Origin of the sequence: Conexibacter stalactiti (assembly GCF_033542075.1) — a bacterium.
Classification (GTDB): Bacteria; Actinomycetota; Thermoleophilia; order Solirubrobacterales; family Solirubrobacteraceae; genus Conexibacter; species Conexibacter stalactiti.
This window is the reverse complement of sequence record NZ_JAWSTH010000003.1, coordinates 57223-113153: the sequence shown is the minus strand read 5'-3', so window position 1 is coordinate 113153 and position 55931 is coordinate 57223. Positions and strand designations below refer to the sequence as shown.

50 protein-coding genes and 1 pseudogene (2 of these 51 only partly in view) are annotated in these 55931 nt (G+C 72.7%); 14 read left to right on the top strand and 37 right to left on the bottom strand.

Annotated features, from left to right (window positions below):
* Both pstC and pstS read right to left on the bottom strand, forming a co-directional pair.
* Nucleotides 1-689 carry the 5' portion of a phosphate ABC transporter permease subunit PstC gene (gene pstC, locus R7226_RS02595; RefSeq protein ID WP_318595471.1) on the bottom strand. Its footprint begins 277 nt before the window's first position, so 689 of the gene's 966 nt are visible here — the first part of the coding sequence; the start codon lies at nucleotides 687-689; its stop codon lies off the left edge, out of view.
* A 66-nt stretch (nucleotides 690-755) separates the two neighbouring features.
* Entirely contained in the window at nucleotides 756-1868 is a 1113-nt protein-coding gene (gene pstS / locus R7226_RS02590) for a phosphate ABC transporter substrate-binding protein PstS (RefSeq protein WP_318595470.1), read from the bottom strand.
* Nucleotides 1869-1986: 118 nt separating this feature from the next.
* Between pstS and R7226_RS02585 the strand changes: the two genes are divergently transcribed.
* Both R7226_RS02585 and phoU read left to right on the top strand, forming a co-directional pair.
* Nucleotides 1987-2445 (top strand): winged helix-turn-helix domain-containing protein, encoded by a 459-nt coding sequence (locus tag R7226_RS02585; protein ID WP_318595469.1) that lies wholly within the window; start codon nucleotides 1987-1989, stop codon nucleotides 2443-2445.
* Nucleotides 2442-3179, top strand: a complete 738-nt coding sequence (gene phoU, locus R7226_RS02580) for a phosphate signaling complex protein PhoU (protein ID WP_318595468.1) — start codon at nucleotides 2442-2444, stop codon at nucleotides 3177-3179. Before R7226_RS02585 ends, phoU begins: the two co-directional genes overlap by 4 nt.
* Before the next feature lie 6 nt (nucleotides 3180-3185).
* On the opposite strand, the gene R7226_RS02575 is transcribed toward phoU, so the two are convergent.
* Both R7226_RS02575 and R7226_RS02570 read right to left on the bottom strand, forming a co-directional pair.
* Complete coding sequence (locus R7226_RS02575) at nucleotides 3186-6056, bottom strand: Calx-beta domain-containing protein (protein WP_318595467.1); 2871 nt, start codon at nucleotides 6054-6056, stop codon at nucleotides 3186-3188.
* Nucleotides 6057-6235: 179 nt separating this feature from the next.
* Complete coding sequence (locus R7226_RS02570; RefSeq protein ID WP_318595466.1) at nucleotides 6236-8584, bottom strand: ATP-dependent Clp protease ATP-binding subunit; 2349 nt, start codon at nucleotides 8582-8584, stop codon at nucleotides 6236-6238.
* A gap of 345 nt (nucleotides 8585-8929) precedes the next feature.
* Between R7226_RS02570 and R7226_RS02565 the strand changes: the two genes are divergently transcribed.
* On the top strand, nucleotides 8930-12304 hold the full coding sequence (locus tag R7226_RS02565) for a glycosyl hydrolase family 95 catalytic domain-containing protein (protein ID WP_318595465.1): 3375 nt from the start codon (nucleotides 8930-8932) through the stop codon (nucleotides 12302-12304).
* A gap of 27 nt (nucleotides 12305-12331) precedes the next feature.
* Here the strand turns inward: R7226_RS02565 and R7226_RS02560 are convergent, their stop codons facing one another.
* The 7 genes from R7226_RS02560 to R7226_RS02530 are packed head-to-tail and all read right to left on the bottom strand — an operon-like array spanning nucleotide 12332 to nucleotide 20382.
* Complete coding sequence (locus tag R7226_RS02560) at nucleotides 12332-12778, bottom strand: DUF2149 domain-containing protein (RefSeq protein WP_318595464.1); 447 nt, start codon at nucleotides 12776-12778, stop codon at nucleotides 12332-12334.
* Nucleotides 12775-13479, bottom strand: a complete 705-nt coding sequence (locus tag R7226_RS02555; RefSeq protein ID WP_318595463.1) for a MotA/TolQ/ExbB proton channel family protein — start codon at nucleotides 13477-13479, stop codon at nucleotides 12775-12777. The genes R7226_RS02560 and R7226_RS02555 overlap by 4 nt, the downstream gene beginning before the upstream one ends.
* The gene (locus R7226_RS02550) at nucleotides 13476-14819 is read right to left on the bottom strand and encodes a PKD domain-containing protein (protein WP_318595462.1); all 1344 of its coding nucleotides are present in this window, start codon (nucleotides 14817-14819) and stop codon (nucleotides 13476-13478) included. Before R7226_RS02550 ends, R7226_RS02555 begins: the two co-directional genes overlap by 4 nt.
* A gap of 57 nt (nucleotides 14820-14876) precedes the next feature.
* Entirely contained in the window at nucleotides 14877-16007 is a 1131-nt protein-coding gene (locus R7226_RS02545) for a bifunctional glycosyltransferase family 2/GtrA family protein (protein WP_318595461.1), read from the bottom strand.
* A gap of 52 nt (nucleotides 16008-16059) precedes the next feature.
* On the bottom strand, nucleotides 16060-17523 hold the full coding sequence (locus R7226_RS02540; RefSeq protein WP_318595460.1) for a sensor histidine kinase: 1464 nt from the start codon (nucleotides 17521-17523) through the stop codon (nucleotides 16060-16062).
* 10 nt (nucleotides 17524-17533) lie between these two features.
* Nucleotides 17534-18241, bottom strand: a complete 708-nt coding sequence (locus tag R7226_RS02535) for a response regulator transcription factor (protein WP_318595459.1) — start codon at nucleotides 18239-18241, stop codon at nucleotides 17534-17536.
* A gap of 59 nt (nucleotides 18242-18300) precedes the next feature.
* The gene (locus R7226_RS02530; protein WP_318595458.1) at nucleotides 18301-20382 is read right to left on the bottom strand and encodes a glycosyltransferase family 39 protein; all 2082 of its coding nucleotides are present in this window, start codon (nucleotides 20380-20382) and stop codon (nucleotides 18301-18303) included.
* A 178-nt stretch (nucleotides 20383-20560) separates the two neighbouring features.
* Here R7226_RS02530 and R7226_RS02525 point away from each other — a divergent pair, with 178 nt between their 5' ends.
* The 3 genes from R7226_RS02525 (at nucleotide 20561) to R7226_RS02515 (ending at nucleotide 23076) form a co-directional block, all read left to right on the top strand.
* A complete protein-coding gene (locus R7226_RS02525; RefSeq protein WP_318595457.1) occupies nucleotides 20561-20896 on the top strand; it encodes a hypothetical protein in 336 nt (111 codons plus the stop codon).
* A 147-nt stretch (nucleotides 20897-21043) separates the two neighbouring features.
* A complete protein-coding gene (locus tag R7226_RS02520; protein WP_404827758.1) occupies nucleotides 21044-22567 on the top strand; it encodes an MFS transporter in 1524 nt (507 codons plus the stop codon).
* An 11-nt stretch (nucleotides 22568-22578) separates the two neighbouring features.
* Nucleotides 22579-23076 (top strand): glutathione peroxidase, encoded by a 498-nt coding sequence (locus R7226_RS02515; protein WP_318595455.1) that lies wholly within the window; start codon nucleotides 22579-22581, stop codon nucleotides 23074-23076.
* A gap of 1 nt (nucleotide 23077) precedes the next feature.
* On the opposite strand, the gene R7226_RS02510 is transcribed toward R7226_RS02515, so the two are convergent.
* The 3 genes from R7226_RS02510 to R7226_RS02500 form a co-directional block, all read right to left on the bottom strand.
* Nucleotides 23078-23416: a cupredoxin domain-containing protein gene (locus R7226_RS02510; protein WP_318595454.1), complete on the bottom strand. Its 339-nt coding sequence runs from the start codon at nucleotides 23414-23416 to the stop codon at nucleotides 23078-23080.
* Between the two features lie 9 nt (nucleotides 23417-23425).
* A complete protein-coding gene (locus R7226_RS02505; RefSeq protein WP_318595453.1) occupies nucleotides 23426-25147 on the bottom strand; it encodes a cupredoxin domain-containing protein in 1722 nt (573 codons plus the stop codon).
* Nucleotides 25148-25287: 140 nt separating this feature from the next.
* Complete coding sequence (locus tag R7226_RS02500; RefSeq protein WP_318595452.1) at nucleotides 25288-26037, bottom strand: response regulator transcription factor; 750 nt, start codon at nucleotides 26035-26037, stop codon at nucleotides 25288-25290.
* 246 nt (nucleotides 26038-26283) lie between these two features.
* Here R7226_RS02500 and R7226_RS02495 point away from each other — a divergent pair, with 246 nt between their 5' ends.
* Entirely contained in the window at nucleotides 26284-26700 is a 417-nt protein-coding gene (locus tag R7226_RS02495) for an SHOCT domain-containing protein (RefSeq protein ID WP_318595451.1), read from the top strand.
* Between the two features lie 10 nt (nucleotides 26701-26710).
* On the opposite strand, the gene R7226_RS02490 is transcribed toward R7226_RS02495, so the two are convergent.
* From R7226_RS02490 to R7226_RS02425, 14 genes are read right to left on the bottom strand one after another with little or no spacing between them, the layout of a single operon-like run.
* The gene (locus R7226_RS02490) at nucleotides 26711-26971 is read right to left on the bottom strand and encodes a 4Fe-4S dicluster domain-containing protein (RefSeq protein ID WP_318595450.1); all 261 of its coding nucleotides are present in this window, start codon (nucleotides 26969-26971) and stop codon (nucleotides 26711-26713) included.
* A complete protein-coding gene (locus R7226_RS02485) occupies nucleotides 26968-28326 on the bottom strand; it encodes a ferredoxin--NADP reductase domain-containing protein (RefSeq protein ID WP_318595449.1) in 1359 nt (452 codons plus the stop codon). Before R7226_RS02485 ends, R7226_RS02490 begins: the two co-directional genes overlap by 4 nt.
* Nucleotides 28326-28556, bottom strand: a complete 231-nt coding sequence (locus R7226_RS02480; RefSeq protein WP_318595448.1) for a hypothetical protein — start codon at nucleotides 28554-28556, stop codon at nucleotides 28326-28328. The genes R7226_RS02485 and R7226_RS02480 overlap by 1 nt, the downstream gene beginning before the upstream one ends.
* Nucleotides 28556-29047: an aromatic-ring-hydroxylating dioxygenase subunit beta gene (locus tag R7226_RS02475; RefSeq protein ID WP_318595447.1), complete on the bottom strand. Its 492-nt coding sequence runs from the start codon at nucleotides 29045-29047 to the stop codon at nucleotides 28556-28558. The genes R7226_RS02480 and R7226_RS02475 overlap by 1 nt, the downstream gene beginning before the upstream one ends.
* A complete protein-coding gene (locus R7226_RS02470; RefSeq protein ID WP_318595446.1) occupies nucleotides 29044-30309 on the bottom strand; it encodes an aromatic ring-hydroxylating oxygenase subunit alpha in 1266 nt (421 codons plus the stop codon). Before R7226_RS02470 ends, R7226_RS02475 begins: the two co-directional genes overlap by 4 nt.
* A gap of 51 nt (nucleotides 30310-30360) precedes the next feature.
* A complete protein-coding gene (locus R7226_RS02465; protein WP_318595445.1) occupies nucleotides 30361-31071 on the bottom strand; it encodes an SDR family NAD(P)-dependent oxidoreductase in 711 nt (236 codons plus the stop codon).
* A complete protein-coding gene (locus R7226_RS02460) occupies nucleotides 31068-31877 on the bottom strand; it encodes an enoyl-CoA hydratase/isomerase family protein (RefSeq protein ID WP_318595444.1) in 810 nt (269 codons plus the stop codon). Before R7226_RS02460 ends, R7226_RS02465 begins: the two co-directional genes overlap by 4 nt.
* Nucleotides 31874-32644 carry an enoyl-CoA hydratase/isomerase family protein gene (locus tag R7226_RS02455; protein ID WP_318595443.1) on the bottom strand — a complete coding sequence of 257 codons (771 nt, stop codon included), beginning with the start codon at nucleotides 32642-32644 and terminating at the stop codon, nucleotides 31874-31876. The genes R7226_RS02460 and R7226_RS02455 overlap by 4 nt, the downstream gene beginning before the upstream one ends.
* On the bottom strand, nucleotides 32641-33888 hold the full coding sequence (locus R7226_RS02450; RefSeq protein WP_318595442.1) for a CoA transferase: 1248 nt from the start codon (nucleotides 33886-33888) through the stop codon (nucleotides 32641-32643). Before R7226_RS02450 ends, R7226_RS02455 begins: the two co-directional genes overlap by 4 nt.
* Nucleotides 33885-34868: a MaoC family dehydratase gene (locus R7226_RS02445; protein WP_404827757.1), complete on the bottom strand. Its 984-nt coding sequence runs from the start codon at nucleotides 34866-34868 to the stop codon at nucleotides 33885-33887. Before R7226_RS02445 ends, R7226_RS02450 begins: the two co-directional genes overlap by 4 nt.
* Nucleotides 34855-36150 carry a phytoene desaturase family protein gene (locus tag R7226_RS02440; protein WP_318595440.1) on the bottom strand — a complete coding sequence of 432 codons (1296 nt, stop codon included), beginning with the start codon at nucleotides 36148-36150 and terminating at the stop codon, nucleotides 34855-34857. Before R7226_RS02440 ends, R7226_RS02445 begins: the two co-directional genes overlap by 14 nt.
* A 20-nt stretch (nucleotides 36151-36170) precedes the next feature.
* Nucleotides 36171-36941, bottom strand: coding sequence for a crotonase/enoyl-CoA hydratase family protein (locus R7226_RS02435; protein ID WP_318595439.1), 771 nt, complete (start codon nucleotides 36939-36941; stop codon nucleotides 36171-36173).
* Nucleotides 36938-38134 (bottom strand): acetyl-CoA acetyltransferase, encoded by a 1197-nt coding sequence (locus R7226_RS02430; RefSeq protein ID WP_318595438.1) that lies wholly within the window; start codon nucleotides 38132-38134, stop codon nucleotides 36938-36940. The genes R7226_RS02435 and R7226_RS02430 overlap by 4 nt, the downstream gene beginning before the upstream one ends.
* Complete coding sequence (locus R7226_RS02425; RefSeq protein WP_318595437.1) at nucleotides 38134-39498, bottom strand: OB-fold domain-containing protein; 1365 nt, start codon at nucleotides 39496-39498, stop codon at nucleotides 38134-38136. Before R7226_RS02425 ends, R7226_RS02430 begins: the two co-directional genes overlap by 1 nt.
* A gap of 46 nt (nucleotides 39499-39544) precedes the next feature.
* On the opposite strand from R7226_RS02425, the gene R7226_RS02420 reads away from it, so the two are divergent.
* On the top strand, nucleotides 39545-40345 hold the full coding sequence (locus tag R7226_RS02420; protein WP_318595436.1) for an enoyl-CoA hydratase-related protein: 801 nt from the start codon (nucleotides 39545-39547) through the stop codon (nucleotides 40343-40345).
* On the opposite strand, the gene R7226_RS02415 is transcribed toward R7226_RS02420, so the two are convergent.
* Nucleotides 40332-41585, bottom strand: a complete 1254-nt coding sequence (locus R7226_RS02415) for a serine hydrolase domain-containing protein (protein WP_318595435.1) — start codon at nucleotides 41583-41585, stop codon at nucleotides 40332-40334. The genes R7226_RS02420 and R7226_RS02415 overlap by 14 nt on opposite strands.
* A 238-nt stretch (nucleotides 41586-41823) precedes the next feature.
* Between R7226_RS02415 and R7226_RS31680 the strand changes: the two are divergent.
* A pseudogene (locus tag R7226_RS31680) lies at nucleotides 41824-42758 on the top strand (aminoglycoside phosphotransferase family protein).
* A 198-nt stretch (nucleotides 42759-42956) separates the two neighbouring features.
* Here the strand turns inward: R7226_RS31680 and R7226_RS02400 are convergent.
* From R7226_RS02400 to R7226_RS02380, 5 genes are all read right to left on the bottom strand, one after another.
* The gene (locus R7226_RS02400; RefSeq protein WP_318595432.1) at nucleotides 42957-43247 is read right to left on the bottom strand and encodes a type II toxin-antitoxin system RelE/ParE family toxin; all 291 of its coding nucleotides are present in this window, start codon (nucleotides 43245-43247) and stop codon (nucleotides 42957-42959) included.
* A 3-nt stretch (nucleotides 43248-43250) separates the two neighbouring features.
* Nucleotides 43251-43502, bottom strand: coding sequence for a hypothetical protein (locus tag R7226_RS02395; protein WP_318595431.1), 252 nt, complete (start codon nucleotides 43500-43502; stop codon nucleotides 43251-43253).
* A gap of 361 nt (nucleotides 43503-43863) precedes the next feature.
* On the bottom strand, nucleotides 43864-46101 hold the full coding sequence (locus R7226_RS02390; protein WP_318595430.1) for a DUF11 domain-containing protein: 2238 nt from the start codon (nucleotides 46099-46101) through the stop codon (nucleotides 43864-43866).
* A 376-nt stretch (nucleotides 46102-46477) separates the two neighbouring features.
* A complete protein-coding gene (locus R7226_RS02385) occupies nucleotides 46478-46846 on the bottom strand; it encodes a SpoIIAA family protein (protein WP_318595429.1) in 369 nt (122 codons plus the stop codon).
* Between the two features lie 486 nt (nucleotides 46847-47332).
* On the bottom strand, nucleotides 47333-48868 hold the full coding sequence (locus R7226_RS02380) for a 3-hydroxyacyl-CoA dehydrogenase NAD-binding domain-containing protein (protein ID WP_318595428.1): 1536 nt from the start codon (nucleotides 48866-48868) through the stop codon (nucleotides 47333-47335).
* A gap of 68 nt (nucleotides 48869-48936) precedes the next feature.
* Here R7226_RS02380 and R7226_RS02375 point away from each other — a divergent pair, with 68 nt between their 5' ends.
* Nucleotides 48937-50097: an acyl-CoA dehydrogenase family protein gene (locus R7226_RS02375; protein WP_318595427.1), complete on the top strand. Its 1161-nt coding sequence runs from the start codon at nucleotides 48937-48939 to the stop codon at nucleotides 50095-50097.
* 12 nt (nucleotides 50098-50109) lie between these two features.
* Complete coding sequence (locus R7226_RS02370; RefSeq protein ID WP_318595426.1) at nucleotides 50110-50748, top strand: TetR/AcrR family transcriptional regulator; 639 nt, start codon at nucleotides 50110-50112, stop codon at nucleotides 50746-50748.
* A gap of 15 nt (nucleotides 50749-50763) precedes the next feature.
* Here the strand turns inward: R7226_RS02370 and R7226_RS02365 are convergent, their stop codons facing one another.
* The 3 genes from R7226_RS02365 to R7226_RS02355 are packed head-to-tail and all read right to left on the bottom strand — an operon-like array spanning nucleotide 50764 to nucleotide 53094.
* A complete protein-coding gene (locus R7226_RS02365; RefSeq protein WP_318595425.1) occupies nucleotides 50764-51555 on the bottom strand; it encodes an enoyl-CoA hydratase/isomerase family protein in 792 nt (263 codons plus the stop codon).
* Nucleotides 51552-51974: a hypothetical protein gene (locus R7226_RS02360; protein WP_318595424.1), complete on the bottom strand. Its 423-nt coding sequence runs from the start codon at nucleotides 51972-51974 to the stop codon at nucleotides 51552-51554. Before R7226_RS02360 ends, R7226_RS02365 begins: the two co-directional genes overlap by 4 nt.
* Nucleotides 51955-53094: a CaiB/BaiF CoA transferase family protein gene (locus R7226_RS02355; protein ID WP_318595423.1), complete on the bottom strand. Its 1140-nt coding sequence runs from the start codon at nucleotides 53092-53094 to the stop codon at nucleotides 51955-51957. The genes R7226_RS02360 and R7226_RS02355 overlap by 20 nt, the downstream gene beginning before the upstream one ends.
* A gap of 16 nt (nucleotides 53095-53110) precedes the next feature.
* Between R7226_RS02355 and R7226_RS02350 the strand changes: the two genes are divergently transcribed.
* The 3 genes from R7226_RS02350 to R7226_RS02340 form a co-directional block, all read left to right on the top strand.
* The gene (locus tag R7226_RS02350; protein ID WP_318595422.1) at nucleotides 53111-54127 is read left to right on the top strand and encodes an MBL fold metallo-hydrolase; all 1017 of its coding nucleotides are present in this window, start codon (nucleotides 53111-53113) and stop codon (nucleotides 54125-54127) included.
* A gap of 93 nt (nucleotides 54128-54220) precedes the next feature.
* Complete coding sequence (locus R7226_RS02345; protein ID WP_318595421.1) at nucleotides 54221-55921, top strand: class I adenylate-forming enzyme family protein; 1701 nt, start codon at nucleotides 54221-54223, stop codon at nucleotides 55919-55921.
* Between the two features lies 1 nt (nucleotide 55922).
* On the top strand, nucleotides 55923-55931 hold the start of the coding sequence (locus tag R7226_RS02340; protein WP_318595420.1) for a phosphotransferase family protein. 1086 nt of this gene lie beyond the right edge of the window; only the first 9 of its 1095 coding nucleotides appear in the window; the start codon lies at nucleotides 55923-55925; its stop codon lies beyond the right edge, outside the window.

Here is a 55931-nt window from a genome sequence, read left to right as displayed (position 1 = left end):
ACGGCCGAGCGGCCGAACGGCAGGACGGCCATCTTGACCATCTCCCAGCGCGTCGCGCCGAGCGCCAGCGCGGCCTCCTCGTGGGCGCGCGGCGTCTGCATGAAGACCTCGCGGGCGATCGCCGTGATGATCGGCAGGATCATCACCGCGAGCACTATGCCGGCGACGAGCATCGTGCGGCCGGTGACCGAGGCCGGTCCTTCGAAGAACGGGAGCCAGCCGACGTTGTCGGCCAGCCAGGTGTTGATGTCCTTCGACGCCGGCGCGAGCACCGAAACGCCCCAGAGGCCGTAGACGACCGACGGGACGGCGGCCAGCAGGTCGATCACGTAGCCGAGTCCCGAGGCGATGCGGCGCGGCGCGTAGTGGCTGACGAACAGCGCGATCGCGACCGCGAACGGGACGGCGATGATCGCCGCCAGCGTCGCCGCCAGCACGGTCCCGAACGCGAGCGGGGCGATGTAGTCGACGAGCCCCTCGCCGCCGGGGATCTCTCTCGCGGAGGCGGTGATCGCCGGCCACGCCTCGACCAGCAGGAAGATCGCGACGCCGGCGAGCGCCACGAGAATCAGGATGCCGGCGCCCTTGGAGCCGCCGGCGAAGATCCGGTCGCCCGGACGCTGGGGTATCCCACCGCGGCGTTCGATCGCCCGCCGCGTGACGTCGTTTGGTTCTGCGCTCGCGCTCATCGCATGGTTTCTGTGGGGAGGAAGCGAGCGGGCGGCCGAGGCCGCCCGCTCACCAGGGTCCTTGCGCTATCTGGCCCCGATCGCGTCAACGGCGGGCTGCAGCTCGGTGCGCAGTGCATCCGAGAGCGGCGCCGAACCGGCGGCGGAGGCGGCGGTCTCCTGCCCCTCCGGGCTGATCAGGTACGACATGTACGCTCTGACGATCGCGCCGGTGTTGGCGTCGTCGTAGTGCGTGCACGCCACGCCGTAGGAGACGAGCACGGCCGGGTAGGTGCCCGTCGCCGTCGTGTCGCGTCTCAGGTCGTACGCGAAGACGTAGTCGCCCTCGCCCTCGACGCGTCTGGACTCCTCGAGGATCGCCGCGGCGGCCTCGGGCGTCGGGCCGACGAACTCCTCGCCGACCTGCAGCAGCGCGACGCCGAGGTCGCCGGCCTGCGAGGCGTCGGCGTAGCCGATCGTGCCCTCGCCGGCGGAGACGGCCTCGACGACGCCGGAGGTGCCGTCGGCGGACTCGCCGCTTCTCGTCGGCCAGTCACCGCTGACCTCGGCTCTCCAGACGTCGGGGGCGACGGTCGAGAGGTACTCGGCGAGGTTCTCGGTCGTGCCGGACTCGTCAGAGCGGTGGACCGGCGTGACCGCCGTGTCGGGCAGCTCGACGTCCGGGTTCTCTCTGGCGATCGCCGGGTCGTTCCAGTTTCTGATCTCGCCGAGCAGCATCGCGGCGGCGGTGGCCGGCGACAGTCTCAGCTCCTCCACGCCCGGGAGGTTGTAGATGATCGCGATCGGCGAGATGTAGACCGGCACCTCGACGACGTTGGTGCACTGTCTCGCGGCGGCTCTCAGCTCCTCCGCGTCGAGCGCCGAGTCGGTGCCCGCGAAGGCGGTGCCGCCGGCGATGAACTGCTCGCGGCCGCCGCCCGAGCCGATCGGGTCGTAGGAGACCGTCACGCCGGAGTTGGCTTCCTGGAAGCCGGCGATCCACGCCTCGGCTGCAGCGGCCTGGGAGGAAGCGCCCGCGCCGGCGATCTGGCCGGACAGGTCAGCGGTGGCCGCGGCCGTGCTGGCACCGCCGCTGCTGGTGCTCGCGCTGCTGTCGTCGCTGTCGTCGCCGCATGCCGCGACGCCGATCGCGAGGGCGGCGCAGGAGAGCAGCGCCGTCGTCTTGCGTGGGAATCTCACAGAAGCTCCTTGGTCCTCACTTCGGTTTGCGTATTCACCACAGCAGGACACGGTTGCCAGTCTGTTACCGAAAGGTCGCCGGGATGTGACCTTCTTGTGAACACAGCGCGGCAACGCCATGACCACAGCGCTTTCACGATCGGTTCACGATTCGGTAACTCGGCTGTCACCGATCCATCGCATCCTGTGCCGCGTGAGTCGACCGGAGCCGAGAGAGCGACTGCGCGCTGGCGCGTTGGAAGTGCAGCCTGCCGGATACACCGCCCGCGCGGACGGTCGCGTCATACCGCTGACGCCGCGCGAGTTCGAGCTGCTCACCGCGCTGATGCGTCGCCCCGACGAGGTGCTCTCGCGCGAGCTGCTCTACAGACTCTGCTGGGGTCAGGAGATGTCGCCCAGCGACCGCGCCGTCGACGTCTACGTGCGCAAGCTGCGCGCGAAGCTCGACCGGGCGCTGCCGGAGTGGATGTTCATCCACACCCACTACCGACTCGGTTACCGTTTCTCTCCTCAGCGGCTCGCGTCCGACGACGCGACGGAAGACAACAGGTCGGTGGCCAAGGGAAGGGTTGGATGAACGACAGCGCGCAGCAGCTCTCCGGTGATCGCAGAGATCTGCGCGCGAGCTTCCGCCAGGAGCTGGCCGACCTCGAGGGCCTCGCCCTCGACGGCCTCGACATGGCGATCATGCAGCTGCAGCGCGCGACCGAGGCGGTCGAGCACCAGGACATGGCGCTCGCGACCGCCGTCGTGCAGGGCGACGACGAGATCGACCAGCGCTACCTGATGCTGCATGAGCGGCTGCTGGCGCTGCTGGCGCTGCAGGCGCCGGTCGCCGCCGATCTGCGCCTGATCGCGGCGCTGTTCCACGTCGCGGTGACGATGGAGCGGATGGGCGACCAGTGCGTCAACGTCGCGAAGCTGATCCCGCTCGACGGCCACCATCCGCCGGTCCACGCGATCCTGCTCGAGGAGCTGGGCGTGATGGGGCGGCTCGTCGCGGCCGAGGTCGCGCAGGCCAAGCGCGCCTTCGAGACGCGCGACCTCGCGCTCGCGCGCGACCTGCTGCTGGAGGACCGCGACGTCAACGAGCTGAACCGCCGCGTCTTCCACTTCGCGTGGCAGAGCGGGGCCGACCCCGAGACGCGCGAGTGGGCGATGCACATGATCCTCGCCGCGCGCGCGATCGAGCGGATCGGCGACCAGGCGATCGACGTCGGCGAGCAGCTGGCGTTCGTGCTGACGGGAACCTTCGAGGAGTTCCGCGACTCCTCGCACCCGTCGGCCAGCGACGCCGCCGACGCGATATAGCCCGCCTCAGCGCGTGCGCGCCGCGCTGCGCACGGGCTCGAGGCCGAAGCTGACGCGGACCGTTCTGCCGGCCGGCGTCGCGATCGTCGCGATCACGCGCAGCCTTCCCTGCGTGCGCACGACGCGCACCTTCGCGCGCGGGTGCAGCGTCACGCGCAGCCGCACCAGCTCGCCGGCCGCGGCGCTGCCGCGCGCGCGGCCGATCGTCGTCGAGCGCAGGCCGAGCGCGCGCGCCGCCTTGCGCGAGATCGTCAGGGGCGCGTCGATGCGGCACGCGACCGAGCAGCGCATCCACAGGCTCGAGCGGCCGGCGGCGACGAGCGCGACGGGGCGGTTCTGCTCGCGCCGGCCGGTCACGACGAGCGTCGCGCCGGGCGCCGGCTGCGCGCCCGGGCCGGGCTGTGGCTGGGGCTGCGGGTCGGGTTGCGGGTGCGGATGCGGTCTCGGCTGCGGGTCGGGATCGGGCTGCGGTCTCGGCTGCGGATCGGGATCCGGGTCGGGATCGGGATCGGGGCCGGGCGGCAGCGCCGGCAGCACGGCGGCGGTCGTCGGCGTGAACGCGGTCATGCCGGCGTCGCCGGCCGGGTCGCCGCCGAGCGCGTAGGTCGCGCGCACGCGCAGGCCGTACCCGGCGTCGGCGCTGGTCGGCGTGTAGTCGGCGCCGGTCGCGCCGGCGATCTCCCAGCAGGCGCCGAGCGCGTCGCAGCGCTGCCACTGGCGGCTCACCGCGGCGGGCGCGGCGCCGGTCAGCGGCTCGCCGACACGCGGCGTGCCGACGGGCGCGGGCGCGGCGCCGCGGATCGTCGCGGTCGCGCCGGTCAGGTCCGGTCTCGGCGTCGCTCTGCCGCCGCTCAGCACGAGCTGGAAGTCGCGGTCGCCGACGGCCGCGTCACCGGCGAGCAGCGGCACCGTCACGCGCGCCGTTCGCTGGCCGCCGGTCATCAGGACGCTGCCGCTGGAAGCCTCGTAGTCGACGCCCGCTGTGGCGCTGCCGTCGGCGGTCGTCCAGTCGATCCAGACGGGGCTGCCGCCGCTCGCGCGGGTCAGCGCGAAGGTCGCGAGCCCGGCGCGCCGGTCGACGGCGATCGGCGCCGCGGAGACGGTGTCGGCGCCGCCCGTGCCGGCGAGGCAGCGGACGACCCGCCAGCCGTCGACGACCACGATGTCGTAGAGGCCGCCGTTGCAGGCCTCGTCGCCGTCGATCGTTCTGGTCGTCGCGCGGTTGCGGATCGTGCCGGTCGCCGCGCCGCGCGCGAACTCGACGCCGTCGCCGCCCGCGTCGCTCAGCGCCAGCCCGACGGTCAGGTCGTCGCCCGCGCCCGCGCGGGAGGTGACCGGCAGCTCGACGGTCGTCGTCGTCTCGTCGGCTTCCAGCACGACGAGCGCGTCGAGCGCCGTGTAGTCGCTGCCGGCGACGGCCGTGCCGCCGCCCGTTCTCGCACGCAGGAACAGCGGGCTGCCCGCCTCCGGCCGCCGGATCGTGAAGGCGAGCGTCGCGCCGCCGCTCGTGCCGCGCGTGACGGTCGCGTCCTCGATCGCGACGCGCTGCCAGTCGCGGATCGCGCCGTCGTCGCAGCTCAGCAGCTCGCGGCCGTCGACGGTCGCCGCCGTGAAGGCGGTGCCGTCGCAGGCGGCGGCGCCATCCGGCGCCGGCGCGACGACGGGACCGGCGGCGTCGCGCTCGCCGATGTCGCTGCCGCCATCGGTGACGGGCGTCGTGGTGCGCACGCGCAGCGTCTCGCCGAGGTCGGCGGCGCGGGCCGTGTAGCTCTGGCCGCCGGCGCCGGGGATCGCCAGGCAGGCGCCCTGCGCGTCGCAGCGGAACCAGGCGTAGGAGGCGGCGCCGGGCGCGGCGGCGAGGGTGGCGCCGATCCGCGGCGCGCCGCTGACGGCGGCACCTGGCCGCTGCACCGTCGCGGTCGCTCTGACGGGGACGAGCGCGCTTCTGTCGGCGTTGTAGGCGGCGACCGTCGTCCCCGGTCTGTCGGTCGTCAGCTCGAGCGAGAAGGTGCGCCCGGCGGCGGCTTGCGGATCGATCGGGACCGCGATCGTGAGGCTGTGCTGGTCGGTGCGCAGCGACACTCTGCCGCTCGTCGCCGTGTAGTCCTCGCCCGCTCTGGCCGTCCCATCGACGGTCGCGTAGGCGATGTAGTAGGAGCCGTAGTCGTCGACGTCGGCCGGGCGCGTGACGGTGAAGGTCGCGACGCCCGCGCGCGGGTCGACGACCGGCTCGCCGACGACCGGTGTGAAGATGCGGCCGAGGCAGGCGACCGCTCTGCCGCCCTCGGGACGCGTGCCGAGGCTGTAGAAGCCGCCGTCGCACATGTAGTCGCCGTCGGGGCTGGCCTCGGCGCTGTAGAAGCGGTTGGCGATCCAGCCAGTCGCGTGGTCGCGCGCGAACAGCGCGACGCCGCTGGGGTCGGCCAGCGTCAGCCGCAGCGAGAGGTCGGAGCCGTGCGCCGCGAGCGAGCTGACCGGGACGTCGATCGTGCGCTGCGTCTCGTCGGCCTCGAAGACGAGCTGGCCGCTGCTGGCCGTGTAGTCGCCGCCGGCTCTCGCCGTGCCGTCGGCGGTCGCGTAGTCGAGCGCGAGCGGGTTGCCCGCCTCCGGACGCGCGACGGTGAAGCTGAGCGTCGCGCCGCCGCTGCTGCCGCGCACGACGCGCGCGTCGGCGACGCTCGCGCGCTGCCAGTCGCGCACGCGGCCGTCGTCGCAGCTGACGGCGTCGCGGCCAGCGACCGTCGTCGCCGTGTAGGCGGTACCGTCACAGGCGGCGACAGGGTCGGGGGTCGCCGCGGAGGCCGCGGGGGCGGCCAGCAGGAGCGAGATCAGCAGGGCGGCGGCGAGGCCCAGCGCGCGCGTGACGGAGGTCGACATCGACCCCGTTGTCGGCGGACCGTCAATAAGACTTGAGCGGGCGCGTGGACGCGCTGACCTGGCACCTCAAAGCGGTGTCGGGCAGCACCCGATCAGCCCGCAAAGCGCCGTTAAACGGATCCGGTCCAGAGCGTCGTGGACGCTCTGGACCGGATGCCTCGCGGGGACGCGGCTCGTTGCTACGCGGCGACCGGCTCCGGCAGCGCGCTCGGCTCGATCGTCAGCTCGATCTCGCCGTCGGCGTCGCCGGCGGTGACACGGTCACCGTCACGCAGGCGACCTTCGACGATCGCCTTCGTCAGCACCTTCTCCAGCGTGCGGCGCACGTGGCGCTGCAGCGGGCGGGCGCCGTACTGCGGGTCGAAGCCCTCGCGCGCCAGGCGTGCGATCAGCTCCTGCTCGACGTCGAGCGAGATCTCGCGCTCGTCCTCCAGCCGGACCTCGACGCGGGCGACGATCAGCTCGCCGATCCGCTCGATCTGCTCGGCGCTGAGGGCGTCGAAGACGACCAGCTCGTCGATGCGGTTGACGAACTCCGGCAGGAAGGCGTTCTTCGCCGCCGCGATCATCCGCTCCGAGGCCTCCGCGCGGTCCAGCTCGCCGCCTTCCTCGGCGGTGAAGCCGATGCCGCGCTTCTTCGCGCCGCCGGCGCCGAGGTTCGACGTCATCACCAGGATCGTGTTGGTGAAGTCGACCGTGCGGCCCTCGCCGTCGGTCAGGCGGCCGTCGTCCATCAGCTGCAGCAGCACGTTCCAGACCTCGGGGTGCGCCTTCTCGATCTCGTCGAGCAGCACGACGCTGTACGGGCGGCGGCGCACCGGCTCGGTCAGCTGACCGCCGTCGCCGTAGCCGACGTAGCCGGGCGGCGATCCGATCAGCCGCGCGACCGTGTGCGGCTCGCGGAACTCGGACATGTCGATCCGCACGAGCGAGCGCTCGTCGCCGAACAGCCGCTCCGCCAGCGCCTTCACCAGCTCGGTCTTGCCGACGCCGGTCGGGCCGAGGAAGAGGAAGCTGCCGACCGGGCGGTCGCCCTCCGACAGGCCCACGCGGGCGCGGCGGATCGTGTCGGCGACGACCTCGACGGCCGCGTCCTGCCCGATCACGCGATCGTGCAGGTCCGACTCCAGCTCCTGCAGCTTCTCCAGCTCGCCTTCGACCAGCTCGCCGACCGGGATGCCGGTGCGCACCGCGACGACCGCGGCGACGTCGGTCTCTGTGACCGCCAGTCCGCCGGCGGCCGTTCCGGGGCGCGCGGCCTCGCCGGCCACGGCCTCGCCGGGCTCCAGCACCTCGATCTGCTGCTCCAGCCGCGCGATCCGCGTCTTCAGCTCCGACGCGTCCTCGTACGCCTCCGCGTCGACGGCGGCCTGCTTCTCGGCCTGCAGGTGCTCCAGCTCACGCCGCAGCTTCGCGACGTCGCCGCGCTCACCGTTCAGGTGCACGCGCGCGGAGGCCTGGTCGATCAGGTCGATCGCCTTGTCAGGCAGGTGGTACTCGGTCACGTAGCGATCCGACAGCCGCGCCGCGGCTTCGAGCGCCGCGTCGGCGATCTTGACGCCGTGGTGCTGCTCGTAGGCGGACCGCAGACCGCGCAGGATCGCGACCGTCGCCTCGACGGTCGGCTCCTCGACGTGGACCGCCGCGAACCGCCGCGCGAGCGCGCCGTCCTTCTCGATCTTGCGGTACTCGGCCAGCGTGGTCGCGCCGACGACGCGCAGCTCGCCGCGCGCCAGCAGCGGCTTCAGCAGGTTGGCGGCGTCCATCGCGCCCTCCGCCCCGCCCGCGCCGACGATCGTGTGCAGCTCGTCGATGAACAGCACGACCTTGCCGTCGCTGTCGACGACCTCCTGCAGCGCGGTCTTCAGGCGCTGCTCGAACTGGCCGCGGAACTGCGCCCCGGCGACCATGCCGCCGAGGTCGACCGCGACGAGGCGGACGTCGTGGAGCGTCTCAGGCACCTGCTGCTGCGCGATCCGCAGCGCCAGGCCCTCGGCGATCGCGGTCTTGCCGACCCCGGCCTCGCCGATCAGGACGGCGTTGTTCTTGCGCCGGCGGGCCAGCACCTCGATCGTCTGCTCGATCTCGTCGTCGCGCCCGATCACCGGGTCGATGCGGCCGTTGCGCGCGTCCTCGGTCAGGTCGCGGCCGAACTGGTCGAGCGTCGGGGTCTTGGAGCCGCCGTCGTCGCCGTCGCCGTGAGCTGTCGCGACGCCGCGCTGGTTGGGCGCCCACGCCGGACCGGGCTGCGGGAAGCTGCCGGCGCCGCGCGAGGCGCGCGGGAAGCCGCGCTCGTTGCGCTCGCCGTCGGCGGGCGGGAAGGCGCCGAACGGGCTCGGCCGACGCGGGTCGCGGCTGCCGCCGCCGGCGGCCGGGCCGGCGAGCAGCGTGCGGGCGCACGTCTCGCAGAGCGCGCCATCGACGCGCTGACCCTGCGCGGACCAAGCGACCGGAACGGTCCCCGGACGCTTTCCGCAGACGGCGCAGGACTCTGCGCCGCCGGTGCTGGAATGCTCGTGGTTCGCCATTGGAATCTCTGTCTCTCTCTGAGGGATCTCAGTTGGGAGGACTCAGATTACCAGATGTGCTTGCGTGTGCAACTATCTGTGAGCGCTTGCACACAGTTGCCGACGCGCCAGCGAGGGATGCGTGATTCCAGAGTAGGAAGGCGCCGCGGGCACCCGCCGAGATGGCGCGGCGCGACGCGTGCGCGGATGGCGAGAGCGCGCGCCGGATCGCGCCGCAACCGGCTCGTCATTCCCATCCGCGCGCCTCCCGACACATCGCCGGACAGCACAAAGACAATCGATTGATCTGCTTCGCCCGGCGCACTAGGGTCAGCGCGGACAATCGATTGACTTGAGGAGAGAGTCTTGTCGAAGAGATGGATGGCCGCGGCCTTGACCGCGGCGCTGGCGACCTCTGGGGCGGCGGTCGCCCACGCGGCGCCAGGCTCCCCCGGGCACGGCAGAGACGGACGCGCGACGAGCGCGTGGAAGGGCGGCGAGCTGCAGGTCGACACCGCCGGCGTCGTCTCACGCTCGGACCTCGTACTGGAGGACCCGGCGTGGCACGAGCCGCAGAGCATGCCGCTCGGCAACGGCCGGCTCGGCGCCGCCGTCTGGTCGCGCGACGGGTTCACCGCGCAGCTCAACCGCAACGACACCTTCCCCGACCTGAAGAGCGCCGGGCGGCTCTCCGTCCCCGGCCTCTTCCGGCTCGCCAGCGCCGCCGACTACGACGGCCGGCTCGCGCTGCACGACGCGGAGCTGCGCCAGCGCGGCGGCGGCATGACCGCGCGCGCCTACGTGCGCGCCGACAGCGACCAGCTCGTGCTGGAGGTGACCGGCGCGCCGGCCGGCGAACGGCAGACGGCCGAGCTGCGGCTGCCGGCCGCGCGCAGACCGGCGACCAGCGCCGACGGCGGGATCGCGGCGCTCGCCGAGACCTTCTCCGACGCGAGAAGCGGCGTCTCCAGCGGCGCCGTCGCCGCGATCACCGCGAAGGGCCGCGACGTGCGCGCCGAGGCGATCGACGGGACCACCGTGCGGATCAGCTTCCTGCCCGAGCGCGACGGCAGCTTCCGCGTCGTCGCCGGCGTCCCGACCTACAACGGCGGCGACGTCGCCGCCGCCGCGCGCGACGCGGTCGCCGGCGCGGGCGGCCCCGCCAGCAAGCTCGAACGGCCCCACCGCGACTGGTGGCACGCCTTCTGGGAGCAGGCCGCGCCGCTGCGCGTCGACTCGCCCGACGGCGTCGGCGAGTACATGGAGGCGCTGCGCGCGCAGCAGCTCTACACGACGGCCGCCACCCAGCGCAACGCCGTCCCGACCGGCCAGGCCGGCGCGGCCAACATGCTCAACCCGTGGCCCGACGGAGCCACCTCGCCGTCGACCTGGTTCCACTTCAACGTGCGCCAGCAGGTGTTCGCCAACTTCGGCGCCGGCACCGCCTCCTTCAACGACGCCTACCTGCGGCTCTACACCGACCGGCTCGCGAGGCTGCGCGCCTGGACGCAGGCCAACTGGCCCGGCGCTGAGGGCACCTGCGTGCCGGAGCTGATCCGCTTCGACGGCAGCGCCGACGGCTGCGTCGCCGCCGGCGAGCCGAGCTGGACCAACCGCATCCTCACCGGCGGCCTCGAGGTCTCGCACGACATCTGGCAGCAGTACCGCCACACCGGCGACCCGGCCGTGCTGCGGCAGGGCTACCCGCTGATGTCCGAGGTCGCGCGCTTCTACCTCTCGCAGCTGAGAGCGGGCGCCGACGGCCTCCTGCACCTCAACAACGTCAACGCGTTCGAGACGCAGTGGGGCACGACCGACCCCGCGCCCGACCTCGCCGGCATGCGGGTCGTCTTCCCGATCGTCGCGAGGCTGGCCGCCGAGCGCGGCGACGGCGAGCTGGCGGCGCGGCTGCGCGACGCCCACGCGAAGCTGCCGCCGCTGCCGACGACCAGCCGCGGCGGCGAGCAGGTGCTCGCCTGGTCGGCGACCGACGAGCCGGCGAAGAACACGCAGAACGTCGAGCTGGAGGCGCTGGTGCCGTGGGGGGTGCTCGGCGCCGACTCGCCGCTGATGCAGGCGAGCTTCCGCCAGCGCGTCTTCCCGCTCACGCGCGAGTGGAACGAGGACCCGATCTGGGCGGCGCGGCTGCATCTCCCGGACGAGATGCGGACGCTGCTCGTGCAGGGCACCGACGACCTGCAGAAGTACCCCAACGGCTTCACCGTCCACGGCAAGAACGACGACCCGCTCGTCGGCCGTCACCAGTACAGCTCGTGGAACGCGATCGTCGCGAGCGCGCTGCAGGAGGGGCTCGTGCAGTCCTATGACGGAACGGTCCGGATCGCGGCGTCGGTGCCGCGCGGCTGGAACGTCTCCGGCTCGGTCGAGATCGGCGGCGGGCATCGCGTCAGCACGCAGCTCGCCGACGGCGTGCCGACGGTCGTCGGGATCGAGGCCGGCGCCAGCGAGCGCGTGACGATCGCCAACCCGTGGCCCGGCGCCTGGGTGCGCGTCGTCGCGGCCGACCGCCGCGGCAGAGGCCATGGGCGCGGCGGCCACGGCGGTGACGGCGGCGGCACGGTCGTGCGGCCGACGCGCGCCGCGACCGTCGACGTGCCGCTCCAGCGCGGCCGCGCCTACACGCTGGAGCGGGTCGCCCGCCCGGCGGCGTCGTTCCGCTTCGGCACGCTCGCGGGCGCGCCGGCAAGCACCGTCAAGCGGCTCGGCGAGCGGACGCTCGGCGTCGCGAGCGGCCAGCCCAGCGCGCAGATCGCCAGCGACCTCGTCGCAAACGTCGCGCCGGAGAAGCTGCACGCGCTGACGCCCGCGCGCGTCGGCGCGCAGCTCTACGTCGACCGCTCCGACACGATCGCCGCGCTGCCGCCGGCGCTGGAGGGCGCGACGACGATCCGCGGCGCGACCGCCGACGCGCGTGTCACCGCGCCGACCGACTACCTGTCGTTCGACCTCAGCCGTCCGGCGCCGGTCGCGGTCGCGATCGACGCGCGCGGCGAGGGCAGATGGTGGCCGGCATGGCTGACCGAGCAGGGCTTCGAGCGCAGCGGCACGACCGTCGCCACGCGCGACTACCTGCAGCGCTTCCAGATCCAGGGCGGGAAGGTCCGCGCCTCCGGCGGCGGCGTCACGCTGACGCGCGCCGGCAGCGACTGGGGCGACCAGGTCGTCGAGGTCTCCGTCCACCAGGTGCAGGTCGGCGCCGCGGTCGTCTTCCGCGCGCCCGACAGCAGAAACGGCTACGTCTGGCAGCTCGGCGGGCCGCTCGGCAGCCCCGGCGGCCTCGGGCAGCTGCGGATGAGCGTGCTGGTCAACGGCAGATCGACGCTGCTCGGATCGGTCTCGCCGATCAGACCGGCGCCCGGTCACACCTACCGGCTGCGGATCGAGGCGATCGGCGACCGCATCCGCACGTTCGTCGACGGGACGCTGGTCGACGAGCGCACCGACGCGACCCACGCCGCCGGCAGAGTCGGCGTCTCGCTCGGCGGCAGCGACGTCGGCGTCTACGACGACTGGAAGGTGACGAACCCGGCCGGCGCGACGCTGTTCGAGGAGCGCTTCGACGGCGACCTGTCGGCCTGGGACGTCCCGGCCGGGCGCCAGGACAACCCGCTCGTCGTCTTCACGAAGCAGTTCCCGGCCGGGCGCGTGACGCTCGGGCCGCCCTCCGGCATCAGCGGGCAGGGCGACGCGCCGTACGTCACGTTCGTCGGCGGGAGGTGACGCGGTAGGAGCGCGGCGTGGCGGCGGCTAGGGAGTCGTCGCCGCGCCGGGCGTCGTGCCGGCGTCCGGCGTCGTACCGGCGCCGGGCGTCGTGCCCGCGTCCGGCGTCGAGCCGGCGTCGGGCACGATCACGGTGCGCCCGTCGGCGAGTCTGTAGACGGTCCCCAGTCTCTCGCCCTGGCCGACCACTCTCTCCCCCGGTCTCAGCTCGATCGTTCTGACCGTCTCGCCGGCTCTCGTGACGATCGAGCCCTCCGGCGCGCCGTTTCTGTTCGGCGTTCTGTTGATCAGGTCGTCGGTCAGGTTGAGCGAGGAGAGCGACGACAGCAGGAACGCGATCGACAGCACGATGCCGAGGTCGAAGAGGTTGACGAGCCCGTCGAGCGGGTCGCCGGCGCGATCCTCGCGCGAGCGGGCGCGGGCACGGATCGTCGGCTGGCCGGGGGCGCCGCCGGGCGGTCCGTAGCGGGTCATGCCGAGGACTCCGCCGACAGCTTCTCCGCCGCCGACTCCATCCCGACGCTCTGGCGCGGATGGGTGTGCAGCGGCGGGGCGGCGGCCGGGAAGGTCGCCAGCTGCGCGTTGACGTACTCGATGTCGGAGTAGTCCTGGTCGTACATGCGGTCGCGCACCAGCGAGACCGCGAAGGCGATCGCACCGATGAGCAGGCCGGCGACGGTGACGCTGAAGGCGACGCGGAGGTCGTCGGTGAGCCGCTCGACGTCGCCGTCGCCGAGCGCGGCGAGCGCCGGCGAGAGCGGGATCAGCGTGCCCATCAGGCCGAGCGCCGGGCCCATCCGCACGAGGATGCGGGTCCGCTCCAGCCGCTTGACCGAGCGGTAGTCGTACTCGGCGAGGCGCTTGGCGATGCGGTTGGCGGCGTCGGGATGGTCGCGCTGCTCGACGATCGCCTCCAGCGCCTCGTTCATCGCGTCGTTGTAGCCGACGCTTCTGACCGCGCGCAGGGCGGTCGCTCTGTCGCCGGCGGCGAGCGCCTCGCGCGCGAGGTCGACGGCGTGCTCGGTGCGCGCGACGCTGCGGACGCGGCGCCGGCGCTGCTCGGCGAGCAGGCTGCCGACCTCGGCGATCGCGACGATGAGCGCGAGCACGGAGCCGATCAGCACCGGGTAGCGCAGCGCGTCGGAGATCTCGAAGAGGATGTTTTCGATCGTCATGGTCTGAAGTACGGGAGCGTCGTGCGGGATTCGAGCCCCCATCCAAGCACGACGAGCAGCAGGAGGCCGAGCGCCACCCACACGCCGGTCGGCACGTGCAGCGATCTGTCGGCCTGCGGCGGCTTCAACCCGAGCAGCTCCTGGTCGGCGGGCGTGATGGCGGCGCTCGGGACGACCGGCACGCCGGTCGCGGAGGCGAGCAGGTAGCCGTCGACCGTCTCGCCCTGCGGCAGCTCCGGCGCGGCCGCTCTTCTGGCCGGCGCTCTTCTCTGCGGCGCTCTTCTCACCGGCGTGGCCGGGGCGGTCGGCGCGGGGTCGGGCGTCGGGGGCGGCGTCGCGGCCGGCGCCGGCGGCGTGTAGCCGCTGCTGCCGCCGCCGTTGTAGCTGCCGTCGCCGCTCGTCTGCGGCACCTCCGGCGCGTCGGTCGCGGCGTCGTCGGGCGCGTCCTCCTGCGGCGCGTCTCTGACGCCCTTGCCTCTGCCGCCGGCCGTTCTGACCCTGTCTCTGTCTCTCTCGGGCAGATAGCCGTCGTCGGGTCTTTCGCGAGAGATGACCGCGAACGACGTCAGCCCCTGCCCGCTGTCGATCGGTCGGCCGTTCTGGAGGTAGGTGACCGTCACGTTGTAGTCACCGGCCTCGTCGAATCTGCGCACGGTCCCCGGCTCGCTGGTTTTGAAGCGCGTCCCCGCCGCGTCGTTGATGTACCACTCGTACGTCAACGACGCCGGGTCGTAGCCGAACGGCACCGTCACGACGAATCTGATCGATCCGCCCTCGCGCACCCCGGACGGCAGCGCGGTGACCGCCGGCTCCTGGCGCAGGTTGAGCCGCAGGACGTTGTCGGCCGACGGCACGACGATGATTCTCGCGTCGTCGCCGGTCGCCGAGCGCACGAGCTTGAGCTGGCCGTCGGTGTCCTGGAAGACACCCGCCGTCATGCTGTTCGCCATCAGCGACTGCCCGCTCATGACGAGGTCGTAGGTGCCGGCGCGCGGGGCCGCGACCGCGTTGTAGGTCGTCAGCTCCAGGTCGAACAGGTTGAGGATCGTTCTGAGCGAGACGGAGGCCATCACGCTGCGTTGGCCGTTTTCGCCGTCCGGCACCCAGAACGGGGCGCCCGAGAGGTGATTGATCAGTCTCGACCACGGGATCGTCAGCGGCGCGGCGGCCGGGTCGGCGGGCTGTATCGAGACGATCGGATCCTGCGCCGTCCCCGCCGGCGGCGCCTCCTGCGCCTGCGCCGGCACGGCACAGGCGATCAGCAGCGCCGCGAGAGCCAGCAGCGCGCGCAGCGGATGCTGGCGGGCCGTGGCACGGAGACGGTCGTTCGAGCGGCGCATGGGCGGTGACGCGAAGGCCGTCGGAGCAACGCCGCGTCACCGCAACCTTACTACGGATTAGGCGTCCCTAAGAGGGGTGGGACGGCCGACCGCGCGGACGAACACCCAGCTCTTGAGCGCGACGTAGCGGGTCACCGTCGCCGCCAGACCGGCGATGACGAGCACGCTCAGCTGGACCCAGCCGGCCGGATCCGCGTCGATCCCGTGCAGCGTCGCGAGCGCGCCGCTGGTCAGCGCCAAGGTCAGCACGAAGACGACGACGCCCTGCGCGTACTGGCGCACGCGCTCGGCGCTGCCGCGGATGCCGAAGGTCCAGCGGCGGTTGGCGGCCGTGTTGGCGACGGCGGTCGTGCCGAGCGCGATCACGTTCGCGAGCGCGGCGCCGAGCGCGAGGCCGCCGCTGAGCAGCACGAACAGCAGCGCGTAGGCGAGCGTCGAGGCGACGCCGACCGACATGAAGCGCACGATCGGGCTGTCGAGCAGCAGCCGCCAGACGCCGAGCAGGTCGGCCTTCGCGGTCGAGACGATGTCGACACGCGAGTCGGGGTCGTCGACCCAGTCGACCGGCACCTCGTGGATCCGCAGGCCGCGCCGCTGCGCGAGCACGAGCAGCTCGGTGTCGAAGAACCAGCCCTCGTCCTTGACGTCGGGCAGCAGCGTCGCCAGCGCGTCGGCGCGGACGGCCTTGAAGCCGCACTGCGCGTCGCTGAAGCGCGCCCTCAGGACCGTGTGGAGGATCGCGTTGTAGGAGCGCGAGATCAGCTCGCGCTTCGGCCCTCGCACGACGCGCGCGCCGTGCGCCAGGCGCGTGCCGATCGCGACGTCGCTGTGACCCGAGAGCAGCGGCGCCACCAGCGGCAGCAGCGCGCGCAGGTCGGTCGAGAGGTCGACGTCCATGTAGGCGACGACGCGCGCGCCGGAGGCCGACCAGGCGGCCCGCAGCGCGCGACCGCGGCCCTTCTGCGCCAGCCGCATGTAGGCGACGTCGCGCAGCTCGCCGGCCAGTGCCCGGCCGATCCGCTCGGTCGCGTCGACCGAGGCGTTGTCGGCGACGACGATCCGCCACGAGAACGGCAGCTCGGCGGTGAGGAAGCGGTGGAGGCGCCGCACGCAGGTCTCGAGCGTCGCCTGCTCGTTGTACACGGGGACGACGATCTCGACCTGGGGCGCCGAGGTGACGATTGACATGGGACCAGCGTCGATCCCGGCCGTGCGAGCACCGTGGGCGCTCGCTGGGGATTCACTGAGACGGCAGCGTGACGGTGAACTCGGCGCCGCCGCCAGGGGCGTTGGCGGCGCCGACGGCGCCGCGATGGGCGTCGACGATCCCGGCGACGATCGCGAGGCCGAGCCCGGCGCCGGCCTGGCCGCGGGTGCGGCCGCCCTCGGCGCGCCAGAAGCGCTCGAACAGCTCCGCCGGGTCCGTGTCGGGCGGCAGCCCGGGGCCGTGGTCGCGCACGACGATCCGCGTCGTGCCGGCGGCGCCCTCGGCCGCCTCGACGGCGACCTCGATCGGCGTCCCCGCCGGCGTGTGCACCAGCGCGTTCCGAAGCAGGTTCGCCAAGACCTGGTGGAGCTGGGCGGCGTTGCCCTCGACGACCGCCGTGCCGCCGACCGGCAGTCCCAGCGTCAGCTCGCGCTCGGGCGCCGCGGCGCGCGCGTCGTCGACGGCGTCGCGCGCGAGCGCGGCGAGGTCGACCGGGCCGTGCTCGGCCTCGCGCACCTCGTCGAGGCGCGCGAGCGCGAGCAGGTCCTCGACCAGCACCCCCATCCGCGTCGCCTCCTCCTCGATCCGCCGCATCGCCTTCTCGGTGTCCTCGGGCGAGCGCGCGGCGCCGATCCGGAACAGCTCCGCGTAGCCGCGGATCGAGGAGAGCGGCGTGCGCAGCTCGTGCGAGGCGTCGGCGAGGAAGACGCGCAGCCGCTCCTCGCTCTGGCGCCGCTGCTCGAAGGCGACCTCGAGCCGGTCGAGCATGCCGTTGAAGGCGAGGCCGAGCCTGCCGACCTCGCTGCGCGGGTCGGTCGCCGCGACGCGCTGCGAGAGGTCGCCGCCGGCGATCTTGCCGGCGGTGTGGGTCATCCGCTCCAGCGGCAGCAGCCCGACGCGCACCAGCAGCCAGGCGCCGACGCCGAGCAGCAGCAGCACCCCGCCGATCACCAGCCCCTCGACGAGCAGCAGCCGCTCGAGCGTCTGGTCGACGTCGGTCAGCGGGATCGCGGCGACGATCGTGCCGGCGCCGGCCGGATCTCTCGACGCCAGCACGCGGAACTGCACGTCGCTGTCGCCGCGCGCGTCGACGGTGAACGGCTCACCCGGCGTGATCACCGCCGGCAGCTTCGGCTGCGGCGTGGCGGCGTCCTCGTCGTAGGCGATCACGACCGGGTCGCCGATCGCCTCGCCGTTGCTGTCGTAGCGCTCGCCCCAGGTGCCCGGCGGCAGCCCGAAGCCGGGCTCCTTGCCGCCCGGCGGGCCGGCCGGACGACCGCCGCCGCCGAGTCCGCCGCCGACCGGTCCGGGCGCGACGCCCGCGCCGTTCTCGGCGAGCGCGCGCGCCAGCGCCATCGGCGCCTCCTCGAGCTGCTGGTCGACGCGGTCGAGCAGGAACGAGCGCTGCTCGGCGTAGGTGATCCCGGCGAGCGCCACCAGCCCGACCGCGGCGAGCGCGAGCAGGCCGGCGACCAGGCGCGCGCGCAGCGACCTCACCGCGGCTGCCTCACGTGGCGCGCGGCAGCCGCAGGGCGTAGCCGACGCCGCGCACCGTCTGGATCAACGGCGGCCCGTGCGCGTCGAGCTTCTTGCGCAGGTAGCTGACGTAGGTCTCCAGCACGCGCGCGTCGCCGCCGAAGTCGTAGCTCCAGACGTGCTCCAGCAGCTGCGCGCGCGTCAGCACCCGCCGTGGGTTGAGCATCAGGTAGCGCAGGAGCCGGTACTCGGTCGCGGTCAGGTCGATGAACTCGCCGGCGCGGGTCACCTCGCGCGCGTCGTCGTCCAGCTCGAGGTCCTCGAAGACCAGTCTGCTCGACTCCGCCTCGGCGACGCCGCTGCGGCGCAGGATCGTGCGGATGCGGGCGACCAGCTCCTCGAGGCTGAACGGCTTCGTGACGTAGTCGTCGCCGCCGAGCGTCAGGCCGCGCACTCTGTCGTCGGTCGCGTCGCGCGCGGTGAGGAAGATGATCGGCACCTTCGCGCGCTCGGCGCCGAGCCGTCTGGCGACGTCGAAGCCCTCCATGTCGGGCAGCATCACGTCGAGCAGCAGCAGATGCGGGCGGAACACGAGCACCTGCTGCAGCGCCTCGGCACCGGTCGCCGCCGAAGCGACCTCGAAGCCCTGGAATCTGAGCGCCATCGTGATCACGTCCACGATGTTGGGCTCGTCATCGACGACGAGCACCCGATGGGTCTGGTCACCCTGGGGGTTCATGGCTGCAGTATCCCTACCCAACCTGGGAGCTTCCTGAGTGCCGGCTGTGCGCAGCGCGCTCATGACGCCAGCGCCCGCAGCGCGTCGGCCGTGCCCTGCAGGTCGTAGAGCCCGTCGACGGTCGTCTCGCTGCCCACCTGCGCCGCCGCGTCCATCGCGGTGGTGGAGCCGGTGCGGCCGTCGTTGCCCATCCCGCCGCTGCCGCTGTCGCTCACGAGCACCCAGCGGATCTCGCCGCTCTCGACGGCGTTCGCGAGCCAGTCGACCGAGACCTCGCTCTCACGGCCGGAGAAGCCGCCGATGCCGGCGACGCTCGCGCCCGACTGGATGATCGAGGTCGCCGCGCCCTGTTGGCTGGAGACGCCGATCGTGCCGCCGCCGTTGGCGTTCACGTAGGTGAGCGCCTCGGTCAGGTTGGCGTCGCCGCCGAACATGCCGCCTCCGCCGCCCCCGGGGCCGCCGGTCATCCCGGCGGGAGGCGTCCCCAACTGCATCTGGGGGCCGCCCTGCGTCATCCCGGGCGGTCCGCCCTGGCCGCCGCCGAAGCCGCCTCTGCCACCCATCCCGCCCGGCCCGCCGCCGCCCGGCCCGCCGCCCATCCCGACGTCCGCGGGTCCGCCCGCGGGGAAGGTCGAGCTGGTCGCGTGGCCCAGCGTCTGGAAGGCCCAGCTGGCCGGCGCGAACAGCAGCAGCGCGAGCATCGCCGCGAGCGCCGCGTTGCGCAGTCGCCCGCTGACGCCCGGGAGCGCCACCGCCACGACGGTCGCGCCGCCGGCGAGCACGACGACCGGCGCCAGCCAGCCCATGTCGCCGGTCGCGTGCAGGACCGCCAGCGTCGTGATCACGCCGCCGGCGACGGCCGCCGCGCCGACGATCCGCGCCCGCGTGCCGCCTTCCTGCACCAGCCCGACCGTCGCGCCGACGAGCGCCGCCGCGAACGGCGCCAGCGCCGAGACGTAGTACGGGTGGAAGATCCCTCTCGCGAAGCTGAACGCGATCGCGCTGGTGGCGAAGGCGCCGCCGACCGCGATCAGCCAGCCGCTGCGCAGGTCCGAGCGGCGCAGCCGCGTCGCGACGAGCAGGCCGATCCCGCCGACGAGCGCGACGCCGAGCAGCCAGCCGACCTGGCCGCCGAGCGACTCGCCCAGCAGCCGCAGCGGGCCGGCGTCGCCGCCGAAGACGGAGCCGCCACCGCCGCCGCCACCCGGACCGCCCGTCCCGCCGCCGGGCCCGCCGAGCTGTCCATCGAGCCGGCCGAGGCCGTTGTAGTCCATGATCAGCGACCAGATCGAGTTGTCAGTCGTGCCGCCGACCCACGGCCGGTCGGCCGCGGGCGTCAGCCACACCAGCAGCGGCCACGCCAGCCCGACCGCCGCCAGCGCGATCCCGCCGAGCAGGAGCTGCTTGAAGCTGTCGAGCAGGCCGCGGCCGCGCGGCGAGGTCCACAGCCACGCGAGCGCGATCCCGGGCACGACCAGCAGCGCCGCGCCCATCTTCGCCTCGAAGCCGAGGCCGACCATCACGCCCGCGAGCACGATCCACTTCGTGCGGCCGTCTTCGAGGCCGCGCACGAGGAACCAGATCGCCGCGACCGAGCAGAGGATCAGCAGCGCGTCGGGGTTGTTGTGGCGCGAGATCGCGACGGTGACCGGCGTCAGCACGAGCGCGAGCCCGGCCGCGAAGCCGGCCGCGCGGCTGAAGCGGCGCCGCACGAGGTCGTAGGTGAGGCCGGCGCTCGCCATCCCCATCAGCGCCTGCGGCACGAGGATCGCGAGCGAGTTGAAGCCGAACAGGCGGACCGACAGCGCCTGCACCCACAGCGCCAGCGGCGGCTTGTCGACGGTCATCAGCCCGCTGCTGTCGAACGAGCCGTAGAGGAAGTCGTGCCAGCTCTCCGACATCGAGCGGACGGCAGCGCTGTAGTACGTGTTGGCCCAGCCGTTGCGGCTGAGCGCCCACAGGTAGAGCACGCCGGCCAGCACCAGCAGCCCGAGCAGCTCGGGGCGGCGCCGCAGCGCGGTCAGGAAGGCGGTCGCCTTCGAAGGGGCGGCGGCATCGGTCGCCGCGCCTGCCGGGGCGGCCCGGCCGCCGAGGCCGGCGGCCGCGCCGGCATGTTCGAGCTTCGCTGGATTCGGTCGCATGGTCGAGCATCGTGCGACCGCTCCCTGGGAGCACCCTGGGAGGCGCCCGAGCGGTGGCCGGGAGGCGTGCGCGGCGCCCCGTCCTCGCACGGAGAGGGGGCGAACCCGCGCGCCGACTCTCATAGTTCTTTGAGGTGAGGACAAGGAGTCGTTCAGGGTTCGCGGTGATGCTGCAGCCATGAACAGCGCGGCGATCTCCTCAAATCGCACCTCCCTCCCCTCCCTGCAGGCGCTCTATTCCGACCCGACCCGCCGTCGTTCGCGCGAGCGCGACCTCGGGCTGCGCTGGAGAGCGCGCGACGGCTCGACCTACCGCGCCGCCTGGATCGAGGAGACGGAAGAGCTGTACACCGTCCGCCACCTCGACGGCGAGGGTCACGGCGGCAGCGTGCGGATCCTCGGCCGCGTGCCGGCCGCGAGAGTCGAGCGTGCGCTGCGCGACTGGCCCGCCGTCTGCGGCGGCGACGCCTCCTACGAGTGGCTGCTCTGGCAGGTCCGCCGGCTGCCGCGCTGAAGCGGCGACGCCCCTCCCCGCGGCCCCGCGCGCGCTGACCCGCGCCCGCGACGGCGCTTGCCTCGCCGCCGCCCGCCCGCCTAGGCTTGCGCCGGTAAACGGCGCGGAGGAGTTCCGGTGAACAACAAACGGCTGACGCTGGTGGCGATGATCTTCGCCGTCGCGATGATGTTCATCGACCAGACGATCGTCGCGCTCGCGATCCCGGAGCTGCAGGACGACCTGTCGCTGTCGGCGACCGGCGCGCAGTGGATCATCAACGGCTACCTGCTCGCGCTCTCGGCCCTCTTCGCGCTCGGCGGCAAGCTCGCCGACGTGCTCGGCCACCGGCGGATGGTGCTGATCGGTGTCGTCGGCTTCGCGCTCTTCTCCGCCCTCTGCGGCGCCACGCCGACCGGCGACTTCGGCGAGACGTGGATGATCTTCTTCCGCATCCTGCAGGGCGCCAGCGCCGCGGTGCTGTTCCCGGCCGCGCTCGCGATCGTCGTCGCCGCCTACCCGCTGCGCGAGCGCGGCAAGGCGCTGGCGATCTTCTTCGCCGCCACCGGCGGCCTCACCGCGGTCGGCCCGCTCGCCGGCGGCTACCTGACCGAGTGGACGTGGCGCGCGATCTTCTGGGTCAACGTCCCGGTCGCGATCATCGCGGTCGTGCTGACGCTGCGCGCCAAGCCCGACCAGAGACCGCACAGAGTCCCGATCGACTACCGCGGCGCGGTGCTCGTCTCGATCGCGATGGGCCTCGCCGTGCTCGGCCTCCAGCAGGCGGCCGTGTGGGGTTGGGCCGACCCGCGCACGATCGGCTGCATAGTCGCCGGGCTGGTGCTGCTCGTCGTCTTCGTGCTCTACCAGCTGCGCACGACCGATCCGCTGATCCAGGTGCGGATCTTCGCCCAGAGAGCGTTCAGCGCCGACAACCTCGTGCTGTTCCTGATATCGGCCGTGTTCGTGCCGCTCTTCTTCTTCGCCAGCGTCTACGCGCAGGCGTCGCTCGACTACAGCTCGAGCGAGGCCGGCCTCTTCCTGCTCGTCTTCTTCGGCGGCTTCGCGACGGCCTCGCAGTGGGGCGGGCGGATCCTCGACAGCAAGGGCGCCAAGCCGGCGGTCGCGCTCGGCTGCATAGTCGCGGCGCTCGGCTTCTGGCTCTGGGGCCAGCAGCTGCCCGACATGGACTTCTCCAACCAGTGGTACTACCTCGCGCTCGCGGGCGCCGGCATGGGCCTGGTGCTCGGACCGGTCAGCACCGACGCCGTCAACCGCGCGCCGAGAACGAGCTACGGCGAGGTCACCGGCATCACGCAGACGGTGCGCAACTTCGGCGCCTCGCTCGGCCTCGCGATCCTCGGCTCGGTCCTGATCAGCGAGAACGTCCGCCGCATCGACGACTCACTCACGTCCAGAGGCGTGCCGAGCGCCTGCGCCGAGTCGATCGCGCACTCGATCTCCGGCGGCAGCGCCGCCGCAGGCAGCGCCTGCGGCTCCGGCGGCGGCCCGACCAGAGCGATGCTCGACGCCGTCCAGCTCGACGTCGCGCAGTCGACGCAGGTCGTCGTCTACGCGATGGCGGGGATCATGGTCGTCGCCTTCCTCGTCGCCAGATTCGGGATGCCGCGCGGCCGCGTCGAGGAGCAGGTCGTGGCCGACGACGAGACCGCCGCCGCGCCAGCGGCGTAGATTCCGCACGCATGAGCCCATTCGAGACCGAACTGCGCCGCCTCGACGGCAGCGACCTCGACCGTGACGCGCTCGCCGAGCGCGTCGTCCTCGTCGTCAACGTCGCCTCGCGCTGCGGCCTGACGCCGCAGTACGAGGGGCTGGAGCGGCTGCAGCAGCGCTTCGGCGACGACGCCTTCACCGTCCTCGGCGTGCCCTGCAACCAGTTCATGGGCCAGGAGCCCGGCACGCCGGAGGAGATCGCCACCTTCTGCTCGACGACCTACGGCACGACCTTCCCGCTGACGGAGAAGGTCGAGGTCAACGGCGAGGAGCGCCATCCGCTCTACGCGCACCTGACCGCCCATCCCGACGCCGCCGGCGAGGCCGGCGACGTGCAGTGGAACTTCGAGAAGTTCCTGCTCGCCCCCGGCGGCGAGGTGGTCGCCCGCTTCCGCCCGCAGACCGAGCCGGAGTCCGACGACGTCGTCGGCGCGATCGAAGCGGCGCTGGCGCGCGCGGGAGCCTGAGCTACCGCACCTTCACGGTCATCTTCATGCCCGGGTGGATCGTGCAGTGGATCGCGTACGTGCCGGCGCGGCCGAGCTGCTTCGAGTAGCTGCCGCGCACCTTGTTCGGGCTGTGGAAGCGCGTCGGCCCTCTCGACACGGAGACGTTGTGCGCGGCGCGGCCGCGCCAGACCCATCTGACGGTCGTCCCCTTGGCGACCGTCAGTGCGGTCGGCGCGAAGACGTTGTCCTTGACGGTGACGGTCTTGGTGGCGGCGAGCGCGGGCACGACGGCGAGCGCGCCGCCGCCGGCGGCGACGATGGCTGCCGCCGCCGCGACGAGGAGCTTGCGGTTGATCATGAGCTGGTCCTAGTTCTTCAGGCGTTGCTTCGGGACGACACGGAAGGCGCCCCGCATGAACGGATGGATGCGGCAGAAGTACGTGTAGGTGCCGGGCGAGAGGTCGCGCGGCGTCTTCCACGACAGTCTTCCGATGCAGCCGGTCTTGACCGCGTTGATGAGGCCGGTCGGCCCGCCCTCCTCGCAGTCCTCTCTGGCGGCCGGCACGTCGATCACGGGGCTGCCCGGGACGCTCGCGTCACCGTAGCCGCCTCCGCCTCCGCCGAGGCCGACCGTCCCGATCGCCGGCCCGAAGCCGAGCTCGCCGGAGTCGAACAGCCCGGCGCCGTCGGCGAGCGGGAAGCTGATGCCGCTGCCGCGGTCGCACGGCGCTCTGCACGCGGTGACGGTGTGGAAGCGGACGGTCGCCGGCTCGTCTCTGTTGACGAACGTGAGGCTGCTGCCCTGCGCGACCGACGGCGGCAGCCCGCTGCGACCCGGCATCGTCAGGTCGCCCGGCGCGAAGCCGAAGTTGCGGATCACGACCTTCGAGACGAACGGGCCCTGGCGCAGCTTGACCGCGTTGGAGTAGCCGGGATTGCGTCTGCGCGTGCCGGGCGGTTCGACGTTCTCGCGCAGACGGCCGTGCGTGAGGAAGTCGCTCTGGTCGACCTGGCCGGTGAAGGGGTCGACGCCGCCCTCGTCGCCGACGGTGATGCCGGTGATCATGATCCCCATCACCTCGTACCAGGAGGCGCGACTGGTGTCGTAGGTCGCGTTGACGGCGAGCACGTCGCCTCTGCGAATCTGCACCCGCCAGTCGGGGCCGGTCGCGCTCATCGCGACGTCCCACGAGACGGCGCCGCTCGGCTCGTAGTAGTTCGCGCGTGAGCGGAAGACGCGCACGGTGCGGCCGGCGCGCGTCACCGTCAGGTCGGTCCACAGCCCGCCCGGATGGAGGTGACCGGCGGCGAGCACGAGCGTCGCGTCGCGGTCGGCGACCCACTGGTTGCGGGGGCTGCCCGCCGGGCGGTCCGGGTACGGGTCCTTCGCCTGGTCGGGGTAGGCGAACTTGCCGCGCGTGCCGGAGCCCTTCAGCGCGTTGAAGACGGGGTACGGCTTGACGCCCTGGACGTCCATCCACTGCGTCCGGATCTCTCTGACGCCGGCCGCCTCGGGCGCGCTGTCGGGGATGAAGTACAGCTCGTAGGTGAGGTAGACCTGGTGGGGCTGGCCGACGAGGTCGTGGATCATGTGGTTGACGAGCCACATCTGTCTCGTCGTGTAGCGCCAGCCGTATCCCTGGGGTGCGCTGAAGTTCGTCTTCTCCTCACCGGCCGCGAAGGTCGGTCTGAAGTCGACCAGCCAGACCGCGTGGTGCAGGTGGACCTCGGTGACGGGCGGGCTCTTCCCCGTTCTGGCGTCGACGAGGCCCGGGCGGAAGCCGACGATCCAGCCGTCGACGTTCGGCCGCTCCTTCTGCAGGTCGACGTCGATCAGGTTCTGCCCCGGTCTGATCGTCAGCGGCCCGAATCTGTATCTCAGCACCTGCGCGCCGGGCGGCGGCCCGGGGTCGCGCACCGGGATCCGCATGTTCGTCGCCGTTCTCGTGAACGCCGAGGCGTGCGCGTCGGCGCGGTACTGCTCGTCGATGCGGCTCGCCGCGGCGGCGGGCACGGCGGCGAACGCGCACAGCGCGGCCGCGCTGACGACGAGCGGAAGCGTCCGCGCAAGCCGCGAGAACAACGACATCGGACCGACCTCTCCTCGGGTGTCACAGCGACGGCACGGCATTACCGCACGGTCAACAACAACGTAACGGCCGCCACAGGCGCGGTCAACGCGCGACCGTCGCCGTCAGCGCGGCGCGCTCGGCAAGCGCGGCCGCCGGCTCAGCGCAGGAGCGGCTGCGGCTCCTCGTCGTGCGTCGCGGCCTGGTGGATCAGCGTCGCCATCACGCGACGGCTGACGTCGGTCTCGTAGCTGAGGCCGAGCTTCAGGAAGATCGCGTTGATGTGCTTCTCGACCGCGCGCTTGGTCAGCACGAGGTCGGCGGCGATCCGCGCGTTGCTCTTGCCGGTCGCGATCTGCGCGAGCACGTCGCGCTCGCGCGGCGACAGCTCGGCCAGCGGCGACCGCTCGGCGAGCGCTCGCACGGCGCGCATCCGCTCGATCACGCACGCGTCGATGTAGGCGCCGCCATGGGCGACGACGTCGATCGCGGCGACGAGCTGGCGGCTGTCGTCGAGCCGCTCCTTCAGCAGGTAGGCGCGGCCGCCGGCGCCGTCGGCGAGCAGTTCGACGCCGAAGCGGGGCTCGACCCGCTGGCTCAGCTCGACGACGCCGATGTCGGGATGGCTGCGCCGCAGCTCCTCGCCGATCGCGAGCGGCGGCGGCTCGCGCCCCCGGTCGGGCGCGAGGCTGCTGTCGGTCACGACGACGTCCGGCTGCTCGCGCTCGACCGCGGCCAGCAGCGCGGCGCGGTCGCGGCAGACGGCGACGACCTCGACGCCGTCGGCGTCGGCGAGCAGATGCGCGACGGCCTCGCGGACGAGAAAGCTGCCGTCGGCGAGCGCGACCGAGATCGTTCCCGCGGTCGTCGCTTCGGTCACCCCGGCGTTGAACAGAGCCTGCCCGAGCACGTGCGCTCCTTCAGTTCCGCCCCGGCCCCGGTGCCCCCACCGCAAGCAGTGGATGCACCGCTTCCAGACGCTGTTGTACCGCAATTCAGGCCCGCACGTGGTGGGAAGCTGGTGAGAACCGCCGCATGCGGGGATGCCGGCACCTGCCGGGCGTGGTGCCTGCCTCCTTGCCGGCGTCACGCCGCCGCGCCAACCTCGGTGCCCCAAGCGTCCGCCGCGTGGGCCGGCGGCAGAGGAGGTACCCCGATGGTGTTCGCTGCCGACTTCCCTTTTCTCGACGTGCTGTGGTCGATGATCATCTTCTTCGCCTGGGTCGCCTGGATCTGGATGATGATCGTGATCCTCAGCGACGTCTTCCGGCGTGACGACATCGGCGGCTGGAAGAAGGCCGCATGGTGCGTCTTCATGATCGTGCTGCCGTTCATAGGCGTGCTGACCTATCTGATCGCCCAGCACGACGGGATGGTGCGCCGCAACATGGAGCAGGCCGACCGCGTCCAGCGGCAGTTCGACGAGCGCGTCCGCACGGTCGCCGGTTCGGGCAACGGCGGCAGCGGCGGCGGCGCCGCGGCGCAGATCGAGGCGGCCGAGCGGCTGCGCGCGAGAGGGACGATCAACGACGACGAGTTCGCGTCGCTGAAGGCGAAGGCGCTGGCGTCGTAGAGGCCGGAGGTCAGCTCTCGAAGTGCGCCGCGTTGATCTCGGCGAACTGGACGAGGTCCGCCGGGAGCTGCCCCTTCGGGTAGATCGCCTTGAACGGGCAGGACTCGAAGCAGGCGTCGCAGTCGATGCACTCGTCGGGGTCGATGTGGAGCATCTCCGCCTCGGCGAAGCCGTCCTCGTCGGGCGTCGGGTGGATGCAGTCGACCGGGCAGACCTCGGTGCACGAGGCGTCCTTGTTGCCGACGCATCTGTCGGTGATCACATAGCTCATCGGACCGCCTCGTTCGGTGCCGCCGCCGCTTCGAGCAGGTCCGGGATCGTCGTCAGCTTCACGCGCGGCCGGCCGGCCGGCTCGCCGGCGGCGCGCTCGGCGGCGTCGATCGACGCCCAGCCGGCATGGTCGACGAGATCGGGGATCCGCTCGCGCAGCTCGCGCTCGACCACGTCGGGCTCGGCGGCCGGACCGCCGCCCAGCACGCCCGCTTCGAGATCGGCGAGCAGCGCCTTGGAGGTGTCGATCGCGCATCTCTTGTTCGTGCCGATCACGCCCGAGGGACCGCGCTTGATCCAGCCGGCAACGTAGGTGCGCTCGGCGCCGGTGACGCGGCCGCGGCCGTCGTGCGGGATCAGGCCGGTCGCCGCGTCGAACGGCACGCCCGGGACCGCGACGCCCTGGTAGCCGATCGCGCGGAAGACGATCCCCGCCGGGAGCTCCTGCGTGAGGCCGGTCGCCCGCGCGCGCAGGACGCCGCCGGCGTCGCGTTCGAGCCGGTTGCGCACGACCGTGACGGCCTCCACCCTCCCGTCGCCGACGATCTCGACCGGCGACGACATGAACCTCAGCACGACGCGCTTGCGCTTCCCCGACGGCGCCCGCTGCGCGTAGCCGCCGAGGATCTCCAGCGTGTGCTCGAGCACCTCGTCCAGCTCGTCCAGCTCCTCGCCGGCGAGCGCGGGGTCGGCCTCCAGGTCCGCGGGATCGACGACGACGTCGGCGTCGAGCAGCTCGCCCAGCTCGAGCAGCTCCGGGTTGGTGAAGGCGGCCTGGTGCGGACCGCGCCGGCCGAGCACGACGATCTCGCGGATGTTCGCCGCGTCGAGCGCCTCGATCGCGTGATCGGCCGCGTCGGTGGCGGCCAGCTCGTCGCGCGTGAGCGTCAGCATCCGCGCGACGTCGATCGCGACGTTGCCGTTGCCGATCACGATCGCGCGCTCGCCGGAGAGGTCGAACTCGTGGCCGGCGTAGTCGGGGTGGCCGTTGTACCAGCCGACGAACTCGGTCGCCGAGTGCGACCCGGGCAGCTGCTCGCCCGGCACGCCGCTGCGACGGTCGATCGCCGTGCCGACGGTGTAGATGACCGCGTGGTACCAGTCGAGCAGCTGCTGGTGGCTGACGTCGCTGCCGACCTCGACGTTGCCGAAGAAGCGGAAGCCGGGCCGGGCCGCGATCTTCTCGAACACCCGCGAGACCGACTTGATGTTGGGATGGTCGGGGGCGACGCCGCCGCGGACCAGCCCCCACGGGGTCGGGAGCCGGTCGTAGAGGTCGACCTCGTGCCCTCTGCCGAGCAGATGGCCGGCGGCGAAGAAGCCCGACGGGCCGGCGCCGACGATGGCGATGCGCATCAGTGGATTCCTCCTCCCGGTGCCGGCTTGCGCCAGCGGTGGTGTGACGGGTCGAGCATTGGATGCAGCGCGCCCTCAGGCAGCCACGCGAGCGTCTCCAGCTCGAGCGCGTCGAGATAGCCAACGTGACCGGTCTTGAGGTCCTCGATCCGCAGCCGCGGTCCGTTGCCGTCGTGGTCGATCGACAGCGCGACCGCGGCGAACTCGCTGACGACCTCGCTGACGTCCATCAGATCAGGAAGGCGAGCGTGTAGACCGGGCGGTCGTTGTCGACCAGCTCGACCTTCTTGTATGCCATGCGGAGATCGCCGTCGACCCGCTGCAGCCGGTAGGTGCTGCGCCCGGCCCACAGCGTCAGACCGCGCTCGCGTGACTCGTAGACGACGAAGTTGGCGCCGACGATCAGCTCGTCGCCGTCCTCGGCGAGCAGCTCGACGTTGGAGACGACGCGGCGGACGCGCGAGGGCGGCGCCTGCGCGTGGCGCTTGCCGGTCTTGAGCTGCTTGACGCGCGTGGCGATCCGCGAGCGGTTGTCGAAGATGATCGACATCTCTCGCGTCGGATCGATCGAGTCGCCGTTGGCGGGCACCCAGTAGGTCGCCTCCTCAGCCCAGAGCGCCTCCCACGCGTCGTAGTCGTGCTCGTCCTGCAAGCGCGCCTCGCGGTAGACGAACTGCTGGACCTCCAGCAGCAGGTCGAGGTTCAGCGCCGCCGCGCTCATGCGCCCGTCTCCATCAGCTGGCGGTAGTGCTTCCAGATCGCGCGCTGCGGAACCTCGTCGGTCGCGTCGCCGACGACGTGGCCGTTCTCGTCGAGCCGCTCGCGGTGGGTGCCGCGCTTGAGCACGACCCACTCGGGCGAGCGGGCATGGACGCCGCGCTGGTTGCGCTCGTACATCTCGGAGTCGTCGGCGAGCAGGAAGCCGGCCGGGCCGACCGAGCCGATCGTCTGCTGCAGCATGCGGCGGTTCATGTCCGGCGCGCCCTTGTACTGCACCGCGGTGACGTGCTGGACGGTCTCGTCGATCGCCAGCGGCTGGATCACGAACAGCTGGATCTCCGCGATGAAGAGGTTGGGGAACAGCATCACGTGCGGCGAGCCGTCGATCATCAGCTCGCGCGCCGTCTCCACGCCCTTGGCGGCCTCCAGTTGCGCGACGTAGTCGGGCACGCGGTCGGGCGTCGTGCCGAACCAGCCGAGCGGCTGCCCGATGCGGCGGAACTCGGGCCGCAGGTCGTTCTCGGTGTGGCCGTTGCCGAGGTCGCGCGAGAGCGCCGTCGACTCCTCGCCGTAGAGGTCGCCGATGCCGCTCTTGGCGACGCTGAAGATCGACGAGTGGACGAACTGCGGGTGGTAGCCGTCGGTCTCGTTCTCGACGAGCATCTTCCAGTTCGCCTTCACCTTGTGCTGGAGCCAGCCGGCGCTGAGGTCCAGCTCCCCAGTCGGCGACAGCGCGACGAGGCGGTCGAGCGCCTCGCGCGCGGCGCCGAGATGTTCGAGCAGCGTCGGGCCCTCCTCGGCGAACGAGCCGAAGACGAAGCCCTGGTAGATCTCGACGCGCGTCACGCGCCCGAGGCCAAGCTCTCGCTTCGCCTCGCGCCCGTCGTACCCGCTGTTGAACGGGTAGCCGAGCAGTCTGCCGGTGTTCGAGAACGTCCAGCCGTGGTAGGGGCAGCGGAAGGCGCTGGAGTTGCCTCTGGCCGCGTCGCAGACGAGGTTGGCGCGATGGGTGCAGCGGTTGAGCAGGAGGTGGATCTCGCCCTGCTTGTCGCGGCTCATGATCACCGGCTGCGGCCCGATCGACTTGACGATGTAGTCGTTGGGCTCGGGCACCTCGCTGACGTGGCCGACGTAGACCCACGTGCGGTACCAGATGCGCTCCAGCTCGGCCTCGTAGATCGCCGGATCGGTGTAGAGCGAGCCGTGGACCCGATCGTGCTCGATCAGCCGATCCCATCCGATGGTGGCGTCGACAGTACTCATGGAAGCCATCCTAACACGAACATGGACAGAGTGTCCGTACAGACTGTCCGGTCATCCGCCGAGCGCCATCCCACCGGAGACGCCGAGGGTCTCGCCGGTCACGTACGACGCCTCCTCCGAGACGAGGAAGGCGACGGCGGCGGCGACCTCAGCGGTCGTGCCGAGACGCCTCAGCTGCGTCTGCTCGGTCACGACCGCGATCGCGTGATCGCTCATCTCGCGCAGCAGCGGCGTCTCGATCGGCCCGGGTGAGCAGACGTTCGCGGTGATCGCGAAGCGCGCGTTCTCGCGTGCGATCGACTTCGTGAAGGCGATCACCGCGCCCTTGGCAGCCGCGTAGGCAGCATTGCCCTTGGAGCCGATCCGGCCGGCCTCGGAGCCGACGGTGACGATCCGGCCCCAGCCGTTCTCCTGCATCCCCGGCAGCGCCGCCTGCGTGCAGGAGAGGACGCCGTCGAGGTTCACGGCGAGGATCCGCTTCCACGTCTCGTACGGAACCTGCGTGAACCAGCCGAAGTGGTCGGCGCCGGCGTTGTTGACGAGGATGTCGATCCGGCCCAGGTCGCGGATCGCGGCGGTCGTCGCGGCATGGTCGGCGACGTCGAAGGCGACGGCGCGCGCGCCGATCCGCGCGGCCTGCTCGCGCGCGCCGTCGAGCTTGCGCCCGGTGATGACGACGTCGGCCCCGTCAGCGACCAGCCGCTCCGCGATCGCGGCGCCGATGCCGTAGGAGCCGCCGGTGACGAGCGCGGTCCGTCTCATCGTCCGCGGTACTCCGGCGCGCGCCGCTCGATCACGGCCGCGAGCCCCTCGCGCGCGTCCTCGGTGCCCGACAGCGCGGCGACGGTGCGGGCCTCGTCGGGCAGGCGCGCCTCGACGGTCGCACCGAGCCCCTCCCACAGCAGCCGCTTCGTCTCCCCCAGCGCGAGCGTCGGCCCGGCCGCCAGCTCGCGCGCCAGCCGCAGCCCCTCCTCGCGCGCGGCGCCGTCGTCGACGACGCGCGTGATCAGGCCGATCCGCAGCGCCTCCTCGGCCTCGATCGTCGGGTTGGTGAGCGCGATCTCCATCGCCTTGCGGAAGCCGACGAGGTGCGTGAGCGTGACCGAGCCGCCGGCGTCCGGCGCCATCCCGACGCGCGTCGCGCCGAGCATGAACTTCGCCGAGCGCTCGGCGATCACGAGGTCCGAGGCGCAGACGAGGCCGAGCCCGCCGCCGCCGGCCGCGAAGCCGTGCACGGCCGCGACCACCGGCGCCTGCAACCGCATCAGCGCCGAGGCGCAGATCTGCAGCCAGCTGGTCGCCTCGCGCAGGTAGTCGGGCAGCGCCTCGCCCTTCGACGCGAACGTCTTCACGTCCCCGCCGGCGCAGAAGTGCTTGCCCTCGCCGGTGACCAGCACGGCGCGGGCGCGCGGCTCGCCGTGGATCGCCATGACGGCCTCGTACAGCGCGCGCAGAAACGGCACGTCGAGGCCGTTGAACGCCTCCGGCCGGTTGAAGCGCAGCAGCGCCACCCCGTCGTCGAGGTCGAGGAGCACCGGCCCCTCGCCGATCAGCGTCTCGGACGTCATCTTGCTCCTCGTGTGGTGAACGATGCGATCCCGTCGCCCGCGGCCTCGCCGGTCAGGTGCTCGACGACGACGCGGCGCTCCAGCGCCACGCCCTCGGCGAGCGGCAGCTCCAGGCCGTCGCGGATCAGCCGCTTCGTGCGCGCCTGCGCCTCGCGCGTCTTGCCGGCGAGCCTCGCGGCGAGCGCGGCGGCGGCCTCGTCGAGGTCGCCGCGCGGGACGGCGCGGTAGGCGAGGCCCCACGCCGCCGCCTCGGCGCCGGAGATGCGGTCGCCGAGCAGGATGTGGGCGGTCGCCCGCTGGCGGCCGACGAGCCGCGGCAGCAGCTGCGAGCCGCCGCCGCCCGGGACCTGCCCGAAGTTCGAGTGGTTGTCGGCCAGCTTCGCGTCGTCGGCGACGAGCGCGATGTCGGCGGCCTGCATCAGCTCGAAGCCGCCCGCCATCGCGTAGCCCTCGACGACGGTGACGACGGGCACGTCGACGGCGGCGACGAGCGCGCAGGCGCGGCCGAAGGCGGCGAAGAGGCCGGCCATCGCGGCGGGCCCCCGCGCCCGCAGCGCCTCCAGCTCGTTGAAGTCGCCGCCGACGCAGAAGTTCCCGCCGGCGCCGCGGATCACGATCACCGAGACCTGCGGCGCCAGCTCCGCCAGCGCGCGCTCCAGCCCTTCGGCGAGCCCGACGGTGATCGCGTTCATCGCCTGCGGCCGGTTCAGCGTGATCGAGCCGACGCCGTCGGCGACCGCCGTCAGCACGGGCTGCTCGCCGCTCATGCGACCGCGCTCCGCGCGCCGGCGTCCGCGTCCGCGCCGGCGACGACGCCGCGATCGAGCAGGCGGCCGATCTCGGCGTCGCCCAGGCCGAGCACGTCCGCGAGGACCTCCTCGGTGTGCTCGCCCAGCAGCGGCGCGCGGCGTGCCGGCTCGCGGGTCTCGGCGGCGAAGTCGAGCGGTGAGCCCGGCATCAGGTACCTGCCGAGCCCGCGATGCTCGACCTCCGTGAACATCGGATTGGCCGGCGAGCAGCGCTCGTCCTCCTCGACCAGCTGCTTGAACGTCTGGTACGGACCCCACGAGACGCCGGTGCCGGCGAAGGCGGCGCGGAGCTCGCCCATCTCGCGCTGCGCGAACCACGGGCGCAGCAGCGCCGCGATCAGGTCGCGGCCCTCGAAGCGACCCGCCTCGGTGCTGAGGTCGTGGCCGCTGACCTGTTCGAGGCTTCCGCACGCCTCGTGCAGGCCGGTCACGTCCTGCAGCGCGCGCCATTGGCGCGCGGTCAGCGCGACGACCATCACGCGGCGCCCGTCGCGCGTCTCGAAGTCGTGCCCGAAGGCGCCGTAGAGGTAGTTGCCGTCCTTCGGCTGGTCGCGGCCGCCGAGCTGCGCCTCGGCGATGCGGCCGAGGTTGCCGACCATCGCGAAGGCGACGTCGGAGAGCGACAGCCGCACGAGCGTCCCCTCGCCGGTCCGCGCGCGCCGCCGCTCGGCGGCGAGCAGGCCGGTCGTCGCGAGCGTGCCCATCGCCACGTCCCACGCCGGCAGGACGCTGTTGAGCGGCTCGGCGAGGTTGCGCGGCCCGGTCGCCCACGGGAAGCCGGTCGACGGGTTGACGGTGTAGTCGACCTCGCTGGAGCCGTCCGGATTGCCGGTCAGCGCGACCATCACGAGGTCGGGACGGCGCGCCTGCAGCGCCGCGTGCGCCAGCCAGCCGCGCGCGGGGAAGTTGGTCAGGAACAGCCCGGCGTCCTCGCCCGGCGCGGTCACGAGCGCCTGCGCCAGCTCCCGTCCTTCCTCGGAGCGGAGGTCGAGCTGGATCGAGCGCTTGCCCTTGTTCAGCCCGGCCCAGAAGAGGCTCTGGCCGTCGGCGGCAAGCGGCCAGCGGTCGCGGTCGAGGCCGCCGCCGATCTGGTCGAAGCGGATCACGTCGGCGCCGAGCTGCGCGAGCGTCATGCCGCCCAGCGGCGCCGCCACGAAGGCCGACCCCTCGACGACGCGCATCCCCGCCAGCACGCCGCTCATGCGACCACCGCCACGGGCCGCCAGTCGAGCACGTCGACGCGTTCGCCGTCGGCGCGCTCGGCCTCGACGGCGCAGCGCAGATGGACCAGCGCGCCGTCGCGCTGCTCGACCGCGACCGCGGTCCGCAGCAGATCGCCTTCGAAGACCGGCGCGAGGTGGTCGCAGCCGTGCCAGCCCGCGACCGTCACGAGGTCGGGCAGCAGCCGTGTGAGCTGCGCCGCCGCGACCGCGATCGTGTGACCGCCGTAGACGAGCCGCCTGCCGGAGACGTTGGCGGTGCGGTCGTGGTGGGCGGTGGCGATGTTGAGCGTCAGCCGCGCCAGCTCGGGCGCGCAGGAGACGACGTCGGCGCCCTCGACCGTCCACGCGTCGCCGGCCGCGACCGCGGTCGGCGTCAGCAGGCCGAGGTCCCAGCCCTCCCAGCTCGCCGCCAGCAGCGCGGCGTCGAGCTGCTCGCCGATCGGCTCCAGCGGCGCGTCGAGCCCGGTCGGCGCGGCCCCCGGCCGCAGCGGCAGCATCGCGCAGCGGTGGAAGTCGAGCACCGGCCGCTCCTCCTGGTCGACCGTCACGATCCGCAGGACGGCGAGCCCGCTCGGCGCGCGGTCCGGCCGCCGCGAGGTCTCGCGCAGCGCCTCGACGGTCGTCGTCGTGCGCAGCGTGTCGCCGATCCGCGGCGCGCGGCGGAGGATGAAGCCGCGGTAGAAGAGGTTGGCGATCACGCGCCGCGTGACGACGGTCGACTGGCCGATCGCGACGTCCCAGACGAGCGCCGGATGCGCCAGCAGGCCCGGCGCGCCCGTCACCCGCTCGGCGAGCCGCTCGTCGAGCGCGAGCCGCAGCCGGTCGCCGACGATCGCGCGGTGGAGCGCGGCGTCGCCGGCGGTCAGCGTGACGGCGGGCGCGCCGTCGAAGACGTCGCCGAGCGCCAGCTCGTCGAAGTACGGGCCGCCGGGCCGCACCCCGGCCTCAGGACGCGACAGGCTCACCGAGCAGCTCCGCGACGACGTCGCGCGCGGTCTCCGCGCACGACTGGGTTCCGCCGCTGCCGTAGTCGCGCACGCCGTCGCCGACGTTCCAGAGGTTGTCGAGCGGCGTCTCGCGCGGCATCTCGTAGCCTGAGAGCGCGCGCTGCGCCGGCCAGTCGCCGCGCATGATGCGCGCGTCGATCACCTCGGCCGCGGCCATCCCCGGCAGCTCGGCGTGCAGCTCGTCGAGCGACAGCTGCAGCTCGCGCTCCCCGTCGAACTCGCCGACGGCCGGGCGCGGGACCGCGTAGACGACCGTCAGGTGCTTGCCCTCCGGCGCCAGCTCCGGGCAGGTCGCGGTCATGTTGCCGGCGTTGCAGACGCGCTCGGTGTTCGAGAAGACGATCAGGCCGGGCGTGTCGAGCAGCGGCTCGTCGCTGGCGACGTGGATGATGAAGTTGGCCGTCGGCTTGGAGAGCCTGCGGATCGAGGCGACGTAGTCGGCGCCGAGCGCCTGCTCGCCGGCGAGCGCGATCGTCGCCTCGGGCCCGGCGTTGGAGATGACGCTGCCGCAGGTCACCTCGACCTCCTCGCCCCCGCGCCGGATCGTCGCGCCGGTGACACGGCCGTCGGCGCTGTGCAGCCGCACGACCTCGCTGTCGAGCCAGATCTGGCCGCCCTCGCGGGTGACGACGTCGGCGAGCGCCTGCGTGACGCCGATCGTGCCGTCGGGATGGAAGCCGAACTTGCGGAAGGCGCCCTTCTCCATGAAGTACGTCAGGAACGCCTTCGCCGGGATCTCGTCGGCGTTGACGGCGAAGATCGCGGCGGCGAGGTTGCGGAAGAGGCGGTGGATCGTCTCGTTGGAGGTCGCTCTGCCGATCCACTGCTCGAGCGTCAGCTGCTCCTCGGGATAGTCGCCGCGCTTGGCGCTGCCGAGCTGCGTGAGTACCTTCGCGCCCTTCTTCGTGATGCGGTCGAGCAGGAAGGCCCAGCCGCCCTTGGCCGGGTTGACGGTCTTGCCGCCGATGCGGAAGACGTTGGCCGGCTCGGGGAAGCGCAGCGCGAAGTCGGCGCCGACCTGCTCGAAGGTCTCCTCCATCGCGCCGCCGTACTCGATCGCGACGGCGCCGGTGTTGATCGTGTAGCCGTCCTTCTGAAACGAGGAGGCGCGGCCGCCGACACGCTCGGCGCGCTCGACCAGCAGCGGTCTCTGCCCGGCCGCGGCGAGGCGCGCGGCGGCGCAGACGCCGCCCATGCCCGCGCCGATCACCAGTACGTTCGTGTGCTCAGACATTGCTCTCCCGTCTCTTTGCGTCAGCGCCCCCGCCAGACCGGCGGGCGCTTCTCGGTGAAGGCGCGGGCACCCTCACGGGCGTCCTCCGAGCTCGCGATCGGCTCGACGATCTCGGCTTGGCGCTCCCAGAACTCGGCCTCGTCCCACGACCACTGCCGCTGCAGGATCTGCTTCGCGCCGACGAGCGCCAGCGGCGCGTTGGCGCCGATCTCCGCGGCCAGCTCCAGCGCGCGCGCAAGCGCCTCGCCCGGCTCGGCGAGGCGGTTGATCGCGCCGACCTCGTGAGCGCGCTCCGCGGTGATCAGGTTCCCCGTCAGCGCCAGCTCCATCGCGAGCGCGGAGGGCAGCAGCCGCGGCAGCCGGCGCAGGCCGCCGCCTGCGGCGACGAGGCCGCGCTTGGCCTCGGGGATGCCGAGCTTCGTCCCGCGCGCGGCGACGATCAGGTCGCAGGCGAGCGCGATCTCCAGGCCGCCGGCGACGGCGAAGCCCTCCAGCGCGGCGATCAGCGGCTTGTCGGAGGCGCGGCGCACGATCCCGGCGAAGCCGCGGTCGCCGACCCACGGCCGCTCGCCGGTCTCGGCGAACCGCTTCAGATCCATGCCGGCGCAGAACCCTCTGCCGGCGCCGGTGAGGACGCCGACGCTGAGCGCGTCGTCGCCGTCGAGCTCGTCGAGCGCGGCGGCGATCGCCTCGGCCAGCGGCATGTCGATCGCGTTGCGGACCTCGGGCCGGTTGAGCGTCAGCACGAGCACCGGCCCGCGGCGCTCGGTCAGCAGCGGCGGCGTGCTCATCCCTGCCGCGCGCCGACGATCGAGATGAACGAGACGCAGGTGCCGGGCCGGCCGCCGAGGTTGTGCGTGAGGCCGAGCCGCGGGTCGTCGAGCTGGCGCTCGCCGGCCTCGCCGCGGAACTGCAGCCAGCACTCGAACAGCATCCGCAGCCCGCTCGCGCCGACCGGGTGCCCGAACGACTTCAGCCCGCCGTCGGGGTTGACCGGCAGGCGCCCGCCGAGGTCGAACGCGCCTTCCAGCTCGTCTCTCCACGCCTGGCCGCGCTCGGAGAAGCCCATGTCCTCCATCAGCACCAGCTCGGTCGGCGTGAAGCAGTCGTGGACCTCCGCGAGCGAGATCTCGCGACGCGGATCGGTGATGCCGGCCTGCGCGTAGGCGTCCTTCGCCGAGGCGACGGCCTCGTGGAAGGTCGTGTAGTCGTAGCCCGGGTCGATCGGGCCGCTCGCCGGCCCGGCGATCACCGACAGCGCCTTCACGAAGATCGGTCTGTCGGTGTATCTGTACGCGTCCTCGGCGCGCACGATCAGCGCGCACGCGGCGCCGTCGGAGACGCCCGAGCAGTCCATCACGCCGAGGCGGCCCGCGACGCGCCCGGCGCCGGCGTCGATCTTCTCCTTCGGCACCTCCTTGCGGAACTGCGCGCGCTCGTTCTTGGCCCCGTTGACGTGGTTCTTCCACGCGACGTGCGTCATCGCGTCGCGCATCGCCCGCGGGTCGACGCCGTACTTGCGGCAGTAGGCGGGGTCGAGCAGCGAGAAGGCGGCGGGCGCGGTCAGCGTCTCCTCCGGCGCGGTGCCGTCGCCGGCGACGTTCGAGCGCACGAGGCCGGAGTAGCCGGTGTCCTTCAGCTTCTCGACGCCGACCGCCATCACGCGGTCGTAGGCGCCGGCGGCGACGGCGTAGCAGGCGTTGCGGAACGCCTCCGAGCCGGTCGCGCACATGTTCTCCACGCGCGTCACCGGCTTGTAGTCGATGCCGAGCGGCTTCGACAGGACCGTGCCCGACTGGCCGGAGTTCATCGTCCCCAGCCAGTAGGCGTCGACCTCCTCCTTCGGCAGCGCGGGGGTCGCGGCGAAGCACTGCTCGACGGCGTCGACGAGCAGGTCGTCGGCGCCTCTGTTCCAGTGCTCGCCGAAGGTCGTGCAGCCCATCCCGACGATCGCGACGCGATCCTTGATGCCGTTGCTCGCCATCAGGCCACCGTTGCCTTCCAGAAGTAGTTGTGGACGCCGCCTGTCGTGTAGAGCCGGCGGAAGGCCAGCTCGACCGGCGTGCCGATCTCGACCTCGTCGGGGGAGGCGTCGGCGACCTCGAGCGTGTAGCGCCCGCCGCCGTCGAAGTCGACGACCGCGTCGATCACCGGTGGCGAGGGCGAGAACGCCAACCGGTCGACGGTGAACGTGGCGACCGTGCCGGGCTGGCGCGAGAGCGCCGCCCGCTCCATCCGGTCGACCGCCCGGCAGTTGACGCAGACGCGCCGCGGCGGGACGTGGACCTGGCCGCAGGCCTCGCAGCGCGACCCGACGAAGGCGAACTTCCAGCTCTCGGAGCGCAGCGACGGCGGCCCGGCGGGACGGCCCGGCTCGGGGCGCCGCGGCGGCTCGCGGTCGAGCAGGCCGCGCCATGTCAGGTAGGTGGCGTAGAGCAGGTCGCGACCGCCCGCGACCAGCTGCGAGACCGGCTTCGGCGCACGGGCGCGCTCGATCGCCGGGCGCGCTTCGAGCACGGTCGCGTCGCAGCCGTCGGCCGCGACGACGAGCAGGATCGTCTCCCCCGGTCGCACGCGATCGAGCACCGCCGCGAGGCGGAGGCCGGGATCGGCCGTGCCGGCGTACCCGATTGCCGGCGCCTCCTCCGGGACGCGGCCGGCGTACCGCTTCGTCGCCGCCGCGACGGCGCGGGCGTGCGGCGAGGAGACGATCACGTGGTCAGGCTGCTCGACGCCGGCGGCGGCGAGCGCGCGCGTGACGGCGTCGTCGATCAGCGGCGCGTACGCCTCGGCGCCGAAGCGCTCCTCCCACTGCCCGCTCGCGAAGTCGCCGGGCGTGCGCCAGCGGTCGAGGAACTCCGCCGTCGTCGAGGTCTCGGCGAGGACCGCGACGATCGGCTCACCTTCGCCGAAGTGGAACGCCGCGGCGGCGTCGCCGCCGTCGCGCTCGTCGGCGGAGCCGGGGCGGCCCGTGCGCAGGTCGCTGAGGACGGCGAGGCCGCCGCTCGCGGCGGCGCCGCGAAGCGCGCCGACGGCGCCGCGCACCGAGCCGGCGAGGTCGACGGCGAAGCCCTCGTGGCCGAGGTCGAGCGCCGCGTGGATCGCCGTCGCGTTGGTCTTGTCGAAGTAGGCGGGCGCGGTCGTGGCGAAGTGGATCGCGGGCGGCTTGATCCCGTCGGTCAGCGCTGCGCGCGCCGCCTCGACGCCCATCGTGGTGCTGTCCTCGTCGTAGGACGCCACCGCGCGGGAGCCCTTGCCGCCGCCGCTCCCGAGTGCCGCGGCGAGCTGCGCGCGCCCGAGGCGATGCCGGGGCACGTAGGCGGCGTAAGACAGCAGTGCGTGAGCCATGTCGGCGATCGTACATAGTGTCCAGACACGCCGTATCATGCTGTCCGTGCATACCGTACAGCCGACTCACATCCGCATCCGCCGCGTCGGCGGCGTCGAGCAGATCGAGCTGCATCGGCCCGAGGCGCTGAACGCGTGGACGCCCGAGATGGGCCGCGAGCTGCTCGCCGCGCTGCGCGCCGCGAGCGCCGACGAGCAGGTCCGCGCGGTGCTGATCACAGGCGCCGGCCGTGCCTTCTGCGCCGGCGCCGACGTGAAGGTCCCGCGCGAGCTGGAGCCCGACGGCTCACCCGACCTGCACACGCGCCTGGAGCAGATCTACAACCCGATCGTGCTGGAGCTGCGGCGGATGCCGAAGCCGGCGATCGCCGCAGTGCACGGAGCCGCCGCCGGCCTCGGCGTCTCGCTGGCGCTCGCCTGCGACCTCGTCGTCGCGGCCGAGTCGGCGACCTTCCTGCTCGCCTTCGTCCACATCGCCGTGATGCCGGACGGCGGCGTCCTCCCCCACCTCGTCGCGCGCGTCGGACCGGCGCGCGCGGCGCAGCTGGCGATGCTCGGCGAGAAGCTGCCGGCGCGGACGGCGCACACGTGGGGGATCGTCAACGACGTCGTCGCCGACGACGATCTGGCGGCGGCCGGCGAGACGCTCGCCGCACGGCTCGCCGCGCTGCCGACGACGGCGCTCGCGTCGATGAAGGAGATCGTCAACGCCTCGCTCGGCGCCGAGCTGGAGCCGCTGCTGGCCCGCGAGGCACAGGTCCAGCAGCGCCATGCCACGACCGCCGACTATGCCGAGGGCGTCGCCGCGTTCAAGGAGAAGCGGCGACCGCGCTTCATCGGGGCGTGACCGCGGCGCGCAGATGACGCGACGTACGGTGACTGTCTTCCACGGACGCGGGTCGGCGAGCAGCGGCCCGTCGAGGATCAGCGCACGCAGGACGCCGGCGGGCCCGGTGCCCGCCGCGGGCGCGGTTCGGCGTCGCGAGCGCGAGCGTCATCGCGCGGGCGTCGGCGGCGAGGTTCCAGCGGCCGCGCCAGGCGGCGGCGTTGCTGACCCAGAAGACGAGGCCGCCGTCGTCGAGCGTGCGGGCGATCACGCCGTAGGACCAGCCGTTGCCGCCGCTGTGGGTCGCGAGACGGCCGCCGTCGAAAGGGCCGACGGTCCAGCCGTACGCCTCCCGGAAGGCATCGTAGCCGGGGATGCCGAGCGGATTGCGCGGGGCGAACAGCTCACGTTTGGCAGCGCGGTCGAGGATCCGCTCGCCGCGCAGCGCGCGGTGCCAGCGCAGGACGTCGCGCGGCGTCGACAGCAGGCCGCCGTTGCCGCGCAGGTTCCACGACGGCCCGTCGCTCATCCACGGGTGGTCGTAGGGCCGGCCGTGCGAGCGGCCGCGCGCGTCGTACTCGACCGCGACCCGCGTGCTGCGCCAGCGCGGCAGTACGTACCCGGTGCTGTGCATCCCCGCCGGGGCGAACAGCTCGCGCGCGAGGTGGCGCTCGTAGCTCGCCCCCGAGACCCGCTCGACGATCGCCGCCAGCAGGCTGTAGCCGACGTTCGAGTAGCGGAAGCCGCTGCCTGGTCTGGCGACCAGCGGCGCGCGCAGTGCCGCTCTGACCAGACGCTCGCGCGTGAGCGGCGCGTAGTCGTCGCCGAGCGCCTCCGGCAGGCCGGCCTCGTGCGCGAGCAGGTGACGCACCGTGATCGCCCGCTTGCCGGCCGGGACCGGCCCGAGGTAACGGGACATCGGGTCGTCGAGCCGCAGCCGCCCGTCGCTCGCCAGCTTCACGACCGCCGCCGCCGTGAACTGCTTCGTCATCGACATCAGGTCGTAGACCGTGTCGCAGCCCGCCGGGATCCGCGCGGCACGGTCGGCGAGGCCGAAGCCGCGGCAGCGGGCGGGGCCGTCACCGGGCGCGACAAGCACCGTCCCGCTCGCCCCGTCCGGCCACCAGCGCGCGAGCACGCGGTCGACGCGATCCGGCTCGCGCCAGGCGTCGGCCGCGGCAGGGCGGGCGCTCGCGAAGGAGCCCGCGAGCAGGATCGCCGCCGCGACGGCCAGTGTCACGCGCGCGGCCGCGCGCCTCATCGGCTCTCCGCCGTCGTCATCGCTCTCTCCGGCTCGTTCATGTCGGTGCTCATCAGGTTTCCCGGGTGCGACCGCTCGCCTGCCGCGACCGACCTGTCCCAAGCAGCCGCAACCAATCCGACCATCGCAACAGCGATCCACCCGGCGCCTCCGGCACCCGAGTCGCGGATGCACCTGTCGGCGACGTCGTGACACGCATCTGGCAGTGCATCGACGCTCGTTCGGCTAGCGTGGCCCGATGACGCACATCAGCGATGACATCACCGCGGATCTGGTGATGGCGCTGCTTCGCGAACAGCACGCGGACCTGGCCAAGCTGCCGGTGACGTTCGGCGCCGTCGGCTGGGACAACCAACTGTGGCGGCTCGGGGAGGAGCTCGCGGTGCGCCTGCCGTGGGCGACCGACGACGCGAGCGAGCTCTTGCTCAAGGAGTTCTCGCTGGTCCCCCAAGTGGCGTCGGGTCTCCCTCTGCGGACGCCGGTGCCGCAGCGCTTGGGCCAGCCCTCCAAGACGTTCCCCCATCCCTGGATCGTGACGACGTGGGTCCCAGGAGAGCCCGCCGACCGCGCCCCGTGACGCGCGACGACGAGGCGGCCGACGCGCTGGCGTCCTTCCTCGGCGCCCTGCACCGGCCGGCACCCGCCGACGCGCCCGCCGGCCGGCACCGGCGAGGCGGCCCCCTCGCCGACAATGCGGCCGGCTTCGCGACCCTTCTGGACCAAGCCGCTGATCGCGGCTTGATCGCCGATCCTGACGCGGTCCAGGCAGCCTGGAAGGACGCGCTCGCCGCCCCGGTGTGGACGGGCAGGCCGGTGTGGCTGCACGGAGATCTCCACCCGGCCAACGTCCTCACGATCGATGGCTTGATCTGCGGCGTGATCGACTTCGGCGACATGTGCGCCGGGGATCCCGCCTGCGACCTCGCCGGCGGCTGGCTGCTGCTGTCCGACCGAGCGATGGACCGCTTCCATCGGGTCTACGGGTCGGCCGACGCGGCGACCCTCCGCCGTGCCAGGGGCTGGGCTCTCATCAAGGCGCTGGCCTGCCTGATCATCGGCGACAACGGCGCCAAGGGACTCCCGGGCGGAAAGCCGACATGGGGGCCGCCGGCCGAAGCCGCACTGCTGCGGCTCACCCACAGGGCCGGAGACCTCGAACCTCGTCTGTCCTAGGCGGCCCCACGGCTGACGGTACCCAATGCCACGCGCCGCCGATGACGCACACCGACCGTAGCCACCGCACGTTCCGGCGTCTCGCCATCGCCGGGATCGCAGGCGTTCGCGATCGACTATCGGATGACAAGTGCGTGCGGCGCGACGCCAACTGCAGCGGGACCGCTTAGATCGGTCGGCACGCACCCGACGTGACCGTCAGCGCGATCCGGTCGCCGACGACGAGCTGCGTCCGTCGTGCGCCGCGACGACGTAGACGGCATCGTCGTCCGCGTCATGGACGTAGATGATGATCAGCCACGGCCACGGGCCGATCAGAAACCGTGTCCCCTGCCAGCGCCCGGCCAGCGCTCGCCCGGCGAGAGGGAAGCGCTCCAGGATGCGCAGAGAGGCCTGCACCCGCCGCAGCGCGTTCGCGGGCAATCCGAGCACTTCGGTCAGCTCGGCCAGATCCGCGACCGCGCGCGGGGTGACGATGACGCGCGGCAACGGCTACGCGAGGTCGTCGAGCGAGACGCCTTCGCCGCGGCGAGCCTGTTCGATCCCCTCTTGCGCGCGCTCGTAGGCGCCGGGAATGCCGTCGAGCAGCCGGACGATGTGCGCTGCGTCAGGGTCAGCGCCGTCCAACGCGGTCGAGAGGAGCGACTTGGCGAGCGTCCCCTCCTGCACGTGCATCCGCGCAGCGAGCTGCGACAGCTTCTCGGAGTACTCGGGATCGAGCGAGACGTTGATCCGGCTAGCCATGTGCCCCAAGGGTACACGCCCCGTTACGCCTCGTACAGGGTGGATCGGCGCGCCCAGGGTGCCGCACCACGACGACTCCGCCGCATGCCAGCCGACTCACTGACGTGGCGAGTGGCACTCCCGGCTGGTACTCCCGCCGCCGGACCGAGCTGCCAAGATCGACCCACAAACGCCGAAGGCCCGGTTTTCGCAGGGGCCTTCGATGTAATGCGGGGGCGGGTTCTTGACGCATATCCCCGACCGGGGATACCGGATGGTCGAGGTGCGGGGACTGCCCTGAGGTGGCGTGGAGCCACGGCCAGGGGACCCAGGTCCCTGGCGGCGAATCGCGATCATCGCGCTCTTCTACGGCGACGGCCTGTCAGCAGGCCGCTCTCGCGGTCGCTTCGCCCGCGGTCGTCGCGCACGGGCCGATCTCAGAGCGGCTGATCCCTCTCACATGCACCTGCGCGATGTTGTCGGCGACGTCCGCGTCGGGGGTGCCGGAACCGACCGCCGCGACGTTGGTCCAGCTGCCCAGGCCATCGCGGCGGACCTGCACGGTGACCGTCGTCGTCGCACCCGGCCGCAGACCGTCGATTGAGCAGTACAGAACGCGCTGGTCGACTCTGCAGTCGCCGGCGGCGGCGCGCGCTCTCAGGAACGTGGCCGCGCCGAGAGTCTGGTCGCCGACGACGACGTTCCCGGCCGATGCTCTGCCGTCGTTGGCGACCGTGATCCGCCACGTGTCGATCGGCGTCGCACCGGGCGTCGTGGAGACGAGCCGCTTGACGACCGTCACGTCCGGCGCGTCGCCGCCGGGAACCGGATCGGGACCGGGCGGATCGTACGGATCGGGGTCTGGGCCTGGGCCTGGGCCTGGGTCGGGGCCTGGGCCTGGGTCGGGGCCTGGGTCGGGGCCTGGCGGCAGCGTGCGGACGTTGACGAAGCGGCAGTCGACGGCCGGATCCGCGGGTGTCAGCCGCACGACCGCGCGACCCTGCTCGAACGGCGTCAAGCGGCCGTCGCAGATGACCGCGAGCAGCTTCCAGTCGCCGTCGTCCTGCGGCGTCGCGTTCGACTCCTGGATCGTGTAGCGACCGAACGGCAGCTGGCGCAGCGACTGGCCGCGGGCGCGGACGACCGTGCCTGTTCTGGCCGTCGTCGCGCGCTGGCGCCGTTGGACGGTCGCGTCGGCGAGCGGGGAGACGACGAACGCGGCCGTGCCGGTGCCACCGTAGGTGACCTTTCTGAGGGTGATCCGGCCCGGCTTCTCGAGCCGGTTGACGATCGTGCAGACCGTCCCGCTCGCCTCGGTGACGACGCCGACGATGTCTCTCTCGGCACCGAAGTCCTGCGCGTTGCAGGTGGCGCCGATGCGTCTCCAGATGCCGAGCCGGCTGCGCGGCAGCCGCTCGGTCAGGTGGTATCTGCCGGGCTCGACCGTGATCGGGTCGCCGGCCGCAGCAACCCCTTCGAGCGTCGTGCGGAGCCTGCGTGTCGCGACCGCGTCGCCGTCCGCGTCGCGCAGCGTCAGGCGGAATCTGCCAGTGCCGCCCTCGGTGACCTTGCGCACGATCACGACCGCTCTCGTCGGTCTCGGCCGGTTGACGTAAGTGCACGTGACGGTGTCACCTGCCGCGAGTGCGATCGCGGCGCTCCCGGCGGCGAGATCGGTCGTGACCGTGCTCGCCGCCGAGGTGCAGTCGATTCTCGTCAGCAACCAGCCGGCGGGCACCTGCTCGTTGACCGTCCACGGCGCCTCGCCCAGCCCGGTCTCGGCGCGGTAGAAGGTCTCGCTCGCCGGCGCGCCGGGGCCGGCGGTCAGTTCGAAGGCGCCGTCCGGGTTGTAGGAGACGTTGCCGCCGAAGCCGAACGTCTCGCTCGTCGCGTTCTCGCCCTCGACCTGCTTGCGGATCACGATCGTGCCGCTGCTCGGCGGCGGCGTGACGTAGTAGGCGTAACAGAAGACGTGCCGCACGCCGGAGGGGAACTGGACCGTCTCGACGTTGTCGCCGTTGAGGTCGTCGATCGCGCAGCGCAGCGCACCGAAGCCATATCTGCCCGCGAATCTCGGATCCTGGTAGAGGACCGGATCCTCCGGCTCACCGCCCTGCAGCCAGAGCGCGTTGCGACCGGCGCGCGAGACCTGGTCGCTGCTCAGCTCGATCGTCGTCGCGCCGTCGATGTGTCTGCCCTGCACCCGCTCGCCCTGGTAGTCGCGCGCCGGCACCGTCCCGTGCGTGACGACTCTCGTCGCGTCCGGGTTCAAGACCTTCGACAGCGCGCCCCAGACGCCCGTCACCGCTCTGGTCTGGTAGCTGGAGCCGAAGGTGAAGCTCCAGCCGACCAGCGGCCGGCAGTCCGGCTGCCCCTGCTGCTCGGTGCGCGGATCGACCTGATCGCCGGAGCTGTAGAGCGTGTCCTCGCCGAGGTCTCTCAGCGACTCCATGATGTTGTTGCGCGCGAGGTTCGCGCGGATGTCGGCGTACTCGTGACACTCCCGCGCCGCGAGCGTCACGAACACGTCGGTCCCTCTGCCGTCCGGCTCGTCCTGCGAGATCTGCTGCGCGCCCGCCGGCACGCCACCTGCCAGCAGCACGGTCGTGATCCCCAACACGATGCCAAACGTCCCCCACCGTCCAACCGCCCCCATCCGCGCCTCCGTTCACGACAGCACCCACGCCGAACGTCCGCCTTCCGGTCGGCTTTTACCCACTCAAGTAGTTGTCGCGAACGTGAGGCGCAACCCGCACCTCGAAAGTAGGTAGGATTTTTAGTGCAATGGCCCGCAGTTCAGACCTTCTGGTCACTGGGCCGCCGTGGACGGCGAGGCCGTTGATGAGCATCAGGTCGACGGCGAACAACGCCAGCGCCAAGGGCGCATCCACCACCGCCGCCGAGGTGCGCGCACCCGGCTCGCCGAGGAGGGCCGCCGCTGGAGCCTGGGCAGTCCCGCCTCCAGCATCGGACCATGTGGACGGCGTCGGATTGCCTCAAACTGCTCTCTCGTGCTCGTCCGCCAGCCACGACTTGGCAGCAGGCAGATCGTGGACCGCGAAGGCCCGTGCCTTGCCGGGCATGAGGACCGACCAGGCCTTGATCGCCGGCTTGACCCACGACTCGTCGGCCACGATCGCCACGCGCTCGAACGCTCCGGCATGACCGGCCCGGAAGCCAGCGTCAGCCCAGATGGCGTCGCTCTCTACCTCAGTCGCTTCCGGCCCAAGGAGATAGAGAAGCCGAACCGTCTCGCCCTCAGCGATCCGCCGCCGCAACAGTGGCTCGACGACATCCTCCCAATCATCGTCCTCGACCTCGCCGATCGCCTGGAAGCCGATCGTGCCAGCCGGCATGTCGTCCATCCGTCGCAGCATGCGCTCCTCCAATACTCCGAGTTGCGATCGAGCATCTCACGGACCGCAAACCGCCCGCCAAGCGGGAGCGCACGGAGCCCACGAACACGATCGTCAATCGCCCAACCCCGTCCGACACGAGATCACCTGGATCCCTTGCGCATGTGGCGTCACGCGAAGGCGGCTCTTCCCGTGCGGGGCTTATCCGCCTTCGATCCGGCACGGGGACGCAGGGCTCGCCGTGGCGCTCGCGGTATTCCTGCCACCAGGGACGGCGGGCGGGCTCCGCAAGCCGGGCCATCATCGAAGCACACGTTGCAATGCCAACGCCAAGCTGACAATCGTCGCGTCCGGCCGCGACGAGAAGCAGACCGAAGCGCACACCCGCGTCGCAGGTCCGTCTACAAGGCGGAATTCGAACCCGCGACTTCAGGTTGTGAGCCCGCCCGCCAGCCCGGCCGGCCACTCGCGGCCGGCCGAGGTGCGACTCCCGCCTCAGTCGAGCCCGTCTCCGAGCGCCGCCCGCCGGCCCAGCAGCGGCGCCGCGCGGTAGCGCTCCTCGCGCAGCTCGCTCCAGAGCCCATCGAGGATCGCCAGCACGTGCGGCAGCCCCAGCGCGGCGGACCACGCGACCGGGCCGCGCGGGTGGTTGACGCCCAGCTCCATGCCGGCGTCGACGTCGGCGGGCGTGCCGTTGCCCTCGCCGATCAGGAAGGCGGCCTCGTTGACGAGCTGGGCGACGATCCGGCCGAGCACGAGGCCCGGGCCGTCGCCGACCCATTCGGGCACGCGGCCGAGCGTGCGCACCAGCTCCTCCGTCCGCTCGGCGGCGAGCGGGTCGGTGCGCGGCGTGCGCGTCAGCTCGACGAGCCGCGCGCCCTCGAACGGCGCGAGCAGGTGGATGCCGGCGGCCCGCGGGTCAGTGAGGTGCAGCGAGGCGCCGGCGAGGAAGAGCGCGCGCGGCCCGGCCGTACCGCCGACTCCGCCGTCGCTGCCACGCGCCGTGTCGCCGATCGCCAGATACGGCTCGGCGTGCTCGCCCACGTCCCAGCCGGCGCCGCGCGCGGCCTCGCGCAGCGCGTCGAGCGCCGGGCCCTCGCCCGCGATCGTCAGCGAACGCCCGCCGCCGCCACCGGCAGCGGGCGGCTCGGGATCGGCCGGGCGCCCAGACCCGCCGCCGTCGTAGCGATACCAGCCCTGCCCCGTCTTGCGACCAAGGCGCCCGGCCGCGACCATCCGCGCCGCGAGCGGCGAGGGCCGGTAGCGCGGCTCCAGCGTCTGACGGTAGAAGCCCTCCGCGACCGCATGGTTGGTCTCGATCCCGATCAGGTCCATCAGCTCGAACGGGCCCATGCGGAAGCCGCCGCCCATCCGCACGATCCGGTCGACCTGCTCGACCGTCGCCTGGCCATCCTGCACGACCCGCAGCGCCTCGAGGAAGAAGGGGCGGTTGACGCGGTTGACGAGGAAGCCGGCGACGTCGGCGGCGTCGATCACGCGCTTGCCCATCGCCTCGCCGAGCGCGCGCGCCGTCGCGACGACCTCCGGCGCGGTCGCGACGCCGGGCACGACCTCCGCGAGCTTCATCACCGGCGCCGGGTTGAAGAAGTGCAGGCCCACGACGCGCGCGGGCCGCGGCACCCCGGCGGCGATCTCGGCGACCGACAACGACGAGGTGTTGGTCGCGAAGACGCAGTCGGGCGCGGCGATCTCCGCGAGCCGCTCGAACAGGTCGAGCTTGAGGTCGAGCCGCTCGGGCGCCGCCTCGATCACGAGCCCGCACGGCGCGAGCTGCTCCAGCGCGGCCGCCGGCTCGACCCGCGCGCGGATCGCCGCCGCGTCGGCGGCGCTCAGCCGGCCTCTGGAGACCTGCCGGTCGAGGCCGGCGGCGACGGTCGCCAGGCCGCGTTCGAGCGCCTGCGGGACGGGATCGTGGAGGAGCGTGCGGGCACCGGCCTGCGCTGCGAGCTGGGCGATGCCGGCGCCCATCGTGCCGGCGCCCACGACGCCGATCGTTCTCGGGATAGCCATGGCGGCGACGGTATCGCATCGGTCATCATGCTCGATCAGACTGTCCGGACATCATGTACGATCGATCGATGAGCACCCTCGAGCATCCCTCGACGTCGATCTTCAGCGACGTCCACCACCAGCTGCGCGAGTCGATCCGCTCGTTCGTCGAGCGCGAGATCGCGCCGCACACCGCCGGCTGGGAGGAGACGACCTATCCCGACGCGATCGTGCGGCGGATGGGCGAGCTGGGCTTCCTCGGCCTCTCGATGCCGGAGCAGTACGGCGGCCAGGGCGGCGACTACTTCACGAACATCGTGCTCGCCGAGGAGATCGCCCGCGGCGGCTCCGGCGGGCTGCTGATGGGACTCTCGGTCCACACCGACATGGTGATGCCGCCGCTGCTGGAGTTCGGGACCGAGCAGCAGAAGCAGCGCTGGCTGCCGGCCGGGATCGCGGGCGAGACGATCTTCGCGCTCGGGATCACCGAGCCCGACGCCGGCTCCGACGTCTCCGCGATCACGACGCGCGCGGTCCGCGACGGCGACGACTGGGTGATCAACGGCGCCAAGACCTACATCACCAACGGCCACCGCGCGGGCATGATGCTGACCGTCGTCAAGACCGATCCCGACGCCGGCTACGACGGCTTCACGACCTTCCTCATCCCGATGGACACGCCCGGGGTGGTGCTGGAGAAGCCGCTGCACAAGATGGGGATGCACGCCTCCGACACCGCGTTGATCGCGCTGCAGGACGTGCGCGTCGGCCCCGAGGCCGTGCTCGGCGAGGTCGGCCGCGGCTTCCAGCAGATCATGTGGGAGCTGCAGGCCGAGCGCGCGATCGCCGCGGCCGGCTGCCTCGCGTACGCTCAGCGCGCCTTCGACCTCACGCTCGCCTACGCGCTCGAGCGGCGGACGTTCGGCCGCCCGCTCGGCAAGCACCAGGCGATCCGCCACAAGTTCGCGCGCATGGCGATGGAACTGGAGGCGACGCGACGCCTGATCTACGCGACCGCGGCCGACTACGCCGCCGGCAGGTACAACGTGCGCGAGATCTCGATGAGCAAGCTCAAAGCGTCCCAGGTCGCCTGGATGGTCGCCGACGAGTGCGTGCAGATCTACGGCGGCGCGGGCTACATGAGCGAGTACCCGGTCGAGCGGATCATGCGCGACCTGCGGCTCTACCGCATCGGCGCCGGCGCCGACGAGATCATGCTTGATGTGATCGGCAAGACGTACGGTCTTTAGACTGTCGCGGCGATGCCGTCCGCGACCCGCAGGCCCCAGAGCAGACGCGCCGCCCGGCGCGAGGTCATCCGCGACCGCCTCCTCGACGTCGTCCAGCGCCTGTTGGCCGACGGCGAGAGCTTCACCGAGATCAGCGTCGAGCGGATGGTCCAAGAGGCCGGCATGTCGCGCTCGACGTACTACGTCTACTTCGAGGACAAGGGCGACCTGCTGCGCGCTTGGTTCGGCGAGATCGAGGCGGAGATCGCCGAGGCCGTCGCGGGCTGGTGGGAGATCGACGGCGACTCCTCGCGCGCGGACCTGCGCGCGGCGCTCGCGAGAGTGGTCGAGGTCTACCACCCGCATGCCCCGCTGATGGCCGCGACCTACGACGCCGCCGAGTACGACCCGAGCGTCCGCGAGCTGGTCACGGCGATGATGGGCGCGAACATCGCCAGCCTGCGCAAGCACATCCGCCAGGGCCAGGCGGCCGGCTTCATCGATCCGGAGCTGCCGGCGGCGGAGACCGCGCAGTGGCTCACGTGGATGGCCGAGCGCGCCTTCCACGTCTTCCTGCGCGGCCTCAGACCGGCCCAGCTGCGCACCCAGGTCGACGCCTACACGGCGATCGTCTGGAACACGCTCTACGCGCCGGTCCGCGCCGGCGCGTAGACGCGGACGCCGCGGTCAGCGCCCGTTGAACGTGGGTGCGCGCCGCGCGAGGAACGCGGCGATCCCGTCGCGCACATCGTCGGTCAGCGCCAGCTCCGCCATCACCTGCCGCTCGGCGTCGAGCTGCTCGGCCCACGAGCTGCCGCTCGCGGCGGCGATCAGCCGGCGCAGATGGGCGTAGGCGCGCGTCGGCCCGTCGGCCAGCCGCCGCGCGGTCCGCTCGGACTCCGCGGCGAGGCCGGCCGCCGGGACGACGCGGCTGACGAGTCCCCACTCGGCCGCCTCGGCCGCGCTCAGCACCCGCCCGTCGACGAGGAACTCCCACGCCCGGCGTGCGCCGGCGAGCCGCGTGACCGCCCACGAGCTGCCGCCGTCACCGCTCATCCCGAGCTTGGCGAAGCCGGAGGCCAGCCGCGCGTCGTCGGCCGCGATCACGACGTCGGCGCACCACAGCAGCCCCAGTCCGCCGCCGGCCGCCGCGCCTTGGACCGCCGTGACGACCGGGACCTCGAGCGCGCCGAGCTGCGCGAGCGCGGCGTGGTAACGCGAGATCATCCGCTGCAGCTCGGCCGGGAGGTCGTCGCCGACGCCGTGGAGGTGGCGCAGGTCGCCGCCGACGGTGAAGCTCGGCCCGTCCGCTTCGATCAGCACCGCGCGCAGCCCGGGGCGCGCCGCGCAGGCCGAGGCGGCGTCGAGCAGCTCGTAGGCCATCGCGCGGTCGATCGCGTTGTGCGCCTCGGGCCGCGCGAGGCGGAGGCGCGCGAGCCCCTCCTCGAAGCGAAGGCTGACGACGCCGGAGGCGCTCATGCGGGATCCCTCTCGTTCAGCGCGGCGCACCACAGCGCCGTGTCGGTCCACTGCTCGAGCGCGGTCAGGCCGGCCGCGCCGCCGCTCCAGAGATGGGCGAAGCGCGCGTTGACCTGGGCGCTGGTGCCGCGCGCGACGCCGCGGTAGGTGCCGGCGACCAGCAGTCGCCCGTCGGCGCACGCGATCCAGCCCTCCGGCTCGGCTATCACCTTGAAGGCGCGCCCGATCGCCCACCAGCCGTCGCGCAGCATCGCCTCGGCCCCGCGATGCAGCCCCGCTCCGGCGGGCATGCCGTCGGCGATGCGACCCTCGAAGCCCGGGTCGAGCAGCGCCAGGACGCCGTCGCCGTCTCCGGCGCCGAGCGCGCCGTAGAGCCGCGCGACGGCGCGCTGCAGCGTCTCAGCTGACGACGCCGGCATCGCGGAGACGCTCGATCTCGTCACGGTCCACTCCCCAGTCGGTCAACGCGTCGTCGGTGTCGGCGCCGGGATCGCGCGGCGGCGTGCGCAGCGTGCCCGGCGTGCGGCTGAAGCGCGGCGCGGGCGCCGGCTGCAGCACGCCCTCGAACTCGGTGAAGGTGCCGCGCGCGACGTTGTGCGGATGGGCCGGCGCCTCCTCGGGCCGGTAGACGGCGGTCGCGCAGGCCTCCTCCCCCTCCAGCAGCTCGGCCCATTCGGCGCGCGTGCGGGTGGCGATCGCCGCGGCGATCCGCTGCTTGAACAGCGGCCAGCGCGCGCGGTCGAACTGCGGCAGCTCGTCGGCGGGGAGGTCGAGCAGCTCCAGCAGGCGCGCGTAGAACTGCGGCTCGATCGCGCCGACCGCGACGTGCTCGCCGTCGGCCGTCGCGTAGACCTCGTAGAAGTGCGCGCCGGAGTCGAGCAGGTTCGTCCCCGGCGGTCCGGGCCATTGGCCGCCGGCTCGCAGCGCGTGGACGATCGTGGTCAGCACGGCCGTGCCGTCGACCATCGCGGCGTCGACGACCTGCCCGCGGCCGGAGCCGCGCGCCTCGACGATCCCGCACAGCAGCCCGAAGGCGAGGAACATCGCGCCGCCGCCGTAGTCGCCGACGAGGTTCAGCGGCGGCAGCGGGCGCTCGCCGCCGCGGCGCATCGCGCCGAGCGCGCCGGCGATCGCGATGTAGTTGACGTCGTGGCCGGCGACCTGGCTCAACGGCCCGTCCTGGCCGTAGCCGGTCATCCGTCCGTAGACGAGCTTCGGGCTGCGCGCGAGCACCACGTCGGGGCCGAGCCCGAGGCGCTCCATCACGCCGGGCCGGAAGCCCTCGATCAGCGCGTCGGCGCCCGCGCACAGCCGCAGCACCAGCTCCGCCGCGCCGTCGGCCTTCAGGTCGATCCCGACCGAGCGGCGGTTGCGGTTGGTGAGGTTCCACGCGCCGCTGCCGAGCCCGGCCGAGCCGGGCCGTTCGAGCCGCACGACGTCGGCGCCCATGTCGGCGAGCAGCATCGCCGCGAACGGGCCGGGTCCGATCGCGCCGATCTCGACGACGCGCACGCCGGTCAACGGGCCTGCCTGTGTCATAGTCTCCTCAGACATCGTGTCCGGACAGAACGTATCATCCACAGCCGAGGCGTACGCCTTCGCCGCCGACGCGGGCATCCATCCGCTCGTGCTCCCGACGCCGTTCGGCGTCGGGCCGGTCAACACCTATCTCGTCGAGGACGACCCGCTGACGCTGGTCGACTGCGGGCCCAACGTCGCGACCGGGCTCGGGCTGCTCGAGCGCCTGCTGGCCGAGCGCGGCCACACGCTCGCCGACCTCGAGCTGGTCGTCGTGACGCACCAGCACATCGACCACACCGGCCTCGCCCGCGCGATCGCCGAGCGCACCGACGTCGAGGTCGCCTGCCTCGACGCGCTCGCCCCGGTGCTGCGCAGATGGGACGAGCACGGCGTGCTCGACGACGACGACGCGCGCCGCCTGATGCTCGACCACGGCGTCGAGCCGCACGTCGCCGACGCGCTGCGCGCCGTCGCCGACGTCGTGCGCGGCTACGGCTGCTCGGCGCCCGTCCACCGCCCGCTGCGTGACGGCGAGCAGCTCGCGCTGCGCGACCGCACCTTCACGGTCCTGCACCGGCCCGGCCACTCCCCCTCCGACATCGTGCTGCTCGACGCCGAGCGGGAGATCGCGCTGACCGGCGACCACCTGCTCAGCGGGGTCTCCTCGAACGCCGTCATCACGCGGCCGCTCGGCGAGTGGGACGGCCGCCGCCCAGAGCCGCTGCTGCAGTACCGCGCCTCGCTGCAGGCGACGCGCGAGCTGCCGTTCGAGCTGGGCCTCGGCGGCCACGGCGGCCCGGTGACCGGCCATCGCGAGCTGATCGCCGAGCGGCTGCTGGCGCAGGAGCGCCGCGCCGCCCACTTCCACGACCTGCTCGCCGAGCGGCCGCTGTCCGCGCACGAGCTGGCGACGGCCCGCTGGGGGCCGATCGCGATCACGCAGGCATTCCTGACGCTGTCGGAGGTGCTCGGCCACCTCGGGCTGCTGATCGCCGACGGCGTCGTCGCGGAGGACCGTTCGGGCGCCGTGATCCGCTTCCAGCGAATCTGAGCAGACTGCCCGTCCATAATGTTCGGACGCGCTGTGCCATCGGGCACGGCGGTTGGGAGCCTGGCGCGAACCGCTCCCCGACCCGAGGACCCCATGGAGATCGACGCGCGCCGCCAGCAGTTGGAGACCCGCTTCTCGCCGTGGACGGCGATGGCGCTCGACGAGCGCCTCGACGTCTGCGCGGAGGAGTTCGCGGACCGGCCCCTGGTCGTCACCGACGACGTCACCTGGACCTACCGCGAGGTGCGCGACCTCTCCGTCCGGCTCGCCGACGGGCTCGCCGCCCTCGGCATCGGCCCCGAGCATCGCGTCGGCATCCTGATGACCAACTTCCCCGAGTTCGTGCCGGCGAAGTTCGCCGCCGCGCGGACGGGCGCGATCAGCGTGCCGCTCAACTTCCGCTACCGGCAGGAGGAGCTGGCCTACGTCCTGCGCCAGTCGCAGTGCTCGGTGCTGATCACGATGACGGGCTTCGACGGGATGGACTACCTCGCGATGCTCGACGAGATCGCGCCCGGCTGGGACCACGGCGGCTGCGACGCGCTGCCGGACCTCAGACACGTGATCGCGCTCTCGACCGACGGTCGCGAACGCGACGGCGCGATGACGCTCGACGACCTCGCGCGGCTCGGCGACGCCAACGCCGGTGCCAGCGCCGCCGGCCGCCGCAAGCCGGACGACGTCGGCGACATGCTCTACACCTCCGGCACGACCGGCAGCCCGAAGGGCGTCCTCGTGACGCACGACGCGGTCCAGCGGACGGCATACGGAAGCGCGCTCACGCGTGCCTACCAGGATGGTCGCCGGGTCCTCTTCTCCCTGCCCTGTTACCACATGTTCGGGTACGTCGAGGGGCTGCTGTCGACGATGCTCGTCGGCGGCGCCGTGATCATGCAGACGAGATTCGATCCGGGCGAGTACCTGCGCGCGATCGAGCAGCACCGCGCCGACGACATGCTGTGCGTGCCGACGATGACGGTCGCGCTGCTGGAGCATCCCGACCGCCGAACGCGCGACCTCTCCTCACTCGACGCGATGCTCTCCGGCGCGGCTCCCGCGCCGGCCTGGCTCTACGAGCGCTGCCGCGACGACCTCGGCGTGACCGAGATGGTCACCGGCTACGGGATGACCGAGTGCGGCGGGGCGATGACGCTGACGCTGCCCGAGGACCCGATCGAGCGCCACGTCACGACGGTCGGGCGGCCGAAGCTCGCCGGCGCCGCCGGGCTGCCCGCGCGCGGCGGCGACCTGGTCGAGTACGCCGTCGCCGATCCGGCCAGCGGCGCCCGCCTGCCCGAGGGCGAGGAGGGCGAGCTGATCTCGCGCGGGCCGACGATGATGATCGCCTTCTGGGGCAAGCCCGAGGAGACGGCGCAGACGCTGCGCGACAGCTGGGTCCACTCCGGCGACCTCGGGCGGATCACGCCGGAGGGGTACGTGCAGGTGACCGGCCGCAGCAAGGAGCTCTACAAGAGCGGCGGCGAGCTGGTGATGCCGAAGGAGATCGAGGAGCTGCTGTGCGCCCATGACGGCATCAGCCAGGCGTTCGCGATCGGCGTGCCCGACGACCGCTGGGGCGAGATCGGCCTCGTCTGGATCGTCCGCGCCCCCGGCTCGACGGTCACCGAGCAGGAGGTGATCGCCCTCTGCAAGGACAGCCTCGCGCGCTTCAAGGTGCCCAAGCACGTGCTCTTCGCCCGCTCCGACGAGCTGCCGATGACGCCGACGGGCAAGGTCCAGAAGTTCCGCCTCGTGCGCCAGGCGCAGGAGCTGCTGGAGCACGTGGCGACCTGACGTGCGCCCG

Excerpts from the sequence above, each read along its gene's own strand:
- R7226_RS02585 (WP_318595469.1), top strand. The coding sequence starts at position 1,987 with ATGACCACAGCGCTTTCACGATCGGTTCACGATTCGGTAACTCGGCTG.
- phoU (WP_318595468.1), top strand. The coding sequence starts at position 2,442 with ATGAACGACAGCGCGCAGCAGCTCTCCGGTGATCGCAGAGATCTGCGC.
- R7226_RS02575 (WP_318595467.1), bottom strand. The coding sequence starts at position 6,056 with ATGTCGACCTCCGTCACGCGCGCGCTGGGCCTCGCCGCCGCCCTGCTG.
- R7226_RS02570 (WP_318595466.1), bottom strand. The coding sequence starts at position 8,584 with ATGGCGAACCACGAGCATTCCAGCACCGGCGGCGCAGAGTCCTGCGCC.
- R7226_RS02560 (WP_318595464.1), bottom strand. The coding sequence starts at position 12,778 with ATGACCCGCTACGGACCGCCCGGCGGCGCCCCCGGCCAGCCGACGATC.
- R7226_RS02555 (WP_318595463.1), bottom strand. The coding sequence starts at position 13,479 with ATGACGATCGAAAACATCCTCTTCGAGATCTCCGACGCGCTGCGCTAC.
- R7226_RS02550 (WP_318595462.1), bottom strand. The coding sequence starts at position 14,819 with ATGCGCCGCTCGAACGACCGTCTCCGTGCCACGGCCCGCCAGCATCCG.
- R7226_RS02545 (WP_318595461.1), bottom strand. The coding sequence starts at position 16,007 with ATGTCAATCGTCACCTCGGCGCCCCAGGTCGAGATCGTCGTCCCCGTG.
- R7226_RS02535 (WP_318595459.1), bottom strand. The coding sequence starts at position 18,241 with ATGAACCCCCAGGGTGACCAGACCCATCGGGTGCTCGTCGTCGATGAC.
- R7226_RS02530 (WP_318595458.1), bottom strand. The coding sequence starts at position 20,382 with ATGCGACCGAATCCAGCGAAGCTCGAACATGCCGGCGCGGCCGCCGGC.
- R7226_RS02525 (WP_318595457.1), top strand. The coding sequence starts at position 20,561 with ATGAACAGCGCGGCGATCTCCTCAAATCGCACCTCCCTCCCCTCCCTG.
- R7226_RS02520 (WP_404827758.1), top strand. The coding sequence starts at position 21,044 with ATGATCTTCGCCGTCGCGATGATGTTCATCGACCAGACGATCGTCGCG.
- R7226_RS02515 (WP_318595455.1), top strand. The coding sequence starts at position 22,579 with ATGAGCCCATTCGAGACCGAACTGCGCCGCCTCGACGGCAGCGACCTC.
- R7226_RS02510 (WP_318595454.1), bottom strand. The coding sequence starts at position 23,416 with ATGATCAACCGCAAGCTCCTCGTCGCGGCGGCGGCAGCCATCGTCGCC.
- R7226_RS02505 (WP_318595453.1), bottom strand. The coding sequence starts at position 25,147 with ATGTCGTTGTTCTCGCGGCTTGCGCGGACGCTTCCGCTCGTCGTCAGC.
- R7226_RS02495 (WP_318595451.1), top strand. The coding sequence starts at position 26,284 with ATGGTGTTCGCTGCCGACTTCCCTTTTCTCGACGTGCTGTGGTCGATG.
- R7226_RS02490 (WP_318595450.1), bottom strand. The coding sequence starts at position 26,971 with ATGAGCTATGTGATCACCGACAGATGCGTCGGCAACAAGGACGCCTCG.
- R7226_RS02485 (WP_318595449.1), bottom strand. The coding sequence starts at position 28,326 with ATGCGCATCGCCATCGTCGGCGCCGGCCCGTCGGGCTTCTTCGCCGCC.
- R7226_RS02480 (WP_318595448.1), bottom strand. The coding sequence starts at position 28,556 with ATGGACGTCAGCGAGGTCGTCAGCGAGTTCGCCGCGGTCGCGCTGTCG.
- R7226_RS02475 (WP_318595447.1), bottom strand. The coding sequence starts at position 29,047 with ATGAGCGCGGCGGCGCTGAACCTCGACCTGCTGCTGGAGGTCCAGCAG.
- R7226_RS02470 (WP_318595446.1), bottom strand. The coding sequence starts at position 30,309 with ATGAGTACTGTCGACGCCACCATCGGATGGGATCGGCTGATCGAGCAC.
- R7226_RS02465 (WP_318595445.1), bottom strand. The coding sequence starts at position 31,071 with ATGAGACGGACCGCGCTCGTCACCGGCGGCTCCTACGGCATCGGCGCC.
- R7226_RS02460 (WP_318595444.1), bottom strand. The coding sequence starts at position 31,877 with ATGACGTCCGAGACGCTGATCGGCGAGGGGCCGGTGCTCCTCGACCTC.
- R7226_RS02455 (WP_318595443.1), bottom strand. The coding sequence starts at position 32,644 with ATGAGCGGCGAGCAGCCCGTGCTGACGGCGGTCGCCGACGGCGTCGGC.
- R7226_RS02450 (WP_318595442.1), bottom strand. The coding sequence starts at position 33,888 with ATGAGCGGCGTGCTGGCGGGGATGCGCGTCGTCGAGGGGTCGGCCTTC.
- R7226_RS02440 (WP_318595440.1), bottom strand. The coding sequence starts at position 36,150 with ATGTCTGAGCACACGAACGTACTGGTGATCGGCGCGGGCATGGGCGGC.
- R7226_RS02435 (WP_318595439.1), bottom strand. The coding sequence starts at position 36,941 with ATGAGCACGCCGCCGCTGCTGACCGAGCGCCGCGGGCCGGTGCTCGTG.
- R7226_RS02430 (WP_318595438.1), bottom strand. The coding sequence starts at position 38,134 with ATGGCGAGCAACGGCATCAAGGATCGCGTCGCGATCGTCGGGATGGGC.
- R7226_RS02425 (WP_318595437.1), bottom strand. The coding sequence starts at position 39,498 with ATGGCTCACGCACTGCTGTCTTACGCCGCCTACGTGCCCCGGCATCGC.
- R7226_RS02415 (WP_318595435.1), bottom strand. The coding sequence starts at position 41,585 with ATGAGGCGCGCGGCCGCGCGCGTGACACTGGCCGTCGCGGCGGCGATC.
- R7226_RS02395 (WP_318595431.1), bottom strand. The coding sequence starts at position 43,502 with ATGGCTAGCCGGATCAACGTCTCGCTCGATCCCGAGTACTCCGAGAAG.
- R7226_RS02385 (WP_318595429.1), bottom strand. The coding sequence starts at position 46,846 with ATGGACGACATGCCGGCTGGCACGATCGGCTTCCAGGCGATCGGCGAG.
- R7226_RS02380 (WP_318595428.1), bottom strand. The coding sequence starts at position 48,868 with ATGGCTATCCCGAGAACGATCGGCGTCGTGGGCGCCGGCACGATGGGC.
- R7226_RS02375 (WP_318595427.1), top strand. The coding sequence starts at position 48,937 with ATGAGCACCCTCGAGCATCCCTCGACGTCGATCTTCAGCGACGTCCAC.
- R7226_RS02370 (WP_318595426.1), top strand. The coding sequence starts at position 50,110 with ATGCCGTCCGCGACCCGCAGGCCCCAGAGCAGACGCGCCGCCCGGCGC.
- R7226_RS02365 (WP_318595425.1), bottom strand. The coding sequence starts at position 51,555 with ATGAGCGCCTCCGGCGTCGTCAGCCTTCGCTTCGAGGAGGGGCTCGCG.
- R7226_RS02360 (WP_318595424.1), bottom strand. The coding sequence starts at position 51,974 with ATGCCGGCGTCGTCAGCTGAGACGCTGCAGCGCGCCGTCGCGCGGCTC.
- R7226_RS02355 (WP_318595423.1), bottom strand. The coding sequence starts at position 53,094 with ATGACACAGGCAGGCCCGTTGACCGGCGTGCGCGTCGTCGAGATCGGC.
- R7226_RS02345 (WP_318595421.1), top strand. The coding sequence starts at position 54,221 with ATGGAGATCGACGCGCGCCGCCAGCAGTTGGAGACCCGCTTCTCGCCG.